40 protein-coding genes (1 of these 40 running past the window's edge) are annotated in these 57671 nt (G+C 71.8%); 25 read left to right on the forward strand and 15 right to left on the reverse strand.

The genetic code is table 11. The annotated features are described in order from the left end of the window. Nucleotides 1-2187, reverse strand: a 2187-nt coding sequence (locus tag ABZ321_RS33455) for an FtsX-like permease family protein (protein WP_354898804.1), incomplete at its 3' end; no start/stop codon positions are given. 159 nt (nt 2188-2346) lie between these two features. Between ABZ321_RS33455 and ABZ321_RS33460 the strand changes: the two genes are divergently transcribed. After that, nucleotides 2347-2754 (forward strand): nitroreductase family deazaflavin-dependent oxidoreductase, encoded by a 408-nt coding sequence (locus ABZ321_RS33460; protein WP_344505411.1) that lies wholly within the window; start codon nt 2347-2349, stop codon nt 2752-2754. Here the strand turns inward: ABZ321_RS33460 and ABZ321_RS33465 are convergent. Both ABZ321_RS33465 and ABZ321_RS33470 read right to left on the reverse strand, forming a co-directional pair. After that, the gene (locus ABZ321_RS33465) at nt 2751-2921 is read right to left on the reverse strand and encodes a hypothetical protein (RefSeq protein WP_344505410.1); all 171 of its coding nucleotides are present in this window, start codon (nt 2919-2921) and stop codon (nt 2751-2753) included. The genes ABZ321_RS33460 and ABZ321_RS33465 overlap by 4 nt on opposite strands. A gap of 222 nt (nt 2922-3143) precedes the next feature. Then, nucleotides 3144-3713: a hypothetical protein gene (locus tag ABZ321_RS33470; protein ID WP_344505408.1), complete on the reverse strand. Its 570-nt coding sequence runs from the start codon at nt 3711-3713 to the stop codon at nt 3144-3146. 466 nt (nt 3714-4179) lie between these two features. Between ABZ321_RS33470 and ABZ321_RS33475 the strand changes: the two genes are divergently transcribed. From ABZ321_RS33475 to ABZ321_RS33490, 4 genes are all read left to right on the forward strand, one after another. Next, the gene (locus tag ABZ321_RS33475; protein ID WP_354898808.1) at nt 4180-5061 is read left to right on the forward strand and encodes an HAD family hydrolase; all 882 of its coding nucleotides are present in this window, start codon (nt 4180-4182) and stop codon (nt 5059-5061) included. Nucleotides 5062-5114: 53 nt separating this feature from the next. Then, complete coding sequence (locus ABZ321_RS33480) at nt 5115-5723, forward strand: hypothetical protein (protein ID WP_354898811.1); 609 nt, start codon at nt 5115-5117, stop codon at nt 5721-5723. Between the two features lie 149 nt (nt 5724-5872). Further along, nucleotides 5873-7435 (forward strand): protein kinase, encoded by a 1563-nt coding sequence (locus ABZ321_RS33485; protein ID WP_354898814.1) that lies wholly within the window; start codon nt 5873-5875, stop codon nt 7433-7435. Between the two features lie 77 nt (nt 7436-7512). After that, entirely contained in the window at nt 7513-8046 is a 534-nt protein-coding gene (locus tag ABZ321_RS33490) for a DUF3455 domain-containing protein (protein ID WP_354898817.1), read from the forward strand. 114 nt (nt 8047-8160) lie between these two features. On the opposite strand, the gene ABZ321_RS33495 is transcribed toward ABZ321_RS33490, so the two are convergent. Then, entirely contained in the window at nt 8161-9087 is a 927-nt protein-coding gene (locus tag ABZ321_RS33495) for a LysR family transcriptional regulator (protein ID WP_354898820.1), read from the reverse strand. Nucleotides 9088-9159: 72 nt separating this feature from the next. Between ABZ321_RS33495 and ABZ321_RS33500 the strand changes: the two genes are divergently transcribed. The 3 genes from ABZ321_RS33500 to def are packed head-to-tail and all read left to right on the forward strand — an operon-like array spanning nt 9160 to nt 11541. Then, a complete protein-coding gene (locus tag ABZ321_RS33500; protein WP_354898822.1) occupies nt 9160-10062 on the forward strand; it encodes a DMT family transporter in 903 nt (300 codons plus the stop codon). A gap of 11 nt (nt 10063-10073) precedes the next feature. Then, complete coding sequence (locus ABZ321_RS33505; RefSeq protein ID WP_354898825.1) at nt 10074-10997, forward strand: DUF4240 domain-containing protein; 924 nt, start codon at nt 10074-10076, stop codon at nt 10995-10997. Nucleotides 10998-11016: 19 nt separating this feature from the next. Continuing rightward, complete coding sequence (gene def, locus ABZ321_RS33510; protein WP_354898828.1) at nt 11017-11541, forward strand: peptide deformylase; 525 nt, start codon at nt 11017-11019, stop codon at nt 11539-11541. Nucleotides 11542-11592: 51 nt separating this feature from the next. Here the strand turns inward: def and ABZ321_RS33515 are convergent, their stop codons facing one another. Further along, entirely contained in the window at nt 11593-13089 is a 1497-nt protein-coding gene (locus tag ABZ321_RS33515; RefSeq protein WP_354898831.1) for a S8 family serine peptidase, read from the reverse strand. A 173-nt stretch (nt 13090-13262) separates the two neighbouring features. Further along, the gene (locus ABZ321_RS33520) at nt 13263-14789 is read right to left on the reverse strand and encodes a sigma-70 family RNA polymerase sigma factor (RefSeq protein ID WP_354898834.1); all 1527 of its coding nucleotides are present in this window, start codon (nt 14787-14789) and stop codon (nt 13263-13265) included. A 312-nt stretch (nt 14790-15101) separates the two neighbouring features. Here ABZ321_RS33520 and ABZ321_RS33525 point away from each other — a divergent pair, with 312 nt between their 5' ends. From ABZ321_RS33525 to ABZ321_RS33565, 9 genes are all read left to right on the forward strand, one after another. Beyond that, on the forward strand, nt 15102-17159 hold the full coding sequence (locus tag ABZ321_RS33525) for an RICIN domain-containing protein (protein WP_354898837.1): 2058 nt from the start codon (nt 15102-15104) through the stop codon (nt 17157-17159). A gap of 17 nt (nt 17160-17176) precedes the next feature. Continuing rightward, nucleotides 17177-18634: an endo-1,4-beta-xylanase gene (locus ABZ321_RS33530; RefSeq protein WP_354898840.1), complete on the forward strand. Its 1458-nt coding sequence runs from the start codon at nt 17177-17179 to the stop codon at nt 18632-18634. Between the two features lie 83 nt (nt 18635-18717). Further along, nucleotides 18718-20154 (forward strand): non-reducing end alpha-L-arabinofuranosidase family hydrolase, encoded by a 1437-nt coding sequence (locus ABZ321_RS33535; RefSeq protein ID WP_354899043.1) that lies wholly within the window; start codon nt 18718-18720, stop codon nt 20152-20154. A gap of 62 nt (nt 20155-20216) precedes the next feature. Further along, a complete protein-coding gene (locus ABZ321_RS33540) occupies nt 20217-21344 on the forward strand; it encodes a ricin-type beta-trefoil lectin domain protein (RefSeq protein WP_354898842.1) in 1128 nt (375 codons plus the stop codon). A gap of 122 nt (nt 21345-21466) precedes the next feature. Next, on the forward strand, nt 21467-22975 hold the full coding sequence (locus tag ABZ321_RS33545) for a ricin-type beta-trefoil lectin domain protein (RefSeq protein WP_354899045.1): 1509 nt from the start codon (nt 21467-21469) through the stop codon (nt 22973-22975). A gap of 2 nt (nt 22976-22977) precedes the next feature. Further along, on the forward strand, nt 22978-24795 hold the full coding sequence (locus tag ABZ321_RS33550) for a family 43 glycosylhydrolase (protein ID WP_354899048.1): 1818 nt from the start codon (nt 22978-22980) through the stop codon (nt 24793-24795). Nucleotides 24796-24967: 172 nt separating this feature from the next. Further along, nucleotides 24968-26440 (forward strand): endo-1,4-beta-xylanase, encoded by a 1473-nt coding sequence (locus tag ABZ321_RS33555; protein WP_354898845.1) that lies wholly within the window; start codon nt 24968-24970, stop codon nt 26438-26440. 63 nt (nt 26441-26503) lie between these two features. Next, the gene (locus tag ABZ321_RS33560) at nt 26504-28015 is read left to right on the forward strand and encodes an alpha-N-arabinofuranosidase (protein WP_354898848.1); all 1512 of its coding nucleotides are present in this window, start codon (nt 26504-26506) and stop codon (nt 28013-28015) included. A gap of 160 nt (nt 28016-28175) precedes the next feature. Further along, nucleotides 28176-28574: an STAS domain-containing protein gene (locus ABZ321_RS33565; RefSeq protein ID WP_354898850.1), complete on the forward strand. Its 399-nt coding sequence runs from the start codon at nt 28176-28178 to the stop codon at nt 28572-28574. An 18-nt stretch (nt 28575-28592) separates the two neighbouring features. Here ABZ321_RS33565 and ABZ321_RS33570 read toward each other — a convergent pair whose 3' ends face one another. From ABZ321_RS33570 to ABZ321_RS33580, 3 genes are all read right to left on the reverse strand, one after another. Further along, complete coding sequence (locus ABZ321_RS33570; protein ID WP_354898852.1) at nt 28593-29783, reverse strand: EAL domain-containing protein; 1191 nt, start codon at nt 29781-29783, stop codon at nt 28593-28595. 69 nt (nt 29784-29852) lie between these two features. Next, nucleotides 29853-34010, reverse strand: coding sequence for a PAS domain S-box protein (locus tag ABZ321_RS33575; RefSeq protein WP_354898854.1), 4158 nt, complete (start codon nt 34008-34010; stop codon nt 29853-29855). An 80-nt stretch (nt 34011-34090) separates the two neighbouring features. Further along, a complete protein-coding gene (locus tag ABZ321_RS33580; protein WP_344505388.1) occupies nt 34091-34573 on the reverse strand; it encodes a MarR family winged helix-turn-helix transcriptional regulator in 483 nt (160 codons plus the stop codon). A gap of 86 nt (nt 34574-34659) precedes the next feature. Between ABZ321_RS33580 and ABZ321_RS33585 the strand changes: the two genes are divergently transcribed. Together ABZ321_RS33585 and ABZ321_RS33590 are read left to right on the forward strand one after the other, a co-directional pair. Continuing rightward, nucleotides 34660-35238 carry an NADPH-dependent FMN reductase gene (locus ABZ321_RS33585; protein ID WP_354898857.1) on the forward strand — a complete coding sequence of 193 codons (579 nt, stop codon included), beginning with the start codon at nt 34660-34662 and terminating at the stop codon, nt 35236-35238. 71 nt (nt 35239-35309) lie between these two features. Next, nucleotides 35310-36311 (forward strand): hypothetical protein, encoded by a 1002-nt coding sequence (locus ABZ321_RS33590; protein ID WP_354898860.1) that lies wholly within the window; start codon nt 35310-35312, stop codon nt 36309-36311. Nucleotides 36312-36358: 47 nt separating this feature from the next. On the opposite strand, the gene ABZ321_RS33595 is transcribed toward ABZ321_RS33590, so the two are convergent. Beyond that, nucleotides 36359-36628 (reverse strand): PspC domain-containing protein, encoded by a 270-nt coding sequence (locus ABZ321_RS33595; RefSeq protein WP_354898862.1) that lies wholly within the window; start codon nt 36626-36628, stop codon nt 36359-36361. 236 nt (nt 36629-36864) lie between these two features. Here ABZ321_RS33595 and ABZ321_RS33600 point away from each other — a divergent pair, with 236 nt between their 5' ends. Beyond that, nucleotides 36865-37287, forward strand: a complete 423-nt coding sequence (locus ABZ321_RS33600) for a hypothetical protein (protein ID WP_344505384.1) — start codon at nt 36865-36867, stop codon at nt 37285-37287. A gap of 67 nt (nt 37288-37354) precedes the next feature. On the opposite strand, the gene ABZ321_RS33605 is transcribed toward ABZ321_RS33600, so the two are convergent. Next, complete coding sequence (locus ABZ321_RS33605; RefSeq protein WP_354898865.1) at nt 37355-41011, reverse strand: ricin-type beta-trefoil lectin domain protein; 3657 nt, start codon at nt 41009-41011, stop codon at nt 37355-37357. Nucleotides 41012-41341: 330 nt separating this feature from the next. Here ABZ321_RS33605 and ABZ321_RS33610 point away from each other — a divergent pair, with 330 nt between their 5' ends. Then, a complete protein-coding gene (locus ABZ321_RS33610) occupies nt 41342-48484 on the forward strand; it encodes a polymorphic toxin-type HINT domain-containing protein (protein ID WP_354898867.1) in 7143 nt (2380 codons plus the stop codon). Nucleotides 48485-48518: 34 nt separating this feature from the next. Continuing rightward, nucleotides 48519-49316, forward strand: a complete 798-nt coding sequence (locus ABZ321_RS33615; protein WP_344505381.1) for a hypothetical protein — start codon at nt 48519-48521, stop codon at nt 49314-49316. Between the two features lie 136 nt (nt 49317-49452). Here the strand turns inward: ABZ321_RS33615 and ABZ321_RS33620 are convergent, their stop codons facing one another. Beyond that, nucleotides 49453-49956 (reverse strand): hypothetical protein, encoded by a 504-nt coding sequence (locus ABZ321_RS33620; protein WP_354898869.1) that lies wholly within the window; start codon nt 49954-49956, stop codon nt 49453-49455. Further along, entirely contained in the window at nt 49956-51623 is a 1668-nt protein-coding gene (locus ABZ321_RS33625) for an Hsp70 family protein (protein WP_354898872.1), read from the reverse strand. Before ABZ321_RS33625 ends, ABZ321_RS33620 begins: the two co-directional genes overlap by 1 nt. A gap of 300 nt (nt 51624-51923) precedes the next feature. Here ABZ321_RS33625 and ABZ321_RS33630 point away from each other — a divergent pair, with 300 nt between their 5' ends. Then, nucleotides 51924-53735: a family 16 glycoside hydrolase gene (locus tag ABZ321_RS33630; RefSeq protein WP_354898874.1), complete on the forward strand. Its 1812-nt coding sequence runs from the start codon at nt 51924-51926 to the stop codon at nt 53733-53735. A gap of 51 nt (nt 53736-53786) precedes the next feature. On the opposite strand, the gene ABZ321_RS33635 is transcribed toward ABZ321_RS33630, so the two are convergent. Together ABZ321_RS33635 and ABZ321_RS33640 are read right to left on the reverse strand one after the other, a co-directional pair. Continuing rightward, nucleotides 53787-54062 carry a hypothetical protein gene (locus ABZ321_RS33635; RefSeq protein ID WP_354898877.1) on the reverse strand — a complete coding sequence of 92 codons (276 nt, stop codon included), beginning with the start codon at nt 54060-54062 and terminating at the stop codon, nt 53787-53789. Between the two features lie 56 nt (nt 54063-54118). Next, nucleotides 54119-54985 (reverse strand): aldo/keto reductase family oxidoreductase, encoded by an 867-nt coding sequence (locus ABZ321_RS33640; protein WP_354898880.1) that lies wholly within the window; start codon nt 54983-54985, stop codon nt 54119-54121. Nucleotides 54986-55102: 117 nt separating this feature from the next. On the opposite strand from ABZ321_RS33640, the gene ABZ321_RS33645 reads away from it, so the two are divergent. Both ABZ321_RS33645 and ABZ321_RS33650 read left to right on the forward strand, forming a co-directional pair. Continuing rightward, nucleotides 55103-55528, forward strand: a complete 426-nt coding sequence (locus tag ABZ321_RS33645) for a helix-turn-helix domain-containing protein (protein ID WP_344505372.1) — start codon at nt 55103-55105, stop codon at nt 55526-55528. Between the two features lie 183 nt (nt 55529-55711). Beyond that, a protein-coding gene (locus ABZ321_RS33650; RefSeq protein ID WP_354898883.1) for a DUF6055 domain-containing protein crosses the window boundary here: on the forward strand, nt 55712-57671 show its 5' portion. The gene runs 254 nt beyond the window's last position; 1960 of the gene's 2214 nt are visible here — the first part of the coding sequence; the start codon lies at nt 55712-55714; the stop codon falls past the right edge of the window.

Raw genomic sequence — 57671 nt, forward strand, 5'->3', positions numbered from 1 at the left:
CGCGACCGCGGGCCGCACGGCGGCGGCCGGGTCGGCGCGGGTGGCCCGCCACGCGGGTGGCAGCGCCGCCAGGAGACTCAGCAGCAGGGCCGCCGGGATCGCCAGGAGCGCGTAGCCGGCGCCGAGGTCGACGCCGAGCACGCGGGACAGCGCCAGCGCCAGGATCGTGCCCAGCAGGCCGGCGACCGCTCCCACCGCCGTCGACTCCGCCGCCACGAGCGCGAACAGGCGCCTACGGGGCCAGCCGACGCAGGCGAGCACTGCGAGCTCGGTGGACCGGCCGCGGACCGCCGCGCCGGTCGCGTTGCCGACGGCGAGGGCGCAGGCGACCAGGACGAGGATCGACAGGACCAGCGACTTGCGGTCGATCGCGGACACGATGGTGGTGGCGACGCCGAGCTTCAGCCAGTTGTCGCGGACGGCGAGGGCCGGGCGGCCGAACTTGCCGGCCGGCAGCGCCAGCGGCACGGCCGCCGCCGACGAGCCGACGGTGAGGTCGACCCGCAGCCCGGTCGCGAGGTGGATCTGGTCGGCGACGGCGCGGACCCGCTCCCGGGAGAACGCGTCCATGCCGACGGTGCCCGCGACGCGGACCCGCACCATCGAGATCGGGGCGCCGGCGTCGACGCCGTGCGCGGGGTCCAGGCTGTTGTACGGCGCCCGGTGCAGCGCCGGCAGCGCCGACAGCGTGGTGAGCAGGTGCGGCCGCTGGCCGAGCGGGCCGGCGAAGCTGGTGCCGGCGATCAGCGGCCGGTCGCCGAGCGCGGCGCGGGCCGCGTCGTCGGCGCCGGTCGGGGCGGGCACGGCGTACAGGTCGAACGGCGGCCGGGACAGGGCCGGGCCGGTGTCGACCTTCGCCGGGTCGTACACGCCGACGCCGCGCAGGAACGCGCTGGCCGTCTTGGAGTCGCCGTCCCGCCCGTGCCGGACGACGGCGCGGACGGGGTCGTCGGCGAGGCCCATCGGCAGCGGCTTGCTGTCCGGCATGCCGTGCGGGACCTTGCCCCACTCGCCGCCCGAGTAGGGCACCACGGCGGCGGAGCCGTCCGCGAGCGTCAGGGGGCTGGTGGTCCACCACTCGTTGACGACCGAGGTGCCCGCCGCCGGTGGGAAGCCGCCGGCGCCGGGAGGGTGCGCGATCGCGTCGAGCACGGCCGGGTACACGTCCTGCGCGCTGAACGCCCGCGCGCCGATCGGCGTGGACGGCTGGGTGGCGTAGTAGTCGACCGCGTTGTCCAGCCGCATGCCGGCGCCGGTCTTGTCGGCCGCGTCGCCGCCGATGCGGTCGATCTCCACGCGCACCTGCTGGTCGAGGTCGAGGCTGCCGGCGGCGAGGACCGGGATGCCCGCGGCGGTGTCGCCGGCGTTCAGGTAGCCGCCGGAGACGACGGCGCGGTCGAGGCCGTCGAGCCTGGCCTCCTGCACCGGGTCGATCGCGGCGAGCAGCAACGGGATCGGGAAGAGCACCCGCACCTGCGGCCGCGGGGTCTGCTCGATGCTGGACGTGGGGTCGCTGGACCAGCAGTGGGCCTCGGTGCGGTCGCTCACTGACAGCGCGTCGACTGTGTCGAAGTACCCGGTGATGCCTTCGCACACCGCGGTCACGCCGGCGGCGCCGTGCTCATGGACCTCCGGCGGCTTGGGCAGGGCCGAGCTGTCGTAGTTCTTGCCCTCGATCCACGGCTCTCCCGGCACGAACTCCAGGGCGTTCCTCGTCGCGTAGAGGTACTTCGGCCCGTCGGCGATGCTGGACAGGCCCCGGTCGCCGATGAAGACGGGGCGGACCCGCAGCACCTGCCGCTGCCCGCCGGCGACGTGGTCGGTGAGGTCGACGGTGATGACGGCGGTCTGCGTGACGTAGCCGGCCATCGCGACGGGCGCGGCCACGTCCACGCCGGGCAGGTCGAGGATCCGCCGCCACTGCGCCTCGGTGATGCCGCCGTAGGTGGAGGTGACCCGGTCGGTACGGACCAGCCCGTCCTCCGATGGCACGGCGGCGGGCGGGCGGACCAGGATGTCGTACGTGGGCCGGAAGTTGGCCTGCACCGTGCCGTTGACCTGGACCTGCGAGCCGCGGGACGCCGACGCCAGCAGCGCGAAGCTGGCCACGGCCACGGCGACCGCCGCGATCGTGGCGACCAGCCGGCCGCGGCGGAAGAGCAACTGAGCGCGGATCAGCGAGAACAACGGCCACCCCCGGCAGCGGATCATCCACGCAGGGACGTCCGACGCATTCAGGGCCCCCGCTCCGTGCACCGACCATCCATTGATCCGGCTCTTGTGTCAAGACGCGAAAAAACGGGTGCCCGGGGGCGGCGAGTCAGGGTCGGTGGAAGACTGATGACCATGAGCGACTGGAATGACAAGATCATTGAAGAGTTCCGCGCCAACGGCGGCAAGGTCGGGGGCAACTTCGAGGGCGCTCCGCTGCTGTTGCTGCACACGGTCGGCGCCCGCAGCGGCCAGGAGCGGGTCCACCCGATGATGTACCAGAAGGTCGACGGCGGGTACGCCGTGTTCGCCTCCTACGCCGGCGCACCCACCAACCCGGCCTGGTTCCACAACCTCGTCGCCCAGCCCCGGGTCACGGCCGAGATCGGCACCGGCACGCAGGAGCTCGTCGCCCGGGTGACCGACGGGGATGAGCGGGAGCGGATCTGGACCGCGCAGAAGGCGGCGTACCCGGGCTTCGCCGACTACGAGCTCAAGACCACGCGGCAGATCCCGGTCGTGGTCCTGGAGCCCGCCGCCTAACGCGGAAGGGAGGCGCCGGACGGCTCGCGCAGTCCTCGGTGGACGGCGAGCGCGCCGAGCAGGGTGACGGCGCCGTCCACCAGTAGCGCCAGGCGGATGCCGGACGGCAGGGTCGGGGCGGCCGCGGCGACGGCGCTCATCACCGGGATGCCGACGGTGAGCGCCACCTGCTGGGTCAGCGTGCTCAGCCCGGTGGCGAGACCCTGCTCGCCGTCGGGCAGGCCGGAGGTGGCCCGTCACCGTGTACGCGACGATCGCCGCCACGTGCCCGACGACGCCGACGGTGAAGGCGAGCATGAGCCACCCGTACATGGCCCGTGAGTCGCCGACCCGGGTCGCCGTCGGCTGCGGCGCTGCAGCTGCTGGCCCGGGCGGTCTACGGCTGAGGCTCACGCCGCGCGGAGGTGCTCCTCGGCGGCGGCGGGTGCCGTCTCGTAGATCATGAAGGTCTGCGCGTCGGCGGTCTCGCAGCGGACCCGGTTGTCGGAGATGCGGCGCAGCCACGTGTTGATGGCCCGGTCCAGGCGGTAGGCGTCGATGTTGTGCCGGCAGATGTCCAGCGAGATGACGCCGTCGTGCTGCTCGGCGTGGCGGTACATCGCCTCGATGAGCTTCACGAACATGCCGTGCTCGTGCGTGGGCACGGCAACGAACCCGCAGTACCAGATGCGCTGGTCGGCGTAGTGCACCGGCCAGCGCCGGGCGAAGTACTCCGGCGAGATCAGCGGCCAGGCGCTGAGCTGGTTGGTGTATGTGGCGAGCCCGAGCAGGACACCGTCGTCGGAGTACGCGAGCCATTTCTCGACCCGGCGGTCGGACATGACGTCGTCGAACTCCGAGCGGTACATGAGATGCCGTTGAATGGTGAGCGCGTTGAGGTGCCGGAACGCTGCCTCGTACAGCTGCCATGCCTGTTCGAGCTGCTCGTCGACGAGATCCGTGCGGACGTCGATCTTCATCTGACGCCTCCCGAGTACGTTCGGTACAGAAGGTGTGTACAGAATGTACGTACGGATCGAGAGATCGACAATCAGCGAAATTCCCGCCATAAGGGAGGCCACAACCGGGTGTGCAGGACTCCGAGTCCAGGACTCGCGGGCCGGTCCCGCCCCGGGCCCCGATCCGGACGCGGGGGAGCGGGCAACCGGACGTCCGGCGGTGCAGCGCGCAATGTGCATGTTCCGAACCTGTGCTGTATCAACGGACGCGTCGTGCGCTCCCGCAGTCGAGTCCGGTTGGCTCGAGCACCTCGATGTCGACGACAGTCGTACAGGTGGGATCGAGACTGAGCCAGATGACGTCCACCCCGTCCCGCTCCAGCAGAGCAAGGTAAGGTCCAGCCGCCCCGGGCGGCGCGGTCAACAGGTTGGTGCAAGCGTACGGCGAGAGTCGATCAGCCCCTGGCGGTCCTGCTAAGGTCCGCACATGTCAGGGCGGGGGCAGCGGCACCACCGGGAGCTGCTGGTCTCCGACCTTGACGGAACGCTTCTTCGACCAGACGCGACGTTGAGTGCGTTCACGATCAGCGTGATCAACGAGTACATCGCCGATGGCGGACTGTTCACCTACGCGACAGCCCGGTCCTACACCTCTGCCGCGCGCGTGACCGCGCCGTTGCGGCTGCGGCTTCCGGTTCTGACGTACGGCGGCGCGGTCGTCGTGGACCCGGCGACCGGCCAGGCCCGTCAGGCGCAGTTCCTGCCGGTCGCGTTGGTGGAGGAGGTGTTTCGTCGTACCGAGGGTTCACGGCTCGTGCAGCCGATTGTCTTCGCCATTCGGGAGGGCAGGGACCGTGCGTGCTGGCTGGCCGACCGGATCACACCTGGGGTGGCGGATTATCTGCGCACCCGAGCCGGCGACCCGCGGCTGCTGGCCCTTTCCAGCTGGTCGGGCATCGATGCGGCATCGGTGTTCTACATCTCCTTGATCGGCGACCGGCAGCTGTTGCACGAGTTCTTCGAGCAACTCGCCGACCTTCCCGGCGGCTGCCACTTCGTCCTCGCCGAGGACATCTACTCGGCCGGGCAATGGTGGCTGGAGCTGACCTCGAGCAGCAAGGCCGCCGCGGTTGCCGCGTTGAAGGCCGAAGTAGCGGCAGAAACGGTGACATGCTTCGGTGATCAGCTCAACGACCTGCCGATGTTCGCGGTCGCCGACACGGCGCTGGCGGTCGCGAACGCCGCGGCCGAGGTCCGCGCGGCCGCCACACAGGTGATCGGCACCAACACCGACGACGGCGTGGCCCGCTGGATCGCCGCGCCCGCGACTTCAGGCCGAGGTGCCGCCGAAGCCCGACAGCACCACTGAGGGCGCCATGGGTATCGTCGCGGCGACCCGGGGCAGGCGAAAGGTGAGATGCATTGCTTGGCGCATCGAGGGTTCCGCTCGTTGACATTGTTGGCGCCTGGGACATACCGGCCTGGCAGAAGGTTCCGGAAACCATCTGCTCGGCTCTCGAACGAGGATTCTTCCAGCTTCCTGGTTCTGGAGTTTCTGCGACTGTGACCTTTCCTGGTGAGGGTGAGCACTATTATCTTGGCGAGCAAACCAGATTGCCGGGGTGGATCATATTCGCAATCTTTGGTGTCGCGACCGGCACCGGTATCGTGCGTCACGCTAAGGTGTACAACCCACTATATGGACGGCAGGGTGAGGTCCAACTCCTCCCCCCGACCTTCGTCAATAGCACCGTGTCAAGTTTCGCTGCTTGTCTGGACGAGAGTGTTGCACTCAGCAGCAGGCTTGATGAGATACGCAATGTTCCCCTCGCTGAGTGGGACGAGGATGCTGGGTGTGCACGCGAGGTAGACGCGTTGACCGGCAGTACCCGGCGCATACTCGAACTGGACTCAAGGGCGTTCGAAGATTGGCGAAACTTCTGGTATCTCGAGATCGGAACTCTGTGGGATGAGCAGATGAGTGGCGGACTCGAACGCTTCGAAGCAATTGTTGCGAACTCGTCTCCGTAGATGTGCGCAGCAACCTGTCCGGTCCGGTGGCGGGCTCCCCGCAGCGACCGTGGCCGGGCCGCCGATCCCAGGCCTCGTCCTGGCCTTTATCGAACAGTGATGTTTGCATCTGGCTCGATGGGGGAATCGAGGCGCAGGTGCAAGGGCGGGTGTTGGGTGGGCGGTACCACCTCGACGAGGTGCTGGGCGTGGGTGGCATGTCGACGGTGTGGCGTGCCCACGACCTGGTGCTCGGGCGGGACGTCGCGGTCAAGGTGTTGTCGGGGCGGCACGCCGGTGATGCCAGCTCGCGGCGGCAGATCCGGGTCGAGGCCCGCGCCGCCGCCGGGCTGGCGCACCCGAACGTCGCCCAGGTCCACGACTTCGGCGAGACCGTCGAGGAAGGGCAGCGCACGCCGTACATCGTGATGGAGCTGGTGCCCGGACCGACGCTGCACCAGCGCTTCGCCGGCGCGCCGCTCCCGCCGCCGCTGGTGTTCCGGATCTGTGCCGAGGTGGCCGCGGGGCTCGCCGCCGCGCACGCCGACGGTCTCGTGCACCGCGACGTCAAGCCTGCCAACGTGATCCTCGCCCCGACTGGGGCGAAGGTCGTGGACTTCGGCATCGCGGCCGGGTTCGGCGCCGTTGAGGACGACGACCTGCTCGGCACGCCGGAGTACCTGGCGCCGGAGCGGATGACCGAGGACGCCGTCACGCCCGCGTCCGACGTCTACAGTCTCGGTGTCCTGCTGTACCGGCTGCTGGCGGGCCACCTGCCGTGGACCGCGTCCGGGTCGGCCGGCCTGCTCGAGGCGCACCTGCTCACGCCGCCGGCGGCGCTGCCGGCGTTACCGGGCGTGCCTTCGGCGCTCGCGCGGCTGTGCGAACGGTGCCTGGCAAAGGATCCGGCGGACCGGCCGACCGCGGCGGAGGTGGCCGCCATCCTTGCGGCAGCCGCAGTGTCCACGCCGGCCGGCGCGTTCGGCGCGGCCTTTCCCTACGCCGCTGGTGACGAGCCGGCCATTGCGGCGTCTGTACGCGCACCCGCCGCGACCGGTGGTGCCACAGCGGTCGTGCCCGGTGGCACCACGGCAGGCGCTGCTGGTGGTGCCGCGGTCGGTGCTGGTGCGGCGGGCGGTGGTGGGTGGCGCCGGACGCGGCTCGCCGCCGGGCTGGCCGGGGCGACGGCCGCTGGGCTGCTCGTCTGGCTGGTGCTGCCGGCACCCGACCCCATCTCGACGGCTCCCGCGCAGGCGGATCCCGGTGTCCAGAACCCGGCAGCGCTTGCGGGGTCGGCGCCGGCGGGTCAGCCGTCCGCCGGGACCGTTCCCACAACTCCCGGGGCGTCCGGCAACCCTGGCACATCGGGGGCATCGGCGGCGTCCGGCCCGTCGGCACGGCCGGTCGGCGGCACCGGGTCGGGTGTCCCGTCGTCGCCAGGCAGCGTTGCGCCGGCGAGCGTGACTCCGACGAGCGCGGCGCCGCCGCCCGGCCCCGGCGCGGCGGAGACGTTCGCATCCGAAGGAGGGACCGTCCGGGCCCGGTGCGCCTCGCCGGGCGTCGCGGAGCTGCTCTCGTGGGCGCCGGTGGCCCCGTACCGGACGGACTGGGTGAGCGCGGGCCCGGCCGCCGCCGCGACGGTCACGTTCGTGCACGGCAACCGGACCGTCGGCATGACCGTCACGTGCGGCGGCCTGGACCTCAGCTCCGGGACCACCACGACCCGCGGCTGACGTTTCAGCACGCTTTCAGCGCCCACCGGCACGGTTTCCTCACCAGCCTTCCGAACTCGGGATCGAGGAAACGACTCATGAAGATGCGCAACCTTGCCGTCGTCGCGGCCGCGGCGGCCGTCCTGCTCGGCACCGCCGGGGCGCAGGCGTCCGCCGGGGCACAGGCGTCCGGCCCGGAGGTGCCCGACGCGGTGCGGGTGCCGGCCGGCAACGTGCTCGTCGCGGCGTTCCTGGCGCGTGGCGTGCAGGTGTACCAGTGCACGGGCGGCGCCTGGTCGTTCGTCGAGCCGGCCGCGCACCTCGCCGGCTGGGCGAAGCGGCCCGGCAGCCTCGCCACGGCCGTGCACTTCCGCGGCCCGACGTGGGAGTCCACAGAGGACGGTTCGCTGGTGGAGGCGAAGGCCGTCGCGTCGGCGCCGGTGCCCGGGTCGATCCCGCAGCTGCTGCTGCAGGCGACCCGCACCCGCGGCGACGGGGTCTTCGGCGCCATCAGCTACATCCAGCGCCTGTCGACCCGCGGCGGCACCGCCCCGGCCGGCACCTGCACCGACGGCGCGACGACCGGCGTCCCGTACACCGCCGACTACCGCTTCTACCAGCCGGCCAGCTGAAGCACCGCTGAGCGCGCCGCCGTGCGCCGCCCGCCGTCGACGCGGGCGGCGCACGCGGGCGTCAGCGCGGGCGGGTGGGGGTCGCGTCGCGGATGACGGTGCCGTCGGCCAGGGTCAGGTCGAAGCCGCTGTCACGCGGGCCGCGAGGTCCTGCACGGCCGCGTGGAACGCCGTCAGCGCGGGCGCCGGCGGGGTGTCGCGGGTGACGGTGACCAGGCGGCGCCGCAGCGTCGACTCGGCGAGGTCGCGGACGGCGAGCGCCGGGTCGCCGGGCGGCAGGGCGAGCGGCGGCATCAGGGCGACCGCGGCGCCGACCCGGACGAGCTCCAGCTGCACGTCGGCGTCGTTGGAGCGGTGCCGCACGTCGGGCTCGTAGCCGCCGAGCGCCCGGCACGTGCCCTGGACCATCGCGTGGTGCCCGGTGCCTTCGGCGGACGCGGTCCACACGTCGTCGCGCAGCCCGGCGATCGCGACCGGGCCGCCGCCGCCGGCCAGGGGATGCGCGGCCGGGAGCACCACCCGCAGCGGCTCCTCGAGCAGGACCGCGAAGCGCATCCCGGCCGGGCGTGGCCGTGGATGGCCGTCGTACTCGTCGCCGATCACCAGGTCCACCGTGCCGAGCCGCAGGCCGGGCAGCGCCTGCTCGAGCTCCAGCTCGAAGATCTCCACCCGCACCCCCGGCCGTTCGGCCCGCATCCGGGCGACGGCGGGCACCAGCAGCCGCCGCGCCGCGGACTGCAGGCCGCCGGCGCGGACGGTGCCGCGGATGTCGCCGCCGAGCGCGGCCAGGTCGGCCTCCGCCGCCTCGGCGGCCGACAGCAGCACCCGCGCGTGCCCGGCGAGGAGGCGGCCGGCGTCGTTGAGCCGCACCCCGCGGCCGGCCTTCTCCAGCAGCGGGGTGCCGACGTCCTTCTCCAGCAGCGTCAGCTGCTGCGAGACCGTCGACGGGCTGTAGCCCAGCGCGGCGGCGACCGCGGCGAGGGTGCCGCGCTCCTCGAACTCGCGCAGGAACCGCAGCCGGCGCAGATCCAGCGCGACCATGCGGGAATCCTAACGAATCAGCACCGGGAATCATTGCTAGACCTGCACGGTTTCATGGTCAACGCTCGACGCATGGGTCCGGCACTGTGTCTCGTCTCCGCGGCGTGCTTCGGCGCGCTCGCGATCTTCGGCAAGTTCGCCTACGACGCGGGCGTCTCGCCCGGGGCGCTGCTGCTGGTCCGCTTCGTCCTCGCCGCCGCGCTGCTGTGGCTCGTCCTGCTGCTGCGCCCCGAGCTGCGCGGCGGCGCGTCGTCGCGGCGCGCCGTCGGCACCGCCCTCGGACTCGGCGCGATCGGCTACGCCGCCCAGGCGAGCCTGTTCTTCGCGGCGCTGCGCCTCATGGACGCCTCGCTGCTGTCGCTGATCCTGTACACGTTCCCGGTCCTGGTGACCGTCGCGGCGGTCCTGCTCGGCCGCGACCGCCTCACCCCTCGCCGCGGTGCGGCCCTCGTCGCCGCGTCGGCCGGCACGCTGTTGGTCCTGCTCGGCACCGGCAGCGTGAGCTTCCACCCGCTCGGCGCGCTGCTCGGCTTCGGCTCCGCGGTCGTCTACACCGTCTACATCCTGGTCGCCGACACGGTCGTGCACAGCATGCCGCCGGTGCTGCTGTCCGCGCTGGTGATGACGGGCGCCGCCGGTACCCTCGCCGCCAACGCCATGCTGAACGGCGGTGTCGGCCTGAGTTTCGCCCCGGTGGGTTGGCTGTGGCTGGGCTGCATCGCGGTCGTCTCGACGGTCGCGGCCATGCTGACGTTCTTCGCCGGCCTCCAGCGCACCGGCCCGTCCACCGCCGCGATCCTGTCCACGTTCGAGCCGGTCGTCACGACCGCCCTCGCCGCCGTCCTCCTCGGCGAGTCCCTGACCCCGGTCCAGCTCACCGGCGCCGCCCTCGTGCTCGCCTCCGCCGTCGTCCTGCAGACGGCGGCTCGCAGGGAACCCGCCGTTTTGCCCGTCGCCGCAACGGTGGCGGACTAACTTGGGCGGTGATGAACAGCGACGACTTCTGGCGGCTGATCGACGGCGTCCTCGACCTGCCGTTCGGCGCGCGGGCGGCCCGGCTGGTGGACCTGCTCGCCGCGCGGGCGGAGGGCGACATCACCGGCTTCGAGGACCGCCTCGCCGAGGCGCTGCACCGGCTGGACACGCCGGCGCACGCCGTGGCGCACGGTGACGCGTTCCTGTACATCCGCTGCGCCGCGGTGCTGTCCGGATCGCGGGCGCACCAACGCATCGTCGAGGACCCGCGGTCGCTGCTCGCCCTGGCCGACGTCGAGGCGGAGGAGCTGCTGTTCGTGGCGTCCACGGCGTACGAGCGGGCGACGGACCGGCCCTGGGAGCATCGGGCGCCGGTGAGCTACGAGAGCGGCACCAGCGCCGCGTGGGGCCGGCCGGTCGAGGACGGCACGGATGAGTGGCAGCCGGCGTGGCTGAGCTGGTCCGGTGGCTACGGCCTCGGCGTCCAGATGTCTCCGGAGTACGAGCTGACGCGGCTGCACCTGGTCGAGGCGCTGGACGCGACCGAGGAGTGGCGGCAGTGGTGGAGCGCCGCGCCGGCACCGCAGGCCGACGTCACGTTCGTCATCGACCCGGGCATGCCGGAGCAGACGAAGGTCCGGAAGGGGCGCAAGGTCGTGCGGGCCGAGGTGATCCGCGACCGGCACGGGTTCGCCAGTGCCCCCGCCGCCACGGAGCCGGAGAAGGCCCGCGACGACCTGGTCGCGGTGCTGACCATCACCACGGAGCAGCTCCGGATGCCGGCGATGCCGCAGTTCCCGCCGATGCCTGTGCTGTCCGAGGAGGAGCTGCGCAACCAGCGCCAGGGTCACGAGGAGTCCGCCGCGATCGATCGCATGGCCGCCGAATTGGTGGCCCGTCACCTCGGCCAAGGCGTGTGGGGCGCCATGCCCTGACGGTATTTAGAATGCGACGATGCCGATCACCCGGGGCGCGGCCCGCCCGATCACCTACTACGGCACGCCGGTGCTGCACCGCCGGTGTGCCGACGTCACCGCCTTCGACGAGCCGCTCGCCGCGCTGATCGACGACATGTTCGCCTCCATGTACGCGGCGGCGGGTGTCGGCCTCGCCGCCAACCAGATCGGCGTGGACCTGCGGGTGTTCGTCTACGACTGCCCGGACGACGACGGCGTCCGCCATGTCGGGCACGTCGTCAACCCGGTGCTGCAGGAGGCGTCCGCGCTCGCCGGGACGGCCACCGACACCGAGGGCTGCCTGTCGGTGCCAGGGCCCCGCGCGGAGGTGCCGCGGGCCGCGGTCGCGACTGTGACGGGCTTCGACCGGAACGGCGCGCCGATCACGGTGACCGGCACCGGGTTCTTCGCCCGGTGCCTGCAGCACGAGTGCGACCACCTCGACGGCACCGTGTACGTCGACCGGCTCCCGGCGCAGCGGCGCGAGCGGCTGCTGCGGGAGGCCGGGCTGCTCGGCTCGTGACGAAAGGGCGGGCCCGGCACATGCCGGGCCCGCCCCCTCACGACGGACTGGTCAGGACCAGGTGCCGCCGGCCCAGCCGTCGCTGGACCAGGTGCGGCCCGACCAGGTGCCCGCCGACCACGTCCGGCCGGACCAGGTGCGGCCGGACCACGCGGGGTCGCTCCAGCCGGCGGTGGCGCTGCCGGCCCACGGCGCGGCGGCCCACGTCGCCGACGCCCACGTCCGGGACGCCCAGGACGTGCCGGTCCAGTCGTTGCCGGCGATCTGGTAGCCCAGCCACGAGCCGCCGGACCAGGACGGCGTGGTCGACTTGGCCCACTGGGCGCCGTTGAACGAGCCCCAGATGGTGCGCTCGCCGGTGAGTTTCACGCCGTCGAGGGTGAGGCTGCTGGTGCCGCGTGAGCCCTGGAGCGAGCCGGTGCCGCTGGACAGTTGCAGCGCCGGCGCGGTGACGGTCGTGCCGGTGCGGGCGAGCGCGCCGTTGACGTTGAGCGTTGCCAGGCCGAGGGTCTTCGCCGTGCCGGTGCCGAGCGCGGTGGCGCCCTTGACCATCCAGTCCTTGACCTGGTTGGGGGTGGCGGCCGGCTTCGCCTGCAGCACCAGCGCGGCGGCCGCGGTGACGACGGCGGTGGCCTGCGAGGTGCCGCTGCCCTTGAACAGGGTCTCGCCGACCCGCGCCGACGGGTAGAGGTTGTCGACGTTGGAGCCGGGGACGCGCAGCGACGCGATCGACGTGCCCGGGGCGAGCAGGTCCACCTGACCGGCGACGCCGGCGGTGGTGGTCGAGGCCAGGTTGGTGAAGGTGGCCAGGGTGTCGTCGGTCGTGGCGATGGTGCCGTTGGTGGCGGTGGCGCCGACGGCGAGGACCCAGTCGTCGACGGCCGGGTTGGTCAGCGTGCTGGCGGCGTTGCCGTTGTTGCCGGCCGCGGCGACCACGACGATGCCGGCCTGCCACGCCTTCTCCACCGCGAACTGCAGCGGGTCGGTCCACGACTGCCCTGAGCCGCCCGAGCCGTAGGACAGGTTCAGCACCCTGATCGGGTTGGCGGCGTCGTCGTTGCGGTGCGCCACGACCCAGTCGATCGCGGCGATCATCTGCGACACGTCGACGGCACCGGTCGACGTGCCGATCTTCAGCGAGGTCAGCTTGACGCCGGGGGCGATGCCCTTGGTACCGGTGGCGGTGTCGTTGCCGACGATGATGCCGGCCATGTGCGTGCCGTGGCCGTAGGTGTCCAGGTACCGCAGGTTCGCGGCCTGCGACTCGAACGACAGGTCCGGGCCGTTGACGATCTGCGCCGCGGGCAGCCCGGGCACCGACGCGACACCCGTGTCGATCAGGGCCACGCCGACGCCCTTGCCGGTCAGTGTCGCCGCGGTGCCGGTGTCGGCGCCGATGGCCGACCGCACCTGCGCCAGGGTGGTCGCCGACGCGGCCGTGTCCGCGGCCTTGACGGCCGCATGCGCCTGCCCCGCGGCGAGCGCGACCGCGGCCGGCGCCAGCAGCGCGCCCGCCGCGGCGGCCCGCAGTCTCTTGGCGATGTTCACGGTTGGGAGCTCCGTCCTTGGAGGTGATCTCTTCGACCTCCCAACCATGACCGTCTTCGGTTGCGGCTCCACCGGGCGCGGCGACGAACTGTCCGGCCACCCGACACGAACTGCCCACCCGGTGTCCGCCGGTCGGTTCGACGCTCACCGATCAGCAACCGGACCGCACCGCTTCAGAGTGCGGGCCGGATGCGGAAGGAGCACTCGACCCGGAACGCGGCGCTGCCGTCGTCCTGGTCGACCCAGAGCTGCTCGCCGCGGTGGTGCAGGAACCAGCCGGGGTAGATCTGCGCGTCCAGCACGACCGTGCCCTCCGTCGCACCGGCGCGGGCGCAGAACGTGGCGTCACCGCGGAACAGCGGCGTGCCCTCGTCCCGGCTGAGCTGGAACCGCCACGACGCGTGCCGCAGGAACCGGCCGTCGTCGGCGCGGAACGTGAAGCATGCCGGGTCGGCCAGCCCGGCGAGCACCGTGAACGTCGCGTGGCGCCGTTGCACGGCGTCGCCGTCCGCCGGGACCGCCGCGAGCACGCCGAGGCCGTCGACGGTCGTGACGAACAGCCCGGGCTCGTGGGCCGACTCGATCGACACGGTCCGCCCGGGCACCAGGGTCGCGGTGCGCGCCGGCGGCGAGCCGGTGGCGGCGGTGGTCGCCGGCGGTTTCGACGCCGGCCCGGCGGGGGTGGCGGTGGTTGTGGCGGTGGTCGCGGCGGGCGGCACCCGGACCGCCGCCGTCGTCGCTGTCTGCAGCCCCTGGGACGGCGGTGGGTCCGCGGGCAGGGTGGCCACGGTGACGGCGGCGCCGGCGGCGACGGCGACGGCCACGGTCGCGGCGAGGGGGTGCGCCGCGAGGATCTGGGCGAGGTGACCGAACACCCCGGCCTGGACGGTCGCGCCGAGGGTGGCCTTGCCGATCAGGCCCGAGCTGAGCGTGGCCGGGACCGGCAGCAGCGCGAACCCGGGCAGCAGCCGGTCCGCGCTGATCAGCCCCTCGGCGGCGGGAGCACAGACCCGGCAGGTGCGCACGTGCCGGGCGAGGCGCTTGCGCCACAGCGGTCCCGGCGTGCCGTCCCAGCCGGCGACGAGCGCGTCGAGGTCTGGGCACCTGGGCGTGGCGTCCAGTGCGGCCACGATCTCGCGGCTCAGGTCGAGCTGGTGGCGCATGCGCTGGACGCGGACGGCGGCATGGGCGACGCTGACGCCCAGCGCCCCGGCCAGCTCGGTGCGGCTGAGCACGCCGGCATGCTCCAGCCACCACAGCGGCAGCATCGCGCGGTCGGCGGGGTCGAGCCACCGGGCGGCCCGCCTGACCTGGCGGCGCTGGCCGGACAGCTCCAGGCGCAGCCCGGTGACGTCCTCGACCTCGGCGCCCGCGTCCGGCACGTCGGCCGCCTCGTCCAGCGGGGCCGTCCGCCGCGCGGCGGTGCTGCGGCGGTGCAGGTGGGTGCTCACCTGATGGACCGCGATCGCCGCCAGCCAGGCCCGGAAGCTCTCCGGCTGGTGCAGTGCCGGCAGCCGCCGCACGGCCCGCAGCATGGTGTCCTGCACGACGTCGTCGACGTCGGCGTGCCCGTCCAGCGCGCGGCGGACGATCGTGTAGACCAGCGGCAGGCCGGCGGTGACGAGCCCGTCGACGGCCCGCCGGTCACCGGCCTGGGCCGCCAGCACGAGGTCCGTTTCGTTCACGTCGGTGGTTCGCATCGTCACATCGCAGTCACAGCATTCACCGTGCAGCCGCCCAGCATGGTCGTTGACTGTCACCGACAACCGGCCGCCGCGTCAAGCATCCGGCGGGTGCGACCATGTGCTCCTGCCGTGCATAACACAAATCCGTCGGCTTTTTTGTTGTTATTCACGGGCCGCCGGAAACGTCGCAGGAATTCACGGATGAAAATTTCGGCGTTGTTACGTCACGAAAGACATCGCGTGTCCGTGGCCTCTTGAATGTTCGCATTCGGTCTGGCAATCTCGCGGTCTGGATGTGAGCGCTAACACGATTTCGAGGAGCACCGCATGGCGGTCCGTAACAAGGCGTCGGGCATCGTCACCCTGCTCGTCGCGACCCTGGTCGGCGGTGCGGTCGCCGTCACGAACATGACCACCGCATCGGCCGCCACGGTCGACACGAGCGCCTCCTACGTGCTGGTCAACCGCAACAGCGGCAAGGCCCTGGACGTCTACAACTTCTCCACCGCCGACGGCGGGCGCATCACGCAGTGGACCCGCGGCGACGGCGCGAACCAGCAGTGGCAGTTCGTCGACTCCGGCGGCGGTTACTACCGGATCCGCTCCAAGCACTCCGGCAAGGTCCTCGACGTCTCGAACTTCTCCACCGCCGACGGCGGGTCCGTCGTGCAGTGGTCGGACCTCAACGGCACGAACCAGCAGTGGCGGCTCGCCGACTCGTCCGACGGGTACGTGCGGCTCATCAACCGCAACTCCGGCAAGGCCCTGGAGGTGCAGGGCGCCTCGACCGCCGACGGCGGCAACATCGTGCAGTACGCCGACTGGGGCGGCAACAACCAGCAGTGGCAGCTCGTGAAGCTCGGCGGCACCAACCCCACCACGCCGTCCGGGCAGTACAACAACCCGGTCGTCTGGCAGGACTTCGCCGACGGCGACATCATCCGAGTCGGCGACGCCTACTACTACTCCGCGTCCACGATGCACTACTCGCCGGGCGCGCCGATCCTGCGCTCCTACGACCTGGTCAACTGGGAGTACGCCGGGCACTCGGTGCCCCGGCTGGACTTCGGCTCCAGCAACTACGACCTCAGCGGCGGACGGGCCTACGTCAAGGGCATCTGGGCATCCACGCTCAACTACCGCAAGTCCAACAGCACCTACTACTGGCTCGGGTGCGTCGAGTTCAACCGCACCTACGTCTACACGTCCACCGCGGTGGACGGCACCTGGCAGAAGCGGTCGCAGATCAACAACTGTTACTACGACGCCGGGCTGCTCGTCGACGACAACGACACCATGTACGTCGCGTACGGCAACAGCACGCTCAGCGTCGCCCAGCTGTCCGCCGACGGGCTCAGCCAGGTCCGGACCCAGCAGGTGTTCACCACACCGTCGAGCGTCGGCACCCTCGAAGGCTCGCGCTTCTACAAGCGCAACGGCAGCTACTACATCTTCGTGACCCGGCCGGCCAACGGCCAGTACATCCTGAAGTCCAGCAGCCCTTGGGGTCCGTACGAGATGCGGCAGGTGCTGCTCAACATGCCGAGCCCGATCTCCGGCGGCGGCACCCCGCACCAGGGCGGCCTGGTCCAGACGCAGAACGGCGACTGGTACTACATGTCCTTCGTCGACGCGTACCCCGGCGGCCGCGTCCCGGCCCTCGCGCCGATCACCTGGACCTCCGACGGCTGGCCCGTCGTGCAGACCGTCAACGGCGGCTGGGGCGCCACGTACCCGAAGCCGAACATCAGCACCACGAAGACCGTCAAGCCGATGATCGGTGCCGACACGTTCACCGGCGCGGCGCTCGGCCCGCAGTGGGAGTGGAACCACAACCCCGACACCTCGAAGTTCTCCACCGGCAGCGGGCTGCGGCTGCAGACCGCGACGGTGACCAGCGACCTGTACCAGGCCCGCAACACCCTCACCCACCGCATCCAGGGGCCGACGTCGACCGCCACGGTCGAGCTCGACTACTCCGCGCTCGCCGACGGCGACCGGGCCGGACTGGCCATGCTGCGCGACTCGTCGGCCTGGATCGGCGTCAGGCGCGACGGCACCGCCACCCGGGTGTCCATGGTCAACGGGCTGGCCATGAACAGCAGCTGGGGCACCAGCAGCACCGGCTCGGAAGCGGCGAGCGCCGCGGTCTCCGGCGGGCGGATCTGGTTGCGGGTCACCGCCGACATCAGGCCCGGCTCCGGCCGGCAGGCCCGGTTCTCCTACAGCACCGACGGCACCAACTTCACGTCGCTGGGCACCGCGCTGACGCTCAACAACGCGTGGCAGTTCTTCATGGGCTACCGCTACGCGATCTTCAACTACGCCACCAAGGCGCTCGGCGGCACCGCCACCGTCGCGCGCTTCGAGATGACCGCCCCGTAAGCGAGAGGGACTCCACCATGAAATTCCGAAGACTCCGCGTGATCCTGCCGCTCGTGGCGGCGACCGTGCTGGCCGGCGGCGCCGCGGTGCTGCTGGGCGGCTCCGCCGACGCCGGCACCACCCTCGGCACCTCCGCCGCGGAGAAGGGACGTTACTTCGGCGCCGCCGTCGCCGCCGGCCGCCTCGGCGACAGCACCTACGCCGGCATTCTCGACCGCGAGTTCAACGCGATCACGCCCGAGAACGAGATGAAGTGGGACGCCACCGAGCCCAACCAGGGCCAGTTCCGCTGGACCGGCGGAGACCAGATCGTCGCGCACGCCCAGGCCCACGGGCAGAAGGTCCGCGGGCACACCCTCACGTGGCACGCCCAGCAGCCCGGCTGGGCGCAGAACATGTCCGGCAGCGCGCTGCGCAACGCGATGGTCAACCACATCACCCAGGTCGCCACCCACTACAAGGGCAAGGTCTTCGCCTGGGACGTGGTCAACGAGGCGTTCGCCGACGGCGGCAGCGGTGGCCGGCGCGACTCCAACCTGCAGCGCACCGGCAACGACTGGATCGAGGTCGCGTTCCGTACCGCGCGGGCCGCCGACCCGGGCGCGAAGCTCTGCTACAACGACTACAACACCGACGGCATCAACGCCAAGAGCACCGGCATCTACAACATGGTGCGGGACTTCAAGTCCCGCGGCGTGCCGATCGACTGCGTCGGCTTCCAGTCCCACCTGGGCAACTCGGTGTCCGGCGACTACCAGGCCAACCTGCAGCGCTTCGCCGACCTCGGCGTCGACGTGCAGATCACCGAGCTGGACATCGCCGGCAGCAACCAGGCGAACAACTACGCGACGGTCGTGCGCTCCTGTCTCGCCGTCTCCAGGTGTACGGGCATCACCGTCTGGGGCATCCGGGACAGCGACTCGTGGCGTACCGGCGAGAACCCGCTGCTCTTCACGGCCTCCGGCGCGAAGAAGGCGGCCTACACCTCGACCCTGAACGCGCTCAACGCCGGCACGAACCCCGGCCCGACGGGCTCCACGGGCGTGGACACCAGCGCCTGGTACGTGCTGGTCAACCGCAACAGCGGCAAGGCCGTCGACGTGTACGACTTCGCCACGAACGACGGCGGCCGGATCACCCAGTGGACGCGGACCGGCGGCGCCAACCAGCAGTGGCAGTTCGTCGACTCCGGCGGCGGCTACTACCGGATCCGCTCCAGGCACTCCGGCAAGGTCCTCGACGTCTCCAACTTCTCCACCGCCGACGGCGGGACCGTCGTGCAGTGGACGGACCTCAACGGCACGAACCAGCAGTGGCGGCTCGCCGACTCCGGCAGCGGCTACGTCCGGCTGATCAACCGCAACTCCGGCAAGGCCCTCGAGGTGCAGGGCGCCTCCACCGCGGACGGCGGCAACGTCGTGCAGTACGCGGACTGGGGCGGCACCAACCAGCAGTGGCAGCTCGTCCGCGCATAGCTGACACCCCGTCGAAGAAGGAGCACACCCCGCACATGAGTACGTATCGAACACGACGCCGCATCGGCCTCGCCGCGGCCGCCATGGCCCTCGTCGGCGGCGGCGTGGTGGTCCTCAACATGACGACCGCCGCGGCCGCCACCGTCGACACCAGCGCCTCGTACGTCCTGGTCAACCGCAACAGCGGCAAGGCCATCGACGTGTACAACTTCGCCACCAACGACGGTGCCCGCATCACCCAGTGGGCCCGCAGCGACGCCTCCAACCAGCAGTGGCAGTTCGTCGACTCCGGCGGCGGCTACTACCGGCTGAAGTCGAAGCTGTCGTCGAAGGTCCTCGACGTGTACAACTTCTCCACCGCCGACGGCGGGTCCGTCGTGCAGTGGTCGGACCTCAACGGCACGAACCAGCAGTGGCGGCTCGCCGACTCGTCCGACGGGTACGTGCGGCTCATCAACCGCAACTCCGGCAAGGCCCTGGAGGTGCAGGGCGCCTCGACCGCCGACGGCGGCAACATCGTGCAGTACGCCGACTGGGGCGGCAACAACCAGCAGTGGCAGCTCGTCCGCGTCGGCGGCACCACGCCCACCACGCCGGGCAACACCGGCGGCGGCTGCACGCTGCCGTCGTCGTACCGCTGGTCGTCGACGGGGTCGCTCGCCAACCCGCGCTCCGGCTGGGTGTCGTTGAAGGACTTCACCAACGTCGTCTACAACGGCAAGCACCTCGTCTACGCCACCACGCACGACACCGGCTCGACGTGGGGGTCGATGAACTTCGGCCTGTTCACGAACTGGTCCGACATGGGCTCCGCCGCGCAGAACGGCATGAACTTCGGTGCGGTCGCGCCGACGCTGTTCTACTTCGCGCCGAAGAACATCTGGGTGCTGACCTACCAGTGGGGCGGCGCGGCGTTCAACTACCGCACGTCCAGCGACCCGACCAACGCCAACGGCTGGTCCTCGCCGCAGACGCTGTTCTCCGGCAGCATCTCCGGCTCCGGCACCGGCCCGATCGACCAGACCATCATCGGCGACAGCCAGAACATGTACCTGTTCTTCGCCGGTGACAACGGCAAGATCTACCGGGCCAGCATGCCGATCGGGAACTTCCCGGGCAGCTTCGGCTCCTCGTACACCCAGATCATGAGCGACTCCACGAACAACCTGTTCGAGGGCGTCGAGGTGTACAAGGTGCAGGGCCAGAACCAGTACCTGATGCTCGTCGAGGCGATCGGCGCCAACGGCCGCTACTTCCGGTCGTTCACGTCCTCCAGCCTGAGCGGCTCGTGGACCCCGCAGGCGGCGACGGAGAGCAACCCGTTCGCCGGCAAGGCCAACAGCGGCGCCACCTGGACCAACGACATCAGCCACGGCGACCTGGTCCGCAGCAACCCGGACCAGACCAAGACCGTCGACCCGTGCAACCTGCAGCTGCTGTACCAGGGCCGCTCGCCGAGCTCCGGCGGTGACTACGGTCTGCTGCCGTACCGCCCGGGTGTGCTGACCCTCCAGCGCTAGCCGATCCGACGGCCGGCCGCCTCCCGGGGCGGCCGGCCGTCCCTTTTCCAGGAGGCACCGCCATGCGTACGGCACGACACTGGCTCATCGCCGCGGCCCTGACCGCGGCACTCACCGCGGCGGGCGCCGCGGCCCTGACCGCATCCGCCTCGGCGGAGTCCAACGGCGGCGTGCGGATCATGCCGCTCGGCGACTCGATCACCGAGGGCACCCAGGTCCCCGGCGGCTACCGCATCGGTCTCTGGCAGCGGCTCGCCGCCGGCGGCTACCGCAACGACTTCGTCGGCTCGCAGTTCAACGGGCCGGCGTCGCTGTGGGACCACGACCACGAAGGCCACCCGGGCTGGCGGATCGACCAGATCGACGCCAACATCACCGGCTGGCTGCGCACCACGACCCCGCGCACCGTCCTGCTGCACATCGGCACCAACGACATCCTGCAGAACTCCAACGTCGCCGGCGCGCCCGGCCGGCTCTCGACCCTCGTCGACCACATCACCGCCGCCGCGCCGAACGCCGACGTGTTCGTCGCCAGCATCATCCCGCTGAGCAACAGCGGGCAGGAGTCGGCGGCCCGCACCTTCAACGCCACCATCCCGGGCATGGTGCAGGGCAAGGCCAACGCCGGCAAGCGGGTCCACTTCGTCGACATGCACGCCGCGCTCACCACCGGCGACCTCATCGACGGCGTCCACCCCACCGCCGGCGGGTACGACAAGATGGCCGCCGCCTGGTACACCGCGCTGCGGGCCGTCCCCGGCAGCATCGGCGACCCGGGCACCCCGACGAGCCCGGGCACCCCGACCGGCGGCACCGGCGACGCGCTGGCGAGCGCCGCCTCCGGGCGCTGCCTCGACGTGCCGGGGAGCAACTCGGCGAACGGCACCCAGCCGATCATCTGGGACTGCAACGGCGCGGCCAACCAGCGCTGGACGCTCAACGGTCAGGCGCTGCAGTCGCTCGGCAAGTGCCTCGACTCGCCGACCGGCGCCACCGCCGGCAGCAAGGTCCAGCTGTGGGACTGCCACGGCGGCACGAACCAGCGCTGGAACCTCAACAGCAACGGCACGATCAGCAACGCGCAGTCGGGCCTGTGCCTCGACGTCGCCGGCAACGCCACCGCCAACAACACCCCCGTGCAGCTGTGGACCTGCACCGCGGCGGCGAACCAGCGCTGGACAAGGAGATGAGCATGAAACGTATCGGTGTGCTCGTGGCCGCGGTGGCCGTGCTGACGGCCGGCATCCTCGCCGCCGTCGTGCGCGGGCCGGACGCGCAGGCCCTCGAGAACGGCGTGGCCCGGACGCCGCCGATGGGCTGGAACAGCTGGAACACGTTCGGCTGCAACATCAACGACGCGTTGATCCGGCAGATGGCCGACGCGATCGTCAGCAGCGGGATGCGGGACCTCGGCTACAAGTACGTCGTCGTCGACGACTGCTGGATGAACTCCACCCGCGACGCGCAGGGCAACCTGCAGGCGAACGCGAGCCGGTTCCCGAACGGGATGAAGGCCCTCGGTGACTACCTGCACTCCCGTGGCCTGCTGTTCGGGATCTACCAGGCGCCGCTGGACAAGACGTGCGCGCAGTACTTCGGCAGCTACCCCGGCGCGACCGGCAGCCAGGGCCACGAGGCGCAGGACGCCCGGCAGTTCGCCGCGTGGGGTGTGGACTACCTCAAGTACGACTGGTGCTCGCCCAGCGGCACGATCAGCGAGCAGGTGACGACGTTCGCGAAGATGCGGGACGCGCTCGCCGCGACCGGCCGGCCCATCGTGTACAGCATCAACCCGAACAGCATCCACGCGAAGACCGGCCCGCAGCGCAACTGGGGCGACGTGGCCAACCTGTGGCGTACCACCGAGGACATCACCAACACCTGGGACTCGGGCCAGACCAACGGCTACCCGATGGGCATCCAGAACATCGTCAACGTCACCGTGCCGCTGGCCGGGTACGCCGCTCCGGGCCGGTTCAACGACCCGGACATGCTCGAGGTCGGCCGCGGCGGCATGAACGACACGGAGATGCGCAGCCACTTCGCGCTGTGGGCGATGATGGCGTCGCCGCTCATCGCCGGCAACGACATCCGGTCGCAGAGCGCCGCGACCGCGACGATCCTGAAGAACCAGAACCTGATCGCGATCAACCAGGACAGCCTCGGCCTGCAGGCGACCCAGGTCTCCAACGACGGCACCCGGCGCGTGCTGGCGAAGCGGCTCGCCAACGGCGACGTCGCGGTCGCGCTGTTCAACCAGGGCGGGTCGGCCACCACGGTCAGCACCACCGCCGCCGCGGCCGGCAAGTCCGGCGGTTCGTTCACGCTCCGCGACGCGTGGACGAACGCCACGAGCACCACGACCGGCAGCATCAGCGCGACCGTTCCCGCGCACGGCACCGTCGTGTACCGGGTGTCCGGCGGCGGGACGAGCACCCCGCCGGCCGGGTCGACGCTCGTCAGCGCCGCGTCCGGGCGCTGCCTGGACGTGCCGAACAGCAGCACCGCCAACGGCACCCAGCCGGTCATCTGGGACTGCAACGGCGGCACCAACCAGCGCTGGACGGTCGACGGGCAGACGATCCAGGCCCTCGGCAAGTGCCTCGACGCGCCCGTGAACGCGACCGCCGGCGCCAAGGCGCAGCTGTGGGACTGCAACGGCGGGACGAACCAGCAGTGGACCCTCAACGCCGACGGCACCGTCCGCGGCACCGCATCCGGGCTGTGCCTGGACGTCGACCACAACCTCACCGCCAACGGCACCGTGGTCCTGCTCTGGACGTGCACCGCCGCGGCGAACCAGCGCTGGACGAGAGGATGACGATGCGACGACTCGCCGGCCTGCTGCTGCTGATCGGCGCCGCCATCGTGGTGGCGGGCCCGACACCGCCGGCGCGGGCGGACAACCCGATCGTGCAGACCGTCTACACCGCAGACCCCGCACCGCTCGTGTACGACGGCCGGGTCTACCTGTACACCGGACACGACGAGGACAACTCCACCTACTTCACCATGAAGGAGTGGCGGGTCTACTCCTCCGCCGACATGGTGAACTGGACCGACCACGGCTCGCCGATGAGCCTCGCGACCTTTAGCTGGGCCAGCGCCAACGCGTGGGCCGGGCAGGTCGTCAACCGCAACGGCAGGTTCTATTGGTATGTGCCGGTGACGAACCGCGCGACCGGCCGGATGGCCATCGGCGTCGGCGTCTCCAGCAGCCCCACCGGACCGTTCACCGACGCCATCGGCCGGCCGCTGGTGGAGAACAACGAGATCGACCCGACCGTCTTCATCGACGACAACGGGCAGGCATACCTGTACTGGGGCAACCCCAACCTCTGGTACGTGCGGCTGAACACCGACATGATCTCCTACTCCGGCGGCGTCACCCAGATCCCGCTCACCACGTCGGGGTTCGGCACCCGCACCGGCAACGCGAGCCGCCCCACGCTGTACGAGGAAGGCCCCTGGGTCTACAAGCGCAACGGCCTCTACTACAACGTGTTCGCCGCCAAGTGCTGCTCGGAGTTCATCGGCTACTCCACCGCACCCGGCCCGACCGGCCCGTGGACCTACCGCGGCACCGTCATGCCCACGCAGGGCGGCAGCTTCACCAACCACGCCGGCGTCGTCGACTTCAACGGCGGGTCGTACTTCTTCTACCACAACGGCGCGCTGCCCGGCGGTGGCGGCTACACCCGCTCCGTGGCCGTGGAGAAGTTCAGCTACAACGCCGACGGCACCATCCCGACGATCACCATGACCAGCGGCGGCGCGCCGCAGGTCGGCACGCTCGACCCGTACGTGCGGCAGGAGGCCGAGACGATCGCCTGGGAGACCGGCGTGGAGACCGAGCCCTCCAGCGAGGGCGGCATGAACGTCGGCTGGATCGAGAACAACGACTCGATCAAGGTCAAGGGTGTCGCGTTCGGCGGCGGCGCCACGTCGTTCACCGCCAGGGTCGCCTCCGCCACCAGCGGTGGCCGCATCGAGCTGCACGTCGACGGCGTCAACGGCCCGCTCGTCGGCACCTGCACCGTCGCCGGCACCGGCGGCTGGCAGAGCTGGACCAGCGTCACCTGCCCGGTGAGCGGCGCGACCGGCACCCACGACCTGTACCTGAAGTTCGCCGGCGGCAGCGGCAACCTGTTCAACGTCAACTGGTGGCAGTTCACCGGAGGCGGCGGCAGCGGCGGCGGGAACCTCCTCGTCAACGGCACGGCCGAGAGCGGCACGTCGGGGTGGAGCATGTTCGGCAGCGGCACGCTGTCGGCGAGCGGCACCGCGCACGGCGGCAGCCAGTCGCTGCTGGTCACCGGGCGGACCGCCGCGTGGAACGGCGCCGCCCAGGACGTGACCGGCAAGCTGGTCAGCGGCAGGACCTACAGCGCGAGCGCCTGGGTCCGCAGCGCGAGCGGCACGCCAAGCGCGAAGGTCATGCTGGCCGTCACCGCCGGCGGCACGACCAGCTACGTGCAGCTGGCCCCGGCGACCGCCGTGAATGCGGGCGGCTGGACGCAGCTGTCCGGCACCGCGAGCGTTTCCTGGACCGGCACACTGACCGGCGCCACCTTCTACGTCGAAACGACCGCGGGCACCGACAACTTCTATCTCGACGACGCGTCCCTGCAGATTTCGTAATTTGTGTTATGCCGCACCGGTTCCGCAGGTCGCATCGGCGCTGATCGAGTTTTTGCGAAAAACCTTGTCGGAATCGGTGCGGCGACACATGATCGCCGTACATCAATCCCGAATCGACGTCCAGCCGTTCCGCCGAAACGTCTGGGCGTCCTGGTGACGCAAGGAGTTCAGGATGGCGGAAAATCACTTCGCCCATCGACGCCCACGGCGGCGCCCGCCGTTGATCGCGCTGACCGCCGGTGTGGTCGGCGTCGTGGTGGCTGCGGTGGCTGCGGTGATGATGCCGGCGGCGGACGCGGCGGCGAGCACGCTGGGTGCGGCGGCGGCGCAGTCGGGCCGGTATTTCGGCACGGCGGTCGCGGCCGGTCGGCTGGGCGACTCGACGTACACGACGATCGCCGGCCGTGAGTTCAACATGATCACGGCCGAGAACGAGATGAAGCCCGATGCGACGGAGCCGCAGCGGGGGGTGTTCAACTTCAGCTCGGGCGACCAGATCTACAACTGGGCGACCCAGCGGGGGATGAAGGTCCGGGGTCACACCCTGGCCTGGCACTCGCAGCAGCCGAGCTGGTGGGGCGGGATCAGCGGCTCCGCCCTGCGGCAGGCGATGATCGACCACATCAACGGGGTGATGGGCCACTACAAGGGCAAGCTCGCCTACTGGGACGTGGTGAACGAGGCCTTCAACGAGGACGGCAGCCGCCGCCAGTCCAACCTGCAGGCCACCGGCAACGACTGGATCGAGGTGGCGTTCCGTACCGCCAGGAACGCGGACCCGTCGGTGAAGCTGTGCTACAACGACTACAACATCGAGAACTGGTCGTACGGCAAGACGCAGGGCGTGTACCGGATGATCCAGGACTTCAAGTCCCGGGGCGTGCCGATCGACTGTGTGGGTCTGCAGACCCACTTCACCGGGGGTAGCTCGCTGCCGGGGAACTTCCAGACGACGCTGTCGAGCTTCGCGGCGCTCGGGGTGGACGTGGCGCTGACCGAGGTCGACGTCACGAACTCCTCGACGTCGCAGTACGGCGGGCTGACCCAGGCGTGCATGAACGTGCCCCGCTGCGTCGGCATCACCGTCTGGGGCGTGCGGGACAGCGACTCGTGGCGGTCCAACGAGAGCCCGCTGCTGTTCGACGGCGGCGGCAACAAGAAGGCCGCCTACACCTCGGTCCTCAACGCCCTCAACGCCGCCGGCCCCACCTCCTCGCCCACCGGCCCGACCTCTTCGCCCACCGGCGGGCAGTCCTCGCCGCCGCCCTCCGGCGCGAAGCGCATCGTCGGCGCCCAGTCCGGCCGCTGCATCGACGTGCCGAACTCCTCCCGCACCAACGGCACGCGCGTGCAGCTGTACGACTGCCACGGCCAGACCAACCAGCAGTGGACGTACACGTCGAGCCGCCAGCTGACCGTGTACGGCAACGTGTGCCTGGACGCCGCCGGGTCCGGCAACGGGTCGGCCGTGCAGATCTACAGCTGCAACGGCCAGTCCAACCAGCAGTGGAACGTCAACAGCAACGGCACCATCACCAGCGTGCAGTCCGGACGGTGCCTCGACGTCTGGGGCACCGGCAACGGCCAGCAGGTCCAGCTCTACGACTGCAACGGCCAGGCCAACCAGCGGTTCAGTCTCAGCTAGTTTCGTCCGGTGAACGGTGGCCGTGCGGCTTCCCGCACGGCCACCTCTGCTGAGGAGGTCCGCATGCTGCTCGCGAGCGTCACCGTCGACCGTGCCTTCGTCGTCGGGCCGGTGCGCCGGCGGACGTTCGGCTCGTTCGTCGAGCACCTCGGCCGGTGCGTGTATACCGGCCTGCACGACCCGGGGCACCCGACCGCCGACGCGGACGGCTTCCGCGGCGACGTCGTCGATCTGGTCCGCGAGCTCGGCGTCAGCACCGTGCGGTACCCGGGCGGGAACTTCGTGTCCGGGTACCGGTGGGAGGACGGCATCGGCCCGCGGGCGCAGCGACCGGCCCGGCTCGACCTGGCGTGGCACTCGACCGAACCGAACACCGTCGGCGTCGACGAGTTCGTCCGCTGGGCGCGCAAGGCCGGCGTCGAGCCGATGATGGCGGTCAACCTCGGCACCCGGGGCATCCAGGAGGCGCTGGACCTCCTCGAGTACTGCAACATCCGCGGCGGCACGGCGTGGTCGGACCGGCGGCGGGCGAACGGCGCCGAGGAGCCCCACGACATCCGGATGTGGTGCCTGGGCAACGAGCTGGACGGCCCGTGGCAGACCGGGCACAAGACGGCCCACGAGTACGGGCGGCTCGCCGCCGAGACCGCGCGCGCCATGCGGCAGATCCAGCCCGACCTGGAGCTGGTCGCGTGCGGGTCGTCAGGCTCCGGCATGCCCACGTTCGGCGAGTGGGAACGCGTCGTGCTCACCGAGACCTACGACGTGGTCGACCTGGTCTCCGCGCACGCCTACTACTGCGAGGAGGACGGCGACCTCGCCTCGTTCCTCGCCTCCGCCGTCGACATGGACCACTTCATCGACGCGGTCGTCGCCACCGCCGACGCGGTCCGCGCCGCCCGCAAGGCCACCAGGCGCATCCACGTCTCGTTCGACGAGTGGAACGTCTGGTACGCCGGCCGCGCCGAGTCCCGCCCGCCGACCGGCGACGACTGGCCGGTCGCCCCGACCCTGCTGGAGGACCGCTACAACGTCGCCGACGCCGTCGTCGCCGGAAGCCTGCTGATCTCGCTGCTGCGCCACACCGACCGCGTCCACGCGGCGTCGCTCGCCCAGCTCGTGAACGTCATCGCCCCGATCATGACCGAGCCCGGCGGCCGGTCCTGGCGGCAGACGACGTTCCACCCCTTCGCCCTGACCGCCCGCCACGCCGCCGGCGAGGTCCTGCGGGCCGCGATCGACGCCCCGGTCCACGACACGACCCGCTTCGGCCCGGTCTCCGCCGTCGACGCCGTCGCCACGTACGAGCCTTCGACGGGCGACCTGGTCCTGTTCGCCGTCAACCGGTCCGTGTCGCGGCCGGTCGCCCTGACCTTCCATCCGCGCGGCTTCCCCCGCCTGCGGGTCGTGGAGGCGCTGACCCTGTCCAACCCGGACCACACCTGGTCCGCGACGCCCGACGACGCCACGTCGGTCCTGCCCCACCCGAACCCCTCGGCGACCGCCGACGACGACACCGTCCGCGTCGACCTGCCGCCGGTCTCCTGGACCATGCTCCGCCTACGCCTGCCCTGAGCTGCGGCGCGTGTACGAGGACTGGGCGGTGTCGACAGAGGTGGGTTCGCCCGGTTGACGAACGCGGCGGGAGCCCTCATGCGGTAGGGTCGATTCGGCGGGCAGCTCCTTCAACCGTGTGGGAGCGGTCCACCATCTCACCGCGAGGGGGTCTCCCCGCATGGACGCGCAGCGCGCACCCACCACGTTCACCTCCGCCTCGGACCACCTGCAGGTGCAAGTTCTCGCGGCGCCGCCCGGTGAGCGGCGACACCGGTTGCTGGTCGCCGGTGACCTGGACTCGCCGACGGCGGCGGCGCTGCTGATGGCGGGCGCCGACACGCTGGGGCTCGCCCCGCAGGCGGACGTCGCCGTCGACATCGGCGAGGTGCGGCTGCTCGGCTCGCAGGGCATCCGCTGCCTGCTGAATTTCAGCAAGTACGTGCAGCATCGCGGCGCCCGGATGCTCGTCGTCGGACCGACGCCGATCGTGCGGCAGGTCCTGGAGATCACCGGGCTGCTCGACCTGTTCGAGGTGCCGGCCGAGGCCGGGCCGGACGGGACCACGTCAAGGGGCTGAGCGGCGCCCGGGGCCGGGTCAGACGAAGGCGTTGAGCAGCGCCCGGGCGAGCTGGACCGCGAGGGTCATGTCGTCGGTGAAGGTGATGTCGAACGCGCCGTCCGGTCCGGGCCTGGCGCGCAGCACGACGGCGCTGTGCGCGGTGACGGCGACGGCGGTGAGCGCGTCGTCGTCGGTGGTGACGAGGTCGGGGCGGCAGACGCGGACACCGGGCACGGCTGCGGGCAGCGCGCCGGCGACGCCGCGGAAGGCCAGGTCCACGCCGCCGAGGGCGGCCGCCCAGCGGGTGAGGGTGGTCGTGTCGCGGCCAGCGCACAGCACCGACGCGGGGGTGTGCCAGCGCCGCACGCGGCGCAGCAGCGCCTGCCACAGGTCGTCGACCGTGTCGGCGTCGCCGGTGTGCGTCACCGGGAACGCGCCGGCGGCCGGTTCGGCGGTGTGGAGGTCGACGGCGGCGGCGAACCTGCCGGCGTCGAGCGCGTCGAGCGGTCCCGGACGGCCGAAGAGCCAGCCCTGTCCCCAGTTGGCGCCGAGCGCGGCGGCGGTCGCGCGGTCCGCCTCGGTCTCGATGCCCTCGGCGATGACGGTCGCGCCCACCCGGTGCGCGTAGCCGGCGACGGCGGCGGCCGTGTCCACGGTGTCGGGCCGGTGCGGGGAGCGCAGCAGGCTCATGTCGAGCTTGACGACGTCGGGCGCGACGAGCGGCATGAACGCCAGCGACGCCGGCTCGACGCCCACGTCGTCCAGGGCGATCCGGTTGCCCCAGGAGCGGGTCACGTCGGCGACCTGCAGCATCCGGGCGGGCTGCCGGGCCAGGGCGCGTTCGGTGAACTCCAGCACGATCTTGAACGGCAGGCCGCTGTTGATGACGGCGATGAGCTCCGGGGTGAGTGGCCGGTCCAGGACCGCCGGTTCGGCGTTGATGAACACCAGCGGCGGCGTCGCGGCGGCGTCGCGGGCCTGCTCCAGCGCGCGGGTCGCGCACAGCTGGTCGATCTCCGGCAGCAGGCCCGCCGCCGCGGCGGCCGCGAACAGCTGCGCGGGCATGTGCAGGTCGGAGCCGGCGGGCCCGCGGGCGAGCGCCTCGACCCCGACGACGTCGCCGGTGGTGAGGTCGACGATCGGCTGATAGATCGGGCACACGTCGCGGTCGCGCAGCAGCCGTACGACGGCGGCATCGGCAACCGGGAGGGTCGTGCTGCGCGTCATGGTGACACCAATCGTCCGCGGGTTCGTGCAGGCTCGACATCGGCCACGGCCGCCGGGACCTGAGGGATGTCACTGGTCGGGCGCCTCGAGGGTGACGACGAACACGGACCCGCCGCCGGGGTTGGGCTCGTGGTGGACGTCGCCGCCGTTGGCGCGCACGAGGCTGTGCACGATGTAGAGGCCCAGGCCGGTGCCCTTGACCCGGCCGGCGTCGCGGTCGGCGCGGGCGAGCCGCTGAAACAGCCGGTCGCGGAACTCCTCGGGCACGCCCGGCCCCTCGTCCTCGACCCGGATCTGGACGCGCCCGTCGCCGGGGTCGACGACGCGCACGGCGATGGCGCCGCCGCCGTACTTGCCGGCGTTGGAGATCAGGTTGGTGAGGATGTGCTGGAGGTGACCGGGGTTGACCAGCGCGTCGACCGAGGGCCCGAGGATCGGGACGTCGGCGCCGGCGGCGGTGAGCGCGGTGTGGATCTGCTCGTGCAGCCGCACCGGCTCGCGGTGGGCGTGGATGGCGCCGGCGTCGATGCGCACCATCGTGAGGACCTCCTGCACGATGTCGTCGAGGCGGTGCGCCTGCCGCGAGATCCCGGTGATGATCTTCGTCTTGCGGGCGTCGTCGAGGGTGGCCCAGTCGTCGAGGAAGATCTCGGTGTAGCCGAGGATCGCGGCGAGCGGGTTGCCGATCTCGTGCCCGAGCATGCCGATGAGGTCGAGCTTGAGCCGGTTGGCGTCCTCCAGCTCGGTGTTGCGGTCGGCGAGCTCGGTGGCGGCGGCGTCCCGGGCCCGTTCGGCGGCGCGACGGCGGGTGGTGTCGGTGACGACGCCGATGAAGTGGTCCGGTCGGCCGTCGGGGTCGCGGACCAGGGTGACGCTGGCCTCCACGTCGACCCAGTGCCCGCGGGCGTGCCGGATCCGGCCTTCCAGGGTGAACGCGGCCCGGCGACCGGCGAGCAGGTCGTCGAGGCGGCTCGCGACGGCGGGCAGGTCGGCGGGGTGCATGCTGTGCAGGCTGTTCGTGCCGAGCAGCTGCCCGGGCGGGTAGCCGAGCATCGCGGCGTAGGCGGCGTTGACCTCGGCGAGGCTGCCGTCGAGGTTGCGGACGATCTGACCGACGGCGGAGTTGTGGAACTGGGCCCGGAAACGGGCCTCGCTCGCCGCCAGGGCGTCCTCGGCGGCGCGCTCCGCGGTGACGTCGGTGTTGACCTCCAGCACGGTCCCGGCGAGCCCGGGCTGGTCGTCGTGCTGCAGGACCTGCCGGCTGAGCACGATGGCGGTGCGGCCGGCGGCGGTCACGTGCTCGAGCTGGCCCTCCCACCGGCCGTCCCGCAGCAGGGCGGCGGTCTGGCCGGCCTCGGTGCCGCCGTCGGGGAAGCCGGTCGCGAGCAGCTGGTGGGTGACCTCGCCGGTGGCGGCGGCGAGCGGCCACCCGTAGAGGTCCTCCGCGCCCTGGTTCCACCACACGATGCGCCCGTCGAGGCCACGGACGATGACGGCCGCGGGGATCAGCTGCAGCAGCGTCGCCTGGCGGTGCAGCTGGGCGAGCTCGGCCCGGCGCTGGGTGACGTCCTCGACCTGGTTGACCAGGTAACGCGGGATGCCGTGCTCGCGGACGATCGCGACGTGCACGTTGGCCCAGATGGTGTGGCCGTCCTTGTGCCGGTACCGGCGTTCGACCATGAGCGTCTCGCGCTCGCCGGAGAGCAGCTGGGCGGTGAGCCCGTCGGTGCTGGCCACGTCGTCGGGGTGCTGCAGGTCCCGGAACGTCATCGTCATCAGCTCGGCGGTGCTGTAGCCGGTGATGGCGGCCATGGCCGCGTTGGCGTGCAGGTAGCGGCCGACCTGGCCGGGGTCGAGGCTGGCCAGGACGACGCCGAGCGGCGAGTTGTCGAACGCGAGCTTGAACCGGGTCTCGCTGACCTCCAGCGCGGCGAGGGCCCGGGTGCGCTCGGCGAGCAGCTCCGCGCTGTGCGCCGCGTCGTCGGCGTGGCGCAGCGCCGAGCTGAGGCTGTCGGCGAGCAGCGCCAGCTGCTGCTCGTCGGTGTCGTCGAAGGCGCGGGGGCGGACCGCGGAGACCTTCAGCGCGCCGATGACGGTGTCGCCGGCGAGCAGCGGCGCGATGAGCATGGAGCCGATGCCGAGCCGGGCGCACGTGGCCCGGTTGACCCGGGGGTCGTCGCTGGTGTCGGCGCAGGCCGCTGGGGCGCCGGTGGCCAGGACGGTGCCGCTGAGCGAGCCGACGACCGGCACCCGGGTGCCCAGCGCCCGGCCGAGCGTGCCGGCGGTGGCGGCGTAGTACAGCGCGTCACCGTCGAGGAGCTCGACGACCGCGCCGTCCGCGGCCGGGAACAGCTGCACCGCGCGGTCGGCGACGACCCGGATCGCGCCGTCGCGGTCGGCGGCGGCCGCGGTCACCTCCCGCTGCACCAGCAGCGTGTCGCGCAGGCGCTGGAACTCCCGCTCCGTCGAGCGGGCGGCGGCCTGCTCGGCGCTGACGTCGAGCATCTGCAGCACCGCGGCCGCCGGCCCGCGGGCGTCGGTGATGACCGACGTGTGGGTGGCGACCTCGATCCGGTGGCCGTCGCGGTGGCGCAGCACCGACTGGCGCACGGCGCGGCTCGCCCGGCCGTCGGCGAGCGCGGTCAGCGCCTGTTCCAGGGCCGCCGACGGCTCGGCGAGCAGGTCGGTGACGGTCAGCGCGGCGGCCTCGCCGGCGCTGTACCCGAGCAGCCGCGCGAACGCGGGGTTGGCCAGGGTGATCCGACCCCGGTCCGCGCCGCGCAGCCCGACGACGACCTTCGCGACCGGGCTGTGGTCGAACACGTCGGCGAAGCGCCGCTCGCTGTGCTCGAGCCGCTCCACGGCGGCGAGGGCCTCGCCGCGCTGCGCCTGCAGCTGCGCGTTCGCGGCGGTCGTCGCGCGCAGCAGCGCCTGGTTGCGGGCCGCGTCGTCGGCGTGGCGCAGCGCGCCGGCGAGGGCGTCGGCGAGCAGGGTCAGCTGCTGCTCGTCGGCGTCGTTGAACGCCCCCGGCGCCGGGCTGCTGACCAGCAGCGCCCCGAGCGGGCCGGAGACGCCGAGCAGCGGCGCCACAATCAGCGCCCGGACGCCGACGGCCGCGCTCACCGCGGCCGAGATCCGCTCGTCGGCGCGGGTGTCGTCGCAGCGCTGCGTCGAGCCGGTCAGGATCGCCAGGCCGGACAGCGACCCGTTCACCGGGATCCGGGGCTCGTCGGCGCCGGCCGTGCCGGTCCCGGCCGCGACCTGCAACGCCGCCCCGTCGGCGTCGAGCAGCGCGACGACGGCGGCGTCGCCGCCCGGGATCACCTGCAGTGTCCGCTCCGCCATCAGCCGCAGCACCGCGGCCCGGTCGTCGGCGGCGGCGGTCACCTCGCGCTGCACGGCGATCGTCGTGCGCAGCCTCGCCGTCTCCCGCTCGGCGCGCCGCTGCGCCTCGACGGCCGCGGTCACGTCGCGGGCGATGCCGACGACGAGGTCCTGGCCGGGCAGCGCGGCGCCGTTCCACTGCAGCCACAGGTAGTCGCCGCCGCGGGTCCGGTACCGGTTGCGCAGCCCGGCGGCCGGCCCGCCGTCCGCGGCCACCCGGGCCGCCGCCACGCTCGAGGCGACGTCGTCCGGGTGGATCAGCGTGGTGACGTCCATGCCCTGCAGGTCGGCCTCGGTCCAGCCGAGCAGCCGCTCCCACGAGTCGTTCGCCCGCACCACCTGCCCCTCGGGCGTGCTCACCAGCAACAGGTCGGGGGTGGCGGACACGATCGCGTCCAGCAGCGCCTCGCTGTGACCGCCGGGGGCCGTGGTCGCGGTGGCCGGTGCCGTGGCCGCTGTGGTCCGTGCGGCGAACTCGGCGGCCACGTGCGCCCCGCCGAGCGCGTCGTGGATCACCGTGGCCCGGATCGTGACCGGCACCAGCCCGCCGTCCTGCCTGCGCAGCTGCCCGTCGAGCACCAGCTCACGCCGCTCGTCCCGGGCCAGGGCCGCCAGCGCCGCCACGACCGGCGGCCGGTCGGCGGTGTCGAACAACGTGGCGCAGGACCGTCCGAGCAGCTCGTCGCGGCCGTGCCCGACGAGGTCGCACAGGGCGGCGTTCACCTCGACGAGGTCGCCCAGCGCCCCCTCGGCGAGCGCGGCGACCGCCTTCGCCGCCATGCCGCGCTCGAACGCCTGGGCGAGCAGCCGCAACCGCGCCTGCTCACCGAGCCGCCCCAGCACGCCGACTCCCACTATGACGTCATCGGCGTGGGAGCGGCCGACCTGAGCAGGTCCGGCCCGGTGTCAGGGCAGGGTGCGGCTCAGGTGGGGCCGCCGGTGCGGGCGGTGCCGGCGGAGCCGGCGACCTTGACCACCCGCTCGGCGATCGCGGTGAGCCGGACGAGGTCGTCGGGGTCCAGCTGGTCGAGCAGGACCCGCCGGACCGTCGCCACGTGCCCGGGCGCGGCGGCGGTGATCATCGCGCGTCCCTGCTCGGTGAGCCTGACCATCGTGCCGCGCCCGTCGGTGCGGCACCCGGACCGCGCGACGAGCCCGCGCTGCTCCATCCGCCGCAGGTGGTGGGCGATCCGGCTGCGGTCCCAGCCGATGCCCGCGGCCAGGTCCCGCACGCGCAGCACCTGCCCGTCGCTCTCGGACAGCGGCGCGAGCACGTCGTAGTCGGCGGCCGACAGGCCCGCCTCGGCGAGCTGCCCGTCGATCGCCACGTCGAGCGTCCGGCGCATCCGCAGGAACGCCAGCCACATGCGCTCCTCGTCCCGGTCCAGCCACCGCGGTTCGGTCATGCGTCACATCGTACCGATGGATGCTGACACGTCAGCAAAATCCGGCTACATTTGTTGACACGTCAGCAATTGAACGAGGGAGAACCGTGCACACCCTGCAGATCATCATCGCCAGCACCCGCCCGGGGCGGGTCGGCCTGCCGGTCGCCGAGTGGATCCACGCCGCGGCGGTCAAGCACGGCGGCTTCGAGCAGGTGGAGCTCGTCGACCTCGCCGAGCGGAACCTGCCGCTGATGGACGAGCCCAACCACCCGCGGCTGCGCCGCTACGAGCACCAGCACACCCTCGACTGGAGCGCGACCGTCGACCGGGCCGACGCCTTCGTGATCGTCATGCCCGAGTACAACCACGGCTACACCGCGCCGCTGAAGAACGCCCTCGACTTCCTGTCCCAGGAGTGGGCCCACAAGCCTGTCGGCCTGGTCAGCTACGGCGGCGTCGCGGCCGGCGCCCGCGCCGTGCAGTCGCTGAAGCCGGTGCTGACCGTCCTGAAGATGATGCCGATCCCCGAGGGCGTGCACATCCCGTTCGTCGCCCAGTTCGTGGACGAGGACGGCACGCTGCGCCCCAATGAGACCATGGAGGCCGGCGCCGTCACGATGCTCGACGAGCTGGTCCGCTGGACCGGGGCCCTGGCCCCGCTGCGCGCCCCCGCGGCCGGGTGACCGCCGTCGTCGGCCGCTGATACCGTCGCGGGGCGCCGGGGCTCCGGCCGCCGACCGCTGGGAGTGTGCCCGTGCGCGATCCGCTCGGCCCGCCGTTCGCCGTCCATGACGGGTACTGGAGCGAGGCCCACGGTCGTCTGTTCGGCGCCGTCGCCTACGGCCGCCCCGTGCTCGTCCGGGTGGGCGCGGACCGTGGCCGCCAGATCACGGTGTACGACGCGGCGACCGGCGTGACGATCGGGGTGTCGGGAGTCGGCGGGTGGCACGCGATGGGCGGCCTCATCAGGTCGCATCTCAGTTCGGACGGCGGCGAGCCGGTGCTGGTGACCGCCCTCGACGGTGAGGTCGTCCGGCAGTGGCGGCTGCCGCACCCGGCGCCCGCGGCGCCCGATCTCCGGCTGGCGCGGCCCGGCGACCTGAAGGCGCCGTGGGTCTGCGCGGTGACGTCGTACGTCCACGACGGCCGCACGGTCCTCGTGCTCGGCGACTCCGACGGGGCGGTCCGGCGGTTCGACGCCGCCTCCGGCGCCGAGATCGCCCCGCCGCTGGTGCACGAGGGCAGCGTCGACCGGATCGCCGTCTACACCGTCGGCGGCCGGACCCACCTCGCGTGCGGCGAGGACACCGGCCGGCTGTGGCGCTGGGACGCCGTCACCGGCGTGCCGGTGGGCCCGCCGCTGTCCGCGCACCTGGAGCTGTACTTCGCGATCGTGCCGTTCGAGATCGGCGGGCGCACCCTGCTCGCGACGTCCAGCGCCGACCAGTCGATCCGGCGCGTGGACCCGGTCAGCGGCGACCTGGTCGGCGAATTCCGGGCCTTCGAGGAGGGCGCCTCCGTGTGCCTGGCGCCCGGTCCGGTCCTGGCCGTGGTCGAGGGCGGCAACCTGTGGCGCTTCGACCTCGCCACCTTCGAGCCGGTCGCCGCCCCGGTGTCCTTCGGCGACGAGTGCCTCGAGGCGGTCTGCGCGCTCGACGTGGACGGCCGCGCCGCGCTGTTCGTCGCCGGCGAGAAGACGATCCACCGCTTCGACGCGACCACGGGCGAGCCGTGGCCCACGGGCCCGGCGGCCTGACCGGCTCCGACGCGGCGGCTCCGGCGCGGCGGTGGCGGTGGCGGTGGTCAGACGCTCGTCAGGGTCGGCTCCGGCTCGGCGAGCTTCGGCTCGGCGGGCTTCGGTGCGGTCTCGGCCGGCATGAGGATCCACAGGATCGGGTAGGCGAGGATCTGCGTCCCGGGAATCGCCAGCAGGATCAGCGCGAACAGCAGCCGCGCCGGCCACGGGTCGATGCCGAAGCGCCGCCCCAGCCCGGCGCAGACGCCGCCGAGCACCCGCCCCTGCACCGGCCGCACCAGGTCGTGCTGGCGCATCGTGCCGTGAACGGTCTCCATCTCGTTTTTCTCCTTCGCTCGTGTTCGACCGTTCAACTGTCGCGTCCGGGAGGGGGTCCGGGCATCGGGGAGCGCCCCGGGCCACCCCCGGATCCGGACCACCTACGGGTCGGCCGTGCGGCCAGGCGCGCGGCACGTAAGGCCTATTTCCGGCATTTAGGGCATGGTCGCCGAGCGGTCCGTGGTGTCCTCGGGGAGGAGGCGTCGACGGCGACGCCGGACACGGGGGAGACACCATGGGACGCATCGCCCGCAACACCATCGTGACGCTGGTCGCGGCCTGCGGGGTCGCGGCGCTCGCACCGGCCGCGCCCGCCGCGGCCGCACCGGTGCCGTTCGGCTCCGCCACCAAGATCGTGCTGGACCGGTCGGGTGGCTTCGCCGGACAGCAGGACTCGTTCGTGGTGGACCGCACGACGGTCGGCGGCCGGCCGGTGCTGCGGACGGCCGGGAGCTGGCAGTTCCGGTGGCTGCGCAACTCGTACCAGCCGCAGAACCCCTGCTGCGACCGCTACAGCTACCGGGTGACGGTGTCCTACCGCGGCGGTTACCGCAAGACGGTCAGGACCGTCCAGGGCACGAAGGCTCCACGCATCCTGTGGGACGTCATCAACGAGACGGAGCGGGTCGGCGTCCGCCCGTTCTCGCCGGCGCCCTGACAGCCGGTGCGGCCTGACAGCGGTGCGGCCGAACCGTCGCCGGCCCGGCCGCACCGACCTCGCACCGTTACTGCGGCAGGATCCAGACCTGCGCGGTGGTGTTGGCGACGCAGTCGTAGATCTGCAGGGCGCTGCCGTTGGCGGTGTTGCCGTTGATCAGGTCGAGGCAGCGGCCTGAGGCGGGGTTGACGAGGGTGTTGTTGGGGCCGCGGCGCCAGGTTTGGGCCGGGGTGCCGTTGCAGGTGTAGAGCTGGACCTTGGTGCCGTTGGCGGTGCCGCCGCCGGTGATGTCGAGGCACATCGAGGTGGTGCTGTGCAGCATGCCGTCGTCGAGGAGTGCCCAGGTCTGTGCGAGGGGCACGTTGGCGGTGCAGTCCCAGATCTGGATGGGGTTGCCGTCGGCCATGGTGCCGCTTCTGTTGTCGAGGCACTTGCCGGCGTAGCCGGAGCGGACGAACCCGATGCCGGTGCCGTCGAGGGTCCAGGACTGGTTGGGGCTGGCGTTGCAGGTGAGGATCCGCAGCGAGGTCTCCGCCGGGGTGGGTGCGTCGAGGCATTTGCCGGTACCGGGGTTGACGAGGCTGTTGTTCGGTCCGGGTTGCCAGATCTGGTTCGCCGTCTGGTTGCATTCGTAGAGCCAGACCTGGCTGCCGGCGGTGGGGCCGATGCCGGCGATGTCTGCGCATTTGCCGAGGATGCGGAGGGTGCCGTCGCCGGGCATGGTCCACAGTTGGCCGCCGAGGCCGGTGTTGCACCGGTAGGTGCGGATCGGGTTGGAGTTGGTGGCGTAGCCGTTGGCGTTGTCGAGGCAGAGGCCGCCGGGCAGCCCGGACCTGACCAGGCCGGTGGTGCCAGTGGCGTTGGTGACGGCGGCGGCGAAGGTGCCGGCGCCGGTGTTGAGGTTGGCGTTGATCGAGGTGCGCCGCAGGTCGCTCCACAGGTCGGGTTTGCCGTCGCGGTTGATGTCGGCGCCGGTGACGACCGGGGTCGTGGCCGCTGGGAACCCGGTGGTGGAGTAGGTGGCGGTGGTGCTGCCGGTCGCGCCGGCGAAGACGCCGCCGGCGGTGTTGCCGGTGACGAGGTCGACCTTGCCGGTGGCGTCGGTGCGGACGAACAGCGCGGGTTCGGTGCCGTTGAGTGTCGCGGTGATGGTCTTGCCGGTCCAGCCGGTGCTGATCAGGATCGGGCTTTCGTAGGCGCCGGGCGGGAAGCCGGGCGGGTAGACGTAGAGGGCGTCGCCGACGATGACGTACAGGTCGGGCAGCGGTGAGCCGGTGATGCTGGGCAGCACCGAGGCGGCGATCTGGTCGACGACCTGGTTGCCGTCGGTGCCGTCGACCTTCGGCAGGAGCAGCTTGATGCGCTCGTTGGGGTCGAGGGTGCCGCCGTCGCCGTAGGCGGGGATGACGAGCACGTTGCCGTCGGCGTCGCTGCGGGGCAGTTTGACGAGGAGGTCCTGGGCGCCGTCGCCGGTGAGATCGAGGGCGCCGACGGTGCTGCCTGCCCAGTCGGTGACGGTGCCGGTGCTGCCGGCGCCGCCGGTGCCTTCGCCGCCGACCTGGACCGGTGCCGCGAGGTGGCCGGCGTTGTCGGTGCCGGCGTACAGCCAGGCGCCGGGCAGGGCGGTGGTGCCGACGGAGACGACGTCCGGTTTGCCGTCGCCGGTGTAGTCGCCGAACACGGCGGGCTGGGCCGGTGCGTCGGTGGTGAACCGGTAGGCGGTGACCGGGCTCGGGTTGCCGGCGCCGTTGATGGCGTACACGTACAGGATGTTGGGTCCGAACCGGCGTGGGGTGAGGGTCACCGGGGTCCGGACCCCGGCGACGGAGGCGGCGGGTGTCACCGCGCCGCCGCGGAACGGGCCGTAGCCGCCGGGGATGACGGCCGGTGGCTCGACGTTGAGGCTGTAGACGTAGCTGATCGCCGGGTCGGATCCGGACCATGAGAGCTGGAACGTGCCGGCGGTGCCCACGGCCGCGCCGGTGGTGTCGGCGGGGAACGCGACGGAGGTGACCTGCGGCGCCGACGGCGTGTTCTGGTTGACGCTGAACCAGCAGGTCGGCGTGACCGGTCCGAGGTCGTGGCCGTCGCTGGCGCGGACGTTCCACGAGTAGACGTGGCCGTGCGTGAAGCTGCTGGCCGGGATGGTGACCGACGCCGTCTGGTTGTTGCTGACCGTCACGACCGGGGTGCCGACCATGGTGCCGGCGGTGCTGTCGGCGATGTTGAACCCGGCGTCGAGCAGGCCCTGCGCGCCGTCGGGGTCGCTGACCGTCGCGGAGAACGTGACGTCGGTGTTGCCGATCTGGCCGCCACCGCCGCACGGCACGGACGGGCTGCTGCCGTAGTTGGTCGGGGTGTTGGGCACGGCGTTGTACTCGATGGCGATCGTCGGGTTGTTCTGGAACTTGCGCCACGCGTCGCGGTTGGTCTCGGTGGAGTTGAACAGGCCGAGGGTGGTGGCCGACCAGTGCCCGGCGGCGGCGGAGACGATCTCGCTCTTGACGTCGAAGTCGTGCTGCATCGGGTTGGGGCTGCCGTCGCTGCGCCAGTTGCCGGGCAGGTTCGCGCTGGCGACGAGGCCGCCCTTGCACGGCTGGTTGTCCCAGCTGGTCTGGTTGCTGATCCCGCACATGTGGTAGACGCCGAAGCTGTACACGTTGTTCGTCGCGGACCACACCGACTTCAGCTGCAGCGTCGCCTTGGTGATGTTGGTGCCCCAGATGTTGGTGGGGATCCCGAACTGGAAGAACGAGCGGGCCTTGTAATAAGGCGTTTCCCAGCCGGCGTAGCCGGCGCGGGCCCAGTCGCTGCTGTTCCAGTATTTGGTGGTGCTGTAGTTGCTGTTCACGTACGTCCAGGCGTTGCGGTTCGCGGCCGCCGGGGTCGGGTTCCACGACGGGTCCACGTACAGCGGGTACGTGGTCGCCGGGTCCTGCAGCATCGCCGGGTCGGGCGCGATGACCACCGTGTTGCCGGCCTCGACGCTGACCCCGACGCGGTGCTGCCGGGCCACGGCGCCGGGCCCGCGGACGGTGGAGCGGGCCGGCTCGCCGTTGACGAACGGCAGCTCCGCCGCGGTCGATCGCAGGCCCGCCTTCGTGGCGGGGGTGGCCGAGTCCCACGCGACGGGCGCCGGAGCGGTGAACCGCACCTGCCCCGTGGCGTCGACGGCGGTGAGGTTGCCGTCGGCGCCGGCCGTGACGGTGACACCGGGCGCGACGGTCTGCAGGCGCAGCTTCTTCAGCGCCGGGTTCGCCGTGGCGGCGGCGTCGCGGATGACCAGGACGTGGGAGAAGCCGCCCTGCTCGGTGGCGGTGACCGCGAGGTCGACGCCGGGCAGGACCCCGGCGTAGGTGGCGGTCGGCCCGCTGACCGTCGGCGCGGGCAGGCTGCCCGGCCACTTCAGGCCGAGCTGCGCGCCGCTGCCGCCCATGGTCGCGAACGCGCCGCCGCCACCGCCGGAGATGACCAGCGGCGCCGCGGACGCGGCCGGGCTGTAGCTGCCGTCGGCGTTGCGGCGCAGCGACGCGTCGAGCCCGACCCAGGCGCCGTCGCGCTTGGTGCGGACCGGCTGCGCGTTCAGGTTCGTGGTGAAGGTGCCGTCCGGGTTGGCGAACGTCTGCTGCGTCGCCGACGTCGCCGACGCCACCTCGACCGGCCGGCCCGTCGCGCGGGCCCGCGCCGCGGCGTCCTCGACCGGCCGGACGGCCTGCTTCGGCACCGCCGGCGCAGCGACCGCCGGGGCGGCGGGTGTGACAAGGATCCCGATCCCGGCGCCGGCAACGGCGGCCGTGACGACGATGGACAGCCCGCTTCGAGCGCGCGCTGCGGTTAACCCTGCCCTTGGCATGGTGATTCCCCCGTTGAGATAGACACTGGTCAGCGTCGTTTGTGGCCGCCGAACACCGAGGACGGCAGCGGCCGGCACATTCTGAACACGTTCGACCGCGCAGGCTACGGGATCAGGAGGCCCAGATCCAGGGGTACATACATCTGCATACATTGTTGTAAGCTCCGCCCACGCTTCTGCGATCACACGGGGGATCCACACATGGCGACGCGCGGCACCGGCATGTCCAAAATCAGGTTCAAGACCCTTCGACCACCACGACCGGGCCGCGCCCCGGCGCGGCGGACGCTGCTCCGCGCGCTCGCGTTGACGCTGGTGACGAGCGGTTTCGTGGCCCTGCCGTCGGTGGCGGAGGCCAAGCCGGTGAAAGCGCCGGCGGAGCAGCAGTGGTCCAGCGTCCAGGGCGGCAAGGCGGCGACCCCGGCAGCGGTGCGCAAGCCGGCCGCCGCGCCGGTGTGGACCCCGCCCGCCGTGTCGTGGCCGGCCGCCGGCAGCGCCACCGTCGACCTCACCGCCGCCGACGCCCAGGCCGCGGACGCCGCCCGGACATCCCGCCAGCCGGCCGCGGTGCCCTCGACGAAGGCCGGCGAGCTGCCGGTCCGGGTGGCGCGGGGCAGCGCGGGCCCGACGAAGCTGAAGATCTCCCTCGCGGACCGGACCGCCTCGGAGCGGGCCGGGGTCAAAGGCTTCCTGCTGCAGGCGCAGCCCGCGGAGCCGGCCGCACAGGAGGGGCAGGTCCGGGTCTCGGTCGACCCCGCCCAGGTCGCGGGCCAGTACGGCGGCGACTTCGCCAACCGGCTCCGGCTGGTGACACTGCCGCCGTGTTCGCTGAGCACGCCCGAGGTCGCCGCGTGCACGGCGCAGACTGCGGTGCACACGACCCGGGACCGAGACGGCACGCTGTCCGGGCTGGTGACGATCCCGGCCGGCGGGCAGGCGCTGCGCGACGGCAAGGCCGCCTCGTCGGTCGTGTTCGCGCTGACCGCCGGGGCCAGCGGCACGTCAGGCGACTACGGCGCGACCCCGCTGAAGCCGGCCGGGTCGTGGAGCGCGGGCAACAGCTCCGGCGACTTCGGCTACACGTACCCCATCCCGCTCCCGCCGGTGCCGGGCACGCTGTCGCCGTCGGTGTCCCTGGCGTACTCGTCGCAGTCGATGGACGGCAAGCAGGTCGCGACCAACAACCAGTCGTCGCCGATCGGTGACGGGTGGAGCTACGACCCCGGATCCGTCGAGCGGACGTACCGGACCTGCTCCGACGACGACGGCTCGCCGAAGAAGACCGGCGACTCCTGCTGGGCGGGCCCGATCGTGCACGTGGCGTTCGGCGCCGGCTCCGGCGACCTGATCTACGACACCAGCGTCCCGACGCACTGGAAGCTGTCCACCGACGACGGCGCCCGGGTCGAGCTGCTGACGGGCGCGGACAACGGCGACAACGACGGCGAGTACTGGAAGATCACCACCAAGGACGGCACCCAGTACTTCTTCGGCCTCAATAAGCTGCCCGGCTGGGCGAGCGGCAAGGACGCCACGAACTCCGCGTGGACGCAGCGGGTGTACGCGCCGCGCTCGGCCGACCCCTGCTACAAGTCCTCCGGCTTCGACGCGTCGTACTGCGACCAGGCGTACAAGTGGAACCTCGACTACGTCGTGGACACCCACCACAACGCCTACGCGTACTACTACAAGACCGAGCAGAACTACTACGGCCCGAACGGGTCCACGACCGGCGTGCCCTACGTCCGTGGCGGCTACGTCGACCACATTGACTACGGCCTGCGCGACCCCGACCCGTACGCGACCAGCGCACCGGCCCGCGTCAAGTTCGACAACACCGAGCGGTGCATCGAGTCGGACACGGTCTGCGCACCCGCCAACATCGTCAACGCCAAGACGAAGTGGCCCGACACCCCGTACGACCTCAACTGCGACGCCGGCAAGGCCTGCAACAACCACTCGGTGTCGTTCTGGACGCGGATCCGCACCAAGGGGATCGCCACGCAGATCTGGAACGGTTCCGCCTACACCTCCGTCGACTCGTTCGCGCTGCAGCACAGCTTCCCGTCGCCGGAGGACGGCACGACCCCCGGACTCTGGCTGGAGTCGATCAAGCGCACCGGCGGCACGGGCACCGGCGCGATCACGCTGCCGGCGACGACGTTCGAGTTCACCAGGCTGGCGAACCGCGCCGACGGCATCGACGGCGCGCCGGCGATGAACCACCACCGCATCTCCACCATCACCACCGAGACCGGCGAAGTCATCGGGATCGGCTACAAGACCGAGTGCACCGCACCGGTGACGATCGTGCCCAGCCAGAACACCAGCCTCTGCTACCCGGTGTACTGGACCCCGGAGGGTGCCTCCAACCCGACCCTCGACTGGTTCCACAAGTACGTGGTCACCGAGGTGTCCGACCAGGACCCCACGGGCAAGAGCCCCGTGCAGACCAGCACGTACGAGTACCTCGACGGCGGCGCCTGGCATCTGGACGACAACGAGCTGACCAAGGCGAAGCACCGTACGTACGGGCAGTGGCGCGGCTACGGCCGGGTCCGCACCCGCACCGGCTCGGGCCTCGAGGCCAGGACGCTGTCGGAGACCCGCTACTACCGCGGCATGGACGGCGACAAGCTGCCCGACGGCACCCGCCGCACCGCGACGGTCGCCCTGTCGACCGACGTCACGGTCGCCGGCGCCGCGCAGTCGGTCCCGGACACTGCTGAGCTGTCCGGGCAGGCCCGCCAGACCATCCAATACACGAGCGACGGCGGCCCGGTCGAGTCGGCCTCGGTCACGGACTACTGGGTCAGCCTGGTGCTGGCCCACCGTGCCCGCACTGGCCTCGACGACCTGGCCTCGCACATGACCCGGGCGGTCACGACCCGCAACACCAACGCGATCACCTCCAGCACGCCGACGAAGTGGCTGACGACGCGCACCGACACGACCTACGACACCACCACCGGCCTGCCCACCGTCCAGTACGACTACGGTGACGTCACCGACCCGTCGCTGGCCACCTGCACCACGACGACCTACGCGCCGGCCAACACCGCGGCGAACATCGTCGGGCTGGTCGCCGCCGTCGAGACCGACGCGGTGCCCTGCGGTGGGTCCGGCGTCAACGGCCTGACCGCGCCCACCAGCGTGAGCCGTCCCGCGCAGGTGATCTCCCGGTCCCGGACGTTCTACGACACCGACACCTTCGACACCACCTGGCCGCAGGCGGCGCCGACCGTCGGCAACGTGAGCGTCACCCAGGTGGCCTTCGACTACCGCAACGGCGCCTTCGACTACCTCACGAAGACCCGGGTCACCTACGACCAGTACGGGCGGACCGTGCGGGCCACCGACGCCAACGACACCACCGGCACGACCGCCTACACGCTGTCCAACGGCCTCACCACGAAGGTCGTGGCGACCAACGCGGTCGGCCAGTCGACCACCACGGTCTTCGACCCGTCGCGCGGGCTGGCCACCGCCAGCACCGACCTCAACAACCTGACGACGACCGTCGCCTACGACGCGCTGGGCCGCGCGACCGGCGTCTGGCGGCCGGGCCGGGCGCTCAACCAGGGCGCCAACCTCAAGTTCACGTACCAGATCTCGCAGACCGTCCCGTCGGCGATCAGCACCTCCTCGCTCAACGACGACGGCACCTACCGCACGACGATCGCGCTCTACGACGCGCTCACCCGGCCGCGGCAGACCCAGTCGCCGACCCCGGTCGGCGGGCGCATCGTCAGCGACACCTTCTACGACGGGCACGGCTGGGTCGTCAAGACCAACAACGCCTACTACGACGCCACCAGCCTGCCCAGCACGACCATGCTCGACATGACGGGCAAGGACAACCAGATCCCGGACCAGCAGCAGGTGTTCTACGACGGCACCGGCCGCAAGATCCGGGAGGTGGCCTTCTCCAAGGGCGTCCAGAAGCACGAGGCGAAGACGGTCTACGGCGGCGACCGGACCACGGTCCTCCCGCCGGAGGGCGGCACCCCGACGACGCAGATCCTCGACAGCGCCGGCCGGCCGATCGAGCTGGACTCCTACACGACGATGCCGACCGTCAACGGCTCGGTGGTGACCGGCGGCAACCCGGTGAAGATCACGTACGGCTACGACGCGCGGCACAACATGAACCGCACGACCGACGACAAGGGCAACAGCTGGACCAGCACGTACGACCTGCTCGGCCAGGTCATCGGCACCACCGACCCGGACGCCGGCGGCACCACGTCGACCTACGACAACAACGGCAACCTGCTCACCTCCACCAACCACCTGCAGGAGAAGACCAGCTACAAGTACGACGACCTGGGTCGCAAGGTCGCCCAGTACGACGGCGACACCACGACGCCGCCGGTGGCGACCTGGACCTACGACTCGACCACCATCAGCAACGGCATCGGTGAGCTCGCCTCCTCCAGCAGCTTCGTCAACGGCTACGAGTACAAGACGGAGGCGACCGGCTTCAACAGCTGGGGCGGCGTGCTGGGCACGACCGTCACCATCCCTGCCGCGCCCGGCAACGGCGCGCTCGCCAACACGTACACGTTCACCAACACATACAGCACCACGAACGGCCTGCTGCAGAAGACGGCCTACCCGAACGCCGGCGGCCTGCCCGCGGAGACGGTGAACCGCACCTACACGGCGATGGACCTGCCCTCCGGCGTGGGCAGCTCGCTCGGCGACTACGTCGACAACACGAAGTACAACCCGTTCAGCGGGGTCTCGCAGACCAAGTTCGGCTTCGGCACGACGAACGTGGCCTGGCGGACCCACGTCTACGACGAGTTCACCCACAACATCGTGAACTCCTACGTCGACCGCACCGGCACCGGCACGACCCGCATGGACGACGTCGTCTACCGGTACAACGCCGGGGGCCAGATCGTCTCCGCCACGAACGCGCGCAACAACAACGCGACCAGCGAGACGCAGTGCTTCCGCTACGACCTGCTGGGCCGGCTCACCACCGCGTGGACCGCGACCGACCTCTGCGCCGCGGACGTGTCCGTCACCGGCAGCAACACCACCGTCGGCGGGATCAACCCGTACTGGACGAGCTGGACGTACAACACCCTCGGCGACCAGACCGGAGAGGTCAGGCACGCCGTCCCGGGCGTCACCGGCGGCGACACCAAGGTCGACTACGCCTACCCGACCAACGGCAGCCAGCCGCACACCCTGCAGTCGGCCACCACCACCAGCGCGACGGTCACCAAGGCCAGCACGTTCACGTACGACACGATGGGCCGCACCATCACCCGGGTGACCCCGGAACGGGACACCCAGACGTTCACCTGGGACCGGCACGACAAGCTGCTGGCGGTCAAGACCGGCAGCGTGTTCAACGCCGGTTACGTGTACGACCCGGACGGCGGCCTGCTGATCCAGCGGAACCCGAGCGCGAACACCACCACGCTCTTCCTGCCCGGCCAGGAGCTGACGCTGCACACGGACACCAACGTGGTGACCGGGCGGCGCTACTACTCCGCGCCCGACGGCGCGCAGTGCGTGCGGACCGGCACCACCGCCACCGCCTACAGCTACCTGTTCTCCGACAGTGTCGGCACGGCCACCCTGAGCCTGGACCGTAACGGCGCCAACCCGACCTGGCGGGCGGTCACACCATTCGGTGCGCCGCGCGGTGCCCAGCCGGCGAACTGGCCGGACACCCACGGCTACCTGGGCAAGTCGACGGACGCCACCACCGGGCTCACCATCCTCGGTGCCAGGCACTACGACCCCGTCATCGGCCGGTTCATCTCCGTCGACCCGCTGCTGAGCACCGAGGACCCGAACCAGCTCGGCGGGTACTCGTATGCCGGCAACGACCCGATCAACTCGTCGGACCCGTCGGGCCTGCAGGGCTCGGCGAGCTGTGCCCCCGGCTACGTCGGCGGCCCGGGCGGCTGCACCGGCACCGAGAACGACAGCGGCTCCTCCGGCGACTACTGCTGGTCGGCCACGACCCGCTGTGACATGCCCGGGTGGAGCCCGCCGCCGCCGAAGGCATCGCCGCCGAGCAAGAAGAAGAAGAAAAAGAACTGCGGCTTCCTGTGCAGCGCGTGGGACGCCAGCGCGGACTGGGCCATGAACCACGCCGAGCTGGTCGGTGCGGTCGCGGGCATCGCCGCCGGCATCGCGGTCGGCGCGATCTGCACCGGCGCCACGTTCGGTGCCGGGGCGGTGGGGTGTGCCGCCATCGCGGGTGCGGTCGGCGGCGCGGTCTCCGGCGCGGTCACCCACGGCCTCGACGTCGCGGCCGGCCGGGCCGACGGCAGCAGCGTGATGGGCTGGGTCGGCGCGGTCGGGGTCGGGGCGGTGGTCGGCGCCGTCGCGGGCGCCGTCGGCGCGGTCGCCGGTGCCGCGGCCCTGGGCGGCGCGGTCGCCTGGGCCTCCGGGCAGGGCTTGAAGGCGGCCGGGCAGGCGGCGATCGCGGCCGGCCGCACGGCGATCACCGGCGCGGCCCGCGGTGCGGCCGCGGCCGAGGGTGCCGCCGCCGGCTCCGAGGAAGGCGCCGCGGCGAACACCGCCCGCCGGGCCGCGACCAGCTGCCGGGCCTGCCCGTGCAACAGCTTCTCCCCGGACACCCCCGTCCTCATGGCCGACGGCACCGTCAAGGCGATCAAGGACGTCGACCTCGGCGACTGGGTGCTCGCCACCGACCCGGTCACCGGCAAGACGGAGCCGCGCCTCGTCACGGCGCTGCACGACAACCTCGACCACGACCTGGTGGACGTCTTCGTACGCGACGCCGCCGGCACCGAGCAGGTCGTCCGCACCACCGCGAACCACGCCTTCTGGAGCGTCAGCGCCGGGGCCTGGATCCCGGCGGGCAAGCTGCTGCCCGACGAGCTCGTCCGCACCGCCGACGGCGGCACCGTCCCCGTCCTCGGCGTGGACACCCGCCCGGGCAGCGAGCACATGCTCAACCTGACGGTCGCCGACGCCCACACGTACTACGTGACCGCCGGCACCTCCACCGTCCTGGTCCACAACAGCGGCATCCCAGGCTGGGCCCGCGACGCGATCAGGGCCATCACGGGCGGCAACGGCTCGCCGAACAATCACAAAGGCACGCAGAACCAGAAGCTTTGGACCGGTACAGTTGCCGATGAGCACGGCAATCTCCCATCCGACGCATACAAGCGGAAATGGGGTGCGGCGCCCATCCGTAAGCCGGGGTTCCAGGGCAGTCCGGAGTGGAACGTGCCCGGGCGCGGCCCGAGCTTCAAGATTCTCGGCCCGAACGCTGACGGCGACTACGGCTACACCAGCAACCACTACAAAAAGATCACCGACGTGCCGAAAGGCATCTGCTGACACGTTGTCGGCGCCCGAATGACGAGAGGTGGGCATGTCCCGACCGCGGTACGCGTTCCGGATCCATGAGACCGGTGCCGTCGTGCTGCGGTGCGCGGACATCGCCCGCTTCTTTGTCAGCGACCGCACCGTCTACGACGACTTCGAGGATCCCGAGGACGCGGCGCACCAGCTGCGGTTCGGTCTCACGGGTGTCGATGTCCTGGGGGAGTTGCCCCCTGGAGTCGACATGGCCGTCGACGTGCTCGACGCGGCAGGCGCCGTGATGGGCTCCTATGAGATCTGGGACCTGCGACTCGAGCATGCGCCCGGCAACGGCGCCGCCGAGGCCACGTGCTGGATCATCAGCCTGCCGCACGCCGCGGCTGCCGGCGTCTGGGAGTGGTGGCGGGCGCGGCGTCCGGATCTGCCTGGACGGTGGGCTGCGCTGCCGCCAGGCGAGCGGGAGGGCTGGCTCGAGGTCGCCGAGCTGTGCAGCCCTTGGTCCGCGACCATCCAGCCGGACCGGGTCCACACCGTCGACGCGGTGCTCGACGGCAGGGACGTGGTCGACCTGGCGAGCTTCTTCTGCGCGCTGGGTGAGGCGGTGGAAGGCCCCGGCGGCTGGGTCGGGTCCGCATTCATCTCTGTCGCTACGATCCTGGAACTGCGGGCGGAGCAGACCTCGGCGCCATTGCGGGTGCGCTGGACGAATGCTGAGGTCGCCCGGCGCAACCTGACCCGGACCGTCCAGTACGGAGAGGACGGCAGGAGGTTCGGGTATCTGGACCTGGCGATCCGGATGCTCCGCGGCGCGGGCGTCGAGTTGACGCTTGTGGACGGTCCTGGCTGACGGGTCCAATCGGCTGCGCTGCTATGGGCGTGGGTGGCGTGCAGGAGACGTGCAGCGGCGGTGAGGCCGCTGAGCCAGCGGAACCATGGGGCGCTTTCGTCGATGTCGTGGTTGAGGGCGACGACGGCCGGCGGCGTTACCGCGGCTGGGCCGGCTGCTGGCGCCAGGACAGGCCCGCCACCAGCGCGAGCGCGCCGCCGAGGACGAGGCTGCCGAGCCACGGGCCCCACCAGTCGAGCTCGTCCAGGCCGTCGTACAGGGCCACGACGCACGCGCCGCCGAACAGGCCGCAGGCCGGCACCAGGGCGAGGACCTGGGTCAGGCGGTCGAGCACGGCAGGTCCGGGCCGGGTCAAGCGATACCAGCGGAGTGCGGCGGCGGCGAGCAGCAGGACGGCGGACACCTCCTGGACGGACTCCACCTGGTTGCTCGGTGGCACGGCGAACACCACCACCGCGGCGATCAGGGCCGCGGCCAGGCCGCGGATCTCGGCGGGCCGATTCGGCAGCTTCGGCAGGGTCACCGGTGGGTCCGCGGGCGCGGGCCGGGCGGTGGTCGCCGCCCACGCGACGACGGCGCCCGTGGCGGCGACGGCGGCGGCCGCGGACGCCACCACGTAGGACGACAGTCCGGCAGCCATCAGATCATCCCCGAGATGCGTATGAAGGTGTACACGACGAGCATGAGGGCGCCGGCCGCCGCTGCCGAGATCGCCAGCCAGTCGGCGCCGCGGGGGCCGGGGTGACGCAGGCGCCAGCCGCGCCACAGCAGGCCGGCGGTGAGCAGGCCGCCGCCGATGAGCCAGAACCCGTTGCCGCTGGCCTCCAGGTAGCCCACGAGCAGGACCAGCACGGCGAAACCGGCGGCCACGAGTCCGAACAGCTCGCGTGTCCCGGTCCCGACCCCTGCCACGGGTCCGGACGTCGCCGGTACGTGCCGGGGTGCGGACGGTGGGGGTACGGGCGCGGCGATGGGGGCCGACGGTGGCCAGGACGGCTCGTCGACCGGCCCCGCGGCGGCGGCGGTGACGACCGGCGCCGGGGGTGGGACGGTGCTCTGCATCGGCGCGACCACGGGTGGTGCGGAGACGGGTGATGCGGAGACAGGGGGTGCGGAGATGGGTGACGCGGAGACGGGCGCGGAGGTGATCGGGGGCGCTGCGAAGGGCGCCGGCTCGGCGGAGACAGGCGCGGCTGCGACTGACGGCGCCGCGAAGGTTGCGGGTGGGGCGGTCGCGGTCAGGCTCGCCAGGTGCAGGGCGCCCTCGGCCACCACCAGCTGCGGCTCCTCCAGGACCGTCGGCGCCACCCCGGTGGCCCGGTGCAGCATCGTCGCGATCAGCGGGGTACGGGTGCCGCCGCCGACGAGGAACCAGCCCGCGACCGCCTCGGGCCGCACGCGGGCCTCCTTCAGCGTCGTCAGGGCCAGGTCGACGGTGCGGCGCAGCAGCGGCTCGGCGGCCGTCTCGAACTGCTGCCGGGTCAGCAGCACCTCCTCGTCCGCCGCGGGGATGAACAGGCTGGCGGACGACTCCCGCGACAGCGCCTCACGCAGGTGCTTCGCGTCGGTCCACAGCATGGTCGTGTGGCGCAGGTCCGCGGCCGACGACGGCGCCTCCAGCCGCTGCCACAGCTCGGGCGCGCGGGCCGCGACGACCGTGCGCGCGTGGGCGACGACCAGCGCGTCGAGGTCGATGCCGCCGACGTCGTCCAGGCCGCGGCAGGACAGGTCGCGGAACCCGTCGGCGGTGCGCTGCACGACGCTCGCGTCGAACGTGCCGGCGCCCAGGTCGTACACGACGACGCACTGGCCCGGCGCCACGGCGTGGCCGAGGACGGAGGCGAAGTAGGTGGCGGCGGCGACGGGCTCGGCCACCAACGCCGGCACCGGGAGCCCGGCGAGGGCGGCGGCGTCCAGGAGCACCTGGCGGCGGGCGGCGCCCCAGGTCGCCGGGCACGTCATGGTGATCGTCGCCGGTGGGCCGCCGAGGGTCCGCAGGGCCTCGGCGCGGACCCGGGTGAGCACGGCCGAGATCAGCTCGGGCACCGGCACGCCGCGGTCGCCGAGCAGCACGTCGAGCTCGTCGATGCGCCGCTTGGGGTGCGGCTCGTAGCGGGCCGGGTCGAGCCGCGCGGAGTTCTCCGCGTCCCGCCCGACGAGCAGCCGCCCGGCGCTGTTGGCGAACACGGCGGACGGCAGCAGCGGCGACGAGTCGAACAGCAGCGGCCGGATCCGGCCGTCGGTGTGGCGGACGACGGCGACCGTGCTGGAGGTCCCGTAGTCGATTCCGAGGGCGGTGTCCGGCACCCCCGCAGCCTAGGAAGCATGGGATCCGCCCGCGATCGTGCGAACGGATCACGCCCGCTGCCCCGTTCGGCGGCGAATCGGGGCCGTGTCGGAGGTTCCGCGACCCGCCCGGCCGAGCCAGACGCTGCCGGTACATCCTGCAACAAACCTGCACACGTCACGCCTTGTCCTCAGGAAAGCGCTTGCCTTACGGTGACGAGCGTCGATGTGGATCCGCCCCGCTCCCGCCGCCCCGGAAGCGCCGCCGATCGCACTGCCGCACGCCCGTCGCGCGTGCGCGTCTGTCTTTCCGGAGGAACCATGAGTGCACAAGTCCGAACCCGGCCGCGGGCGCGCCGGTGGCTGGCCGCGTCCGCGGCGGTGGCCGCGGTCACCGGTGTCGCGCTGGCCGCGCAGGTCGCGTTCGCCGACACGGCGTTCAGCGCGACGTTCGAGGACGGCTCCACCAGCGGCTGGTCCAAGTCCGGCGGCTCCTGGAGCGTCGTCACCGACGGCAGCAAGGTGCTGCAGCAGTCCAACGCCGGCAGCGAGAACGCCCGCGACTTCGCCGGCGACAGCGGCTGGATCAACTACACGGTGCAGGCCGCGGTGAAGCCGCTGTCGCTGGGCTCGGGCGGCTTCGTCGGCCTGCTCGCCCGCTCGACCGGGGCCACCACGTTCTACCGGCTCGCGCTGCTGCCCGGCAACCAGGTGCAGCTGCAGGCGGTCAACAGCGGCTCCGTGACGGTGCTCGGCAGCGCCTCCCGGACCGTGTCCACCGGGACCTGGTACACCCTGGCCATCACCGTCAACGGCGGCGCCATCAGCGGCTCCGTCGACGGCACCCAGGTCGCGTCCGCGAGCGACGCGTCGATCGCGAAGGGCCGCATCGGCCTGCAGACGGCGTACTCCAGCGCCAGCTTCGACAACGTCACCGTCACCACCGGCGGGACCACCCCGACGCCGACGGCGACCGTGTCACCGACGCCGTCCCGGTCGCCCTCGGGCTCGCCTTCGAGCTCGCCGTCGCAGTCCCAGCCGCCGTCGTCCGCGCTGTACGTGGCGCCGAACGGCAGCGCGGGCAACCCGGGCACGCAGGCCAGCCCGACGACGCTCGCGTCGGCGATCACCAGGGTCACCGCCGGCGGCACGATCACCGTGCGCGGCGGCACCTACAACCTGTCCTCGACCGTCACCGTCGCGGTCGGCAACAACGGCACGTCGGGCGCGCCGAAGCGGATCGCCGCGTACCCGGGCGAGACCCCGGTGCTGAACTTCGCCGCGCAGACCGAGGACCCGGCGAACCGCGGGCTCGCGGTGAACGGCAACTACTGGCACATCACCGGCATCGTCGTGGAGCGGGCCGGCGACAACGGCATCTTCGTCGGCGGCAGCAACAACACCATCGAGCGGGTCGTGACCCGCTTCAACCGCGACAGCGGCCTGCAGATCTCCCGCGCCGCCTCCGACACCCCGCAGTCGCAGTGGCCGGCCAACAACCTCATCCTCTCCTCGGAGTCGCACGACAACGCCGACTCCGACGGCGAGGACGCGGACGGCTTCGCCGCCAAGCTGACCAGCGGCCCCGGCAACGTGTTCCGCTACACCGTCTCGCACAACAACATCGACGACGGTTGGGACCTCTACACCAAGACCGACACCGGCCCGATCGGCGCGGTCACCATCCAGGACTCGCTGTCCTACAACAACGGCACCCTGAGCAACGGCACCGTCAACACCAACGGCGACCGCAACGGCTACAAGCTCGGCGGCGAGGGCATCGGCGTCAACCACGTCGTCCAGCGCAGCATCGCCTACCGCAACGGGCACCACGGCTTCACGTACAACAACAACCCCGGCTCGATGGCGATCTCCAACAACCTGTCCATCGACAACGCCGAACGCAACTTCTCGTTCGACGCGGGCACCCACACGTACCGCAGCAACACCTCCTGCCGGTTCAGCAGCGGCGGCTCCAACGACAAGACCGTCGGCAACGCCGACAGCAGCAACCAGTTCTGGACCGGCACGAACGGCTCCCGCTGCGCCACCTACAGCGGCGCCCTGGCCTGGTCGTTCGCCGCCGACGGGCACCTCGTGGTGACCCTCGGCGGCCGAGCGGTCAGCCTGTAGCACTGGTTCCCCGGGGCGGGCCGTGGTGACGGCCCGCCCCTTTGCGCGGCCTCAGCCGACGGGGTCACCGCCGGGGCCGCTCTGGCCCCTTGGGTCGCCGTTGACGAGCGCCACTTTGGGATTCGGATCAGGGTCGCTCTCGTGCTTCGGATCGGCGGCATACATGGATGCGATGGACAACGCGGTCAGCGCCACGGTGGGATTCGGATCGCCGGTGGTCTCGTGCTTCGGATCGCTGGCATACAGGGCCGCGACGGCCGACGCGACCAGCACCGCGACGGCGAGCCGTTTCGTTCGAACCATGTCGGTCTCCTCGATGGGTTGCACGTACCCCGGCATTCTCGGTGAGCCGGTCCAACGCCCGCGTGCAATCCGGTTGCAGCTCAGCGGCCGATCTCGTCGAGCTCGGCCAGGTCGTTGTCGGAGAGCCGAAGCCCCGCACCGGCGGCGTTCTCGCGCAGGTGGGCCGTGGCCGAGGTGCCGGGGATCAGCAGGATGTTCGGCGAGCGGTGCAGGAGCCAGGCCAGGGCGACGGACATCGGGGTCGTCCCCAGGCGTGCGGCGACGCCGGAGAGCGCCGAGGACTGCAGCGGGGTGAAGCCGCCGAGCGGGAAGAACGGCACGTAGGCGATGCCTCGCCCGGCCAGGCGGTCGATCAGGTCGTCGTCGTGGCGGTGGGCCAGGTTGTACAGGTTCTGCACGCACACGATCGGGGTGATCGTCAGGGCCTCCTCGACCTGCTCCGGGGTCGCGTTGCTCACGCCGAGGTGCCGGATCAGGCCCTGCTGCCGCAGTTCGGCGAGCGTCCCGAGGGCCTCGGCGAGCGAGCCGGGCCGGGGACCCTCGGCGTCGCCGAGCCGGAGGTTGACCACGTCGAGCGCGTCGAGGCCGAGGCTCTCGAGGTTGTCGTGGACGGCCCGGCGCAGGCTCTGCGGGTCCCTGGCCGGCGGCCAGCCGCCCTGCTCGTCGCGGGTCGCCCCGACCTTGGTCGCGATGTGTAGATCCGCCGGGTACGGGTGCAGGGCCTCCCGGATGAGCTGGTTGGTGATCCGCGGCCCGTACGCGTCGGCGGTGTCGATGTGGGTGATGCCGAGCTCGACGGCCGCGCGGAGGACGGCGACGGCGCCGTCACGGTCGGCGGGCGGCCCCATGACCCACGGGCCGGCGAGCTGCATGGCGCCGTAGCCGAACCGGCTGACGGTCAGATCCCCCAGCGTCCAGGTGCCGCCGGGAAGTGCAGTGGACGACATGCGTGCTCCTCTGTTCTGCTGCCTGACAGGTGCCGCTCCACTCTCAGGGGGTAACTTCCTATTGGGAAGTACGCACCTCAAGGTGCGTAACACACCCGGTGGTTGGAGGGACGGCCGATGGCGACGACGACGGCGGCGCAGCAGCGGGCACAGAGCAAGGCGGAGTACGACGCCTTTCTCGCGGTGTGCCCGAGCCACAAGCTGCTCGAGCGGATCTCCGGCAAGTGGGTCGCGCTGATCCTGACCGCCCTGGGCAGCGGCCCGGACTGTGGCGGCGACCCCCGCCCGATGCGCTACTCGGAGCTGTCCCGCCTGCTCGCCGGCGTCAGCCAGAAGATGCTCACCCAGACGCTGCGCGCGCTGGAGCGCGACGGCCTGATCAGCCGCACCGTGACGCCGACCGTCCCGGTCACGGTCTCCTACGAGCTGACGGACCTGGGCCTGTCGATGTACGGCCTGGTCCGCGGCTTGAAACTGTGGGCACAGCACCACATGGACGACGTCCTCGCCCACCGTGCCTCCTACGACGAAACGACCGCCTGAAGACGGTCATGGCGCAGGTCGAGGCCGTGGACGCCTGATGAAAGTTTCGGGTCCCGGGACGCGTCCTTCTGGCGTCCCGGGGCATTCCCGTTGCTGCCGGGGTGCGGCTTAAGGGTCCGAAAAGCAAACGCAAAAGGAGACTTCAGTTGCCCCGAAAAGGTTTTCGGGGCAGGGTGTGGTGCCATGACCACCATCAATCTCCGATCGCGCCGGCTGTGGCTGGCGCCGCTGGTCGGGCTCGTCGTGATCGCCGGGGTGCTCGTCGCCCTGCAGACCCGGCCGGCCGCCGCCGCCGCGAAGTCGCTCTACATCCCGGCCCGCTGGACCCAGACCGGCGAGGTGCCGTGGGCCCAGAACCGCACCCGGGAGTCAACGAACTTCATCCTGCTGTGGGGCGAGAAGTCGGGCACCAACCCGGCCTCGGCGCCCTCGCCGTACAACTTCGACCCGAACAGCATCATCACCCAGCTGGAGAACCTGTACGCGTTCTACGTGAACACGATGCAGTTCACGCCGGAGCAGGGGCTGCTCGCCCAGTACAAGATCATCGTGATCGTCACGAACACGTGGAACCGCACCGAGCTCAACGCCTGGGCGACCGGCGGCTCCGTCGACGGCAAGGTCGGCGTCATCAACATCGACCCCAAGGCCGCGCTGCCCGGCTCCTGGGGCCTCGCGCACGAGCTCGGGCACGTGTTCCAGAACTACACGTTCCTGGGCCGCTCCGGGTACGGCTTCACCGACGCCAGCGCGGGCACCTTCTGGGAGACCAGCGCGGAGTTCATGGCCATGCAGGCGCTGCCCACCACCGCCGCGGGCGACCTGAGCCGCTGGCTGCGCTCGGAGAACCTGTACTACAGCTCCAGCCGCCACCACTACGGCAACTGGATGCTGATGCAGTACATCAAGGACCGCGACGGCCTCGCGATGTTCAACCGCATCTGGAACGAGGCTCGCAACACCGAGCATCCACTGGAGACGTACCGGCGGATCACCGGCATCACCCAGGCCGAGCTGAACCGGCGCGTGGGCGAATACGCGACCCGCACCGTGACCTACGACTTCGGCAACAAGTCGACGCTGATGCCGTTCATCAACGGCGTGTACGGCGCCGGCTTCCTCAACAACGCCTACAACGGCGGCAGCGTCGAGGCGGTCGACGCCTCGCTCGGCCACTACCGCATCAACGCCCGCGTCGCCCCGTCCGACTACGGGTTCAACAAGATCAAGCTGGTGGCGGCGGCCGACGGCGGGCTCGTCAAGGTGCGGCTCAAGGGCCACGCCGAGACCGGCGCCACCGGCTGGACCTTCGGCCTCGTCGCCGTGCGCAACGGCACGCCGCGGTATTCGCCGCTGACGACCGGCACCGACGGCCAGATCGACTTCCAGCTGCAGGCCGGCGAGCGCGAGGTGTGGCTCGTCGTCACCGGCACCCCGTCCGCCGTGCCGCACTACGCGTTCCTCGACGGCTACCCCAAGGCGCGGCGCTTCCCGTACGAGTTCCGCGTCGCCGGCGCGTCGCCGTCGGGCTTCGAGCCCGGCTACGTGAAGCCGGCCGCCACCAACGGCGGGCACTGGCACAGCAACGGCGGCGGCTGGGTCGCCGGCAACGCCAACGTCGCCGCCACCGCCTACGTCGGGCCGAAGGCGGCGGTCTTCGCCGGCACGGTCACCGGCAACGCCCGCATCGAGGGCCTCGGATGGGTCAACGGCGGCACCGTCGGCGGCAACGCCGTCGTCAAGGACAACGCGCTCATCCAGAACGGCGCCAACCTCTCCGGCAGCATCGTGGTCGGCGGCGACGCCGAGTTCGCGATCGCCTGCTCGTCGGGCACCTACCTGGCGTTCAACCCGGACCGCCGCTGTGACGGCGCCGGCGGCGAGGCCGACGTGAACCCGTCGTTCAGCGCGTTCCCGAGCGCGGACCTCGCCATCGGCGGCACCACCACGCCCCCGCCGACCGGCGGCGTCAACGTGGCCGGCTCCGCGACCCCGTCGGCGTCCTACACCTCGGCGTGGGAGTCGGTCGCGGCCATCAACGACGGCATCGACCCGCCGTCGTCCAACGACACCGTCAACCGCCGCTGGGGCACCTGGCCCAACAGCGGCCAGCAGTGGGCGGAGCTCACCTGGCCGAGCGCTG

The organism is Dactylosporangium sp. NPDC006015 (assembly GCF_040614215.1).
GTDB classification, from domain to species: domain Bacteria; phylum Actinomycetota; class Actinomycetes; order Mycobacteriales; family Micromonosporaceae; genus Dactylosporangium; species Dactylosporangium maewongense.

Bases quoted from the DNA above. Each gene is read 5' to 3' on its own strand.
- ABZ321_RS33460 (WP_344505411.1), top strand. From the start codon at position 2,347: ATGAGCGACTGGAATGACAAGATCATTGAAGAGTTCCGCGCCAACGGC.
- ABZ321_RS33470 (WP_344505408.1), bottom strand. From the start codon at position 3,713: ATGAAGATCGACGTCCGCACGGATCTCGTCGACGAGCAGCTCGAACAG.
- ABZ321_RS33475 (WP_354898808.1), top strand. From the start codon at position 4,180: ATGTCAGGGCGGGGGCAGCGGCACCACCGGGAGCTGCTGGTCTCCGAC.
- ABZ321_RS33490 (WP_354898817.1), top strand. From the start codon at position 7,513: ATGAAGATGCGCAACCTTGCCGTCGTCGCGGCCGCGGCGGCCGTCCTG.
- ABZ321_RS33495 (WP_354898820.1), bottom strand. From the start codon at position 9,087: ATGGTCGCGCTGGATCTGCGCCGGCTGCGGTTCCTGCGCGAGTTCGAG.
- ABZ321_RS33500 (WP_354898822.1), top strand. From the start codon at position 9,160: ATGGGTCCGGCACTGTGTCTCGTCTCCGCGGCGTGCTTCGGCGCGCTC.
- ABZ321_RS33505 (WP_354898825.1), top strand. From the start codon at position 10,074: ATGAACAGCGACGACTTCTGGCGGCTGATCGACGGCGTCCTCGACCTG.
- def (WP_354898828.1), top strand. From the start codon at position 11,017: ATGCCGATCACCCGGGGCGCGGCCCGCCCGATCACCTACTACGGCACG.
- ABZ321_RS33520 (WP_354898834.1), bottom strand. From the start codon at position 14,789: ATGCGAACCACCGACGTGAACGAAACGGACCTCGTGCTGGCGGCCCAG.
- ABZ321_RS33525 (WP_354898837.1), top strand. From the start codon at position 15,102: ATGGCGGTCCGTAACAAGGCGTCGGGCATCGTCACCCTGCTCGTCGCG.
- ABZ321_RS33530 (WP_354898840.1), top strand. From the start codon at position 17,177: ATGAAATTCCGAAGACTCCGCGTGATCCTGCCGCTCGTGGCGGCGACC.
- ABZ321_RS33535 (WP_354899043.1), top strand. From the start codon at position 18,718: ATGGCCCTCGTCGGCGGCGGCGTGGTGGTCCTCAACATGACGACCGCC.
- ABZ321_RS33540 (WP_354898842.1), top strand. From the start codon at position 20,217: ATGCGTACGGCACGACACTGGCTCATCGCCGCGGCCCTGACCGCGGCA.
- ABZ321_RS33545 (WP_354899045.1), top strand. From the start codon at position 21,467: ATGGGCTGGAACAGCTGGAACACGTTCGGCTGCAACATCAACGACGCG.
- ABZ321_RS33550 (WP_354899048.1), top strand. From the start codon at position 22,978: ATGCGACGACTCGCCGGCCTGCTGCTGCTGATCGGCGCCGCCATCGTG.
- ABZ321_RS33555 (WP_354898845.1), top strand. From the start codon at position 24,968: ATGGCGGAAAATCACTTCGCCCATCGACGCCCACGGCGGCGCCCGCCG.
- ABZ321_RS33560 (WP_354898848.1), top strand. From the start codon at position 26,504: ATGCTGCTCGCGAGCGTCACCGTCGACCGTGCCTTCGTCGTCGGGCCG.
- ABZ321_RS33565 (WP_354898850.1), top strand. From the start codon at position 28,176: ATGGACGCGCAGCGCGCACCCACCACGTTCACCTCCGCCTCGGACCAC.
- ABZ321_RS33570 (WP_354898852.1), bottom strand. From the start codon at position 29,783: ATGACGCGCAGCACGACCCTCCCGGTTGCCGATGCCGCCGTCGTACGG.
- ABZ321_RS33580 (WP_344505388.1), bottom strand. From the start codon at position 34,573: ATGACCGAACCGCGGTGGCTGGACCGGGACGAGGAGCGCATGTGGCTG.
- ABZ321_RS33595 (WP_354898862.1), bottom strand. From the start codon at position 36,628: ATGGAGACCGTTCACGGCACGATGCGCCAGCACGACCTGGTGCGGCCG.
- ABZ321_RS33600 (WP_344505384.1), top strand. From the start codon at position 36,865: ATGGGACGCATCGCCCGCAACACCATCGTGACGCTGGTCGCGGCCTGC.
- ABZ321_RS33610 (WP_354898867.1), top strand. From the start codon at position 41,342: ATGGCGACGCGCGGCACCGGCATGTCCAAAATCAGGTTCAAGACCCTT.
- ABZ321_RS33615 (WP_344505381.1), top strand. From the start codon at position 48,519: ATGTCCCGACCGCGGTACGCGTTCCGGATCCATGAGACCGGTGCCGTC.
- ABZ321_RS33620 (WP_354898869.1), bottom strand. From the start codon at position 49,956: ATGGCTGCCGGACTGTCGTCCTACGTGGTGGCGTCCGCGGCCGCCGCC.
- ABZ321_RS33630 (WP_354898874.1), top strand. From the start codon at position 51,924: ATGAGTGCACAAGTCCGAACCCGGCCGCGGGCGCGCCGGTGGCTGGCC.
- ABZ321_RS33640 (WP_354898880.1), bottom strand. From the start codon at position 54,985: ATGTCGTCCACTGCACTTCCCGGCGGCACCTGGACGCTGGGGGATCTG.
- ABZ321_RS33645 (WP_344505372.1), top strand. From the start codon at position 55,103: ATGGCGACGACGACGGCGGCGCAGCAGCGGGCACAGAGCAAGGCGGAG.